Genomic DNA, 43,407 nt, shown 5'->3' on the forward strand with positions numbered 1-43,407 from the left:
AAATCCTCCCCCAAGAATACAGACCTTGAAAGGGGATTGAATGCTTGTATGAGGGGAGGAAAGATCAATAGGAGTATGCATGATCAGTTTTGGCCAGAGGTGGGATTGGGTTCGGGTAAAGAATCTAGAATGGGTTTCAATTCTTTGACAAGCTGCTCACCTCTAACTTTCCTCCCTTCAGGATTTAAATGGTAATGGGTATCGGCAAACCAGCTAACATTACTTTGAACATTTAAGGTATCTGGATCGTAAATTAAGGGAGCTATTTTTTCGAGTTTTTCGATGGTGATTTGTACATTTTTGATGGTTTTGTCGTTTCTATCGCCATAAATCCAAGGCAACGATAGGATGAGTGTACCGCCTTTGGCTTCCACTTCAGTTTTAAACTGACTAATCCGCTTAATTGCATGTTTGGAAGGGGGTTTGTTAACGACCATTTGCCACCACTTTCCAGTACGCTCTTGATAAGCAATGGGGTCTCCTTGGGCGGTGACATCTGAATAGTAACCGGTTAATTTTCCTTCTTCAATTAAGTCCCATGTGGATTCAACGGCTCCCCGAAGGGTGAGAACGCCTAATAAGAAGCCTTCTTGAGCAAGTTCTTTGGCAGGAATATTGCCAACTGTGGGTTGTCCGGTGGCAATGGCTAGAGCAGCGGAGCGATCGCTAATTCCATCGTCATCCCACAAAACAAAATTGTATTCTGGAATCAACAATACCACATCTCCAGGCTGAACATGCTGGAGAATACTGGGTAAAATGACATTTAATCCCACTGGACCGTCTAATCCGAGATTTAAGACCGGGATACCGAGTTGCTCCTGCAAGAGGACGGAATCAATGGTGAAATGAGCGCCCGATCCTCCCATAATCAGGAGTCTGCGGGGGGCTTCTATGGGTTCAGAGGCGATCGCCATCTTCGATTCATATAACCTCCGTAACCAACTCAAATTCCCCCCATAGCGAGCATTATGGTAATAGCCGATACCCCATGCTATTCCCGCAATTAATACCCAACTGCCTAATCTTAGTGCTGTCTGCATAGGTTTCTCAATCTAGTTTAGAAATCAAAATAGATAAACTCTGAAGGAGTATTTGCCCCAAGCAAAATAGCCAATCCTAATAATCCTCTGGAAACCCAAGGGGACACCAAGATATCATATTCTGCTCGTTTTTGCCAAACGGCCAAATGTTCAAGAAAGAGAACTCCTAAAGCTAAAGCCAGGGTGACCATTAAAGCACTCATTTGATTGGTATTATAATCGCTAAAAACGGATGTAAAATTACCAAAAGAATAAGCCAACGGATTAATTAAGGATTTTAACTTCAGGACTAATCGACCGATATTAGTATCCATGAAGAATAGACAACCCAACGTTACAGAGACAAACGTTAATCCCCAAGAGATAAACTCAGTTTTAGAAGTCCACTGTCCTATCAGCTTTTGGAAGGGACGACCGGCGTATCGTAAAACCAGAAGGAGTCCTCCATGATACGCGCCCCAGAGGATAAAATTCCAGGCGGCTCCATGCCAAAAACCGGACAATGTAAACGTAACAAATAAGTAAAAGGGGGCCCATTTTTTGTTTCGGCCCATCAAAGGAATAAACACATAATCTCGGAACCAGTTACTTAGGGTAATATGCCAGCGCCGCCAAAATTCCTGAATACTAACAGAGGTATAGGGGGCTAAAAAATTAAGCTCTAGCTTGACTCCAAAAAACTTTGCAATGCCCACCGCCATAAAACTATAGCCCCCAAAGTCAAAGTAAATTCTGAGGGTAAAGAGAAAGGCATGGAACCAAATAAACCAAGCATTACTGGTTTCTTGTAACTCAATATAAGGGGCAATGTTATCGGCAAGGACAAATTTCATGAACATCCCTAAGGATAACCAGCGCAACCCATATTCTAAGTTTTCCACAGTAAACTTAAACTGAAAGCCTTGGAGCTGGGGTAAAAGTTGACTACGCCGTTCAATTGGACCCGCAACAATTTGGGGGAAAAAGGCAATAAAGTTTACATAATCGACAAAATTAATCGGCTTTTTCCGCTTAGAGACATAGGAATCAACAACGAAAGCCACCATTTGAAACGTATAGAAGGAGATGCCTGGTGGAATTTGCTGGAATACCGGTAGCGGAAACGTTTGTTTCCAGTTAGAAGGGATCGTAAACCCTAAACCGATCACATCTTCAACCAAGAAAGTTAAGTATTTGAAGTAAGCTAAAACACTGACATCAAAAATAATTAAGGTTGCCGCCACTAGATAGGCTTTCCAACCTTTATACTGCAACATAAACTTCACCATCAGGTAATTAAAGATAACCTGAAAGATGAAGATAATGAAGCTGGAGAAGCTAGCATTTAAGAATAAAATTAGGGACAGGAACATTAAGCCCAAGGTATCCAAATACCTTGGCCACAAGTTAAAACTTTTGCCAATGAGCCTAATTGTAAAAAATGGAACTGAAAATAAAAACAGAATCCACCAGAAAGAAAAATCGGAGAAGTTCAATGAGTGGCTTCCTCTCTTAACGCTGTGATCGGTGGGGTGAGACTTGATCTTCAACAGCTAAGGAGAGAAAAACCCCTCCTTAACTTCAAAAGTATAGCTGTCAGGGGAAAAATAAGGGTTCAGTTTACTTACCTTTAAAGAATCCACCCCAGCCTGATTTCTTCGTTTTTTCTGCTGGTGCCGCCTTGGCTTCTTCTCCCTCTGAACTATCCAAGTCAGAAATATCAAATTCAGATACTAAATATTGGGCTGCATTTTCAATGGTGGGGTGATCCCAAAATAGAGTAGAGGGTAATTCTACATCATCTAGATCTAGCCAATCTTCTAAGTCTCCCACTAAGGTTACCGCATCAATGGAATCTAAACCATAGCGAGTTAGAGATTCGCTAACATCAATTTCGTCTGGTTTTTTAGACAATACTTCAGCTAACTGGTTAACCAGCCAAGTTTGCAGCACTTCAACAGGTGATTGTTCAGTTTGAGTTTGTTCGGACGTAGAATTTTGAACTTGCATGGGTTGGAGTCTCCTCTGTTTAGAGAGTTGCTAGTTGGAAAGGAACAATAGAGAACATTTGTTTCTGTTCATACAGCTTAACGAGTTGCTGGGCAACGGTTTCCATATAGGGAGCAGGAACCGGATGCGATCGCCCGAAGGGGGCTAACAGTCGATTTAGGCTTAGAATCAGCCATTTGCCCTCAGCGAAAAACTCATCTAGGTTTTCCCGATTATAAACCCACATCTGCACACATGAAGCTGCTGCATGTAAGGTGCAATATTTTTTCGCCAACTCAAACAGTTCTGGGGATTGATTGTGACCATATTCAAAGGCTGAGTTAGCAATGAATTGATCGTGGGCATCAAGCTCCTCAAGAATAGCTTGAGTCAAGGCAATCACGGGTTCAATAATTTCTGGGCTGACTGCATTTTTCTCTTTCAGCATCTTAAGCTGGCCTAAAGTAATTTCTAAGCCTTGTAGAACATCATCCGCCCCACGGCCAACTAATTCTAATTTCTCTGGTTCAAACTTAGGAAGCTCTTGATCTAAGGCAAAGATCGTATTCAGACGCTGACCAATTTGTTCCATTTTAGTGTCATTTCGTCTGGATCTAGATTTAGAAATTTGACGAAATTGGAGCAGCAAGGCATGGAGATTCACGACACTACTGCCATCAAATACACTAATAATTAAATTGTCTCGTAAAACTTTCTGGAAAATCCCCGAATCATGTTCTTCACGCATATAGAATCGTGAACCCAACACCACGGAGATATCATTAATCATATTCTCCAGTTGAATGGTGACGAAATACTTGACGACGGCTGCCCAAACACTGAATTGTTGGGGGACAACATGAAATCCCCTAGCTGAGGCGATCGTTTCACACTCACAGATGAGAAGATCCAAAAATGCATTGACCAAAGTATGGCGGGGTTGGGGCATCTGGAAAACAGTTGTTCCATAAACCGCCCGTGAGAGGGCAAATTTTAGGGTAGTTCTCAAAGCTGTGTCTGCGGCTCCATGGGAAAATGCAGAACACAAGGTGCGCGTAATTTGGAATCCTTTCAGGGCTAACTCTAATCCGGCACCTTCTTCTTTCAAGAGCATATCATCAGGAACAAAGCAATCTTTGAACCCAATACCACTCATATCTGATGCCCGAATTCCATGGGTCAAAATTTTGGGCAAATTGTAATACTGATCGGGATTTAGACGGCTTTTCTCTACCATAAATAGGGACAGGCTTCTGGCTGCTGCACTGTCCTCTGTTTTGGCTAAAATGTAAGAAACACCAGAAATGGTTGCCCGGTTAATCGGCCATTTTTCTCCGTTTAAGAGGTAACCACCATCGACTTTCTTGGCACTGAGGTCTCCTCCTGTTAAATCAGCCCCATGTTCCCGTTCGGAATAACCAAGACACATGGCACCATTTTCATTTCTCATGTAATTCGATAACCAAGCTTTTTGCTCTGGAGTACCGGCCATCCAGGTAATAAATGACCAAAACATGGTTGTAAAGGCAATACCAATGGTTTGGTCTCTGCGACATAAGACCCGAACAATAGCAACAAACTCTTCAAAGGAGGTAAACTCACCCCCATATTGCTGGGGAACATAGTAGTTCTGAAGTTTCCAGTCATAGAGCCAGTTTACTTGCTCATGGGGAAATGCTTCTGATTCATCAATATCAACGACCTGTTTATAGGACATGATATTATCGGGAGATTCTGGATTCCCCAGAGCCTGTTCTAGCTTTTCAGCTAGGCAATATTGTTTCAGTTGCTGCATGGACTTTTCCAAAGATAACAGAATCAAGATTGAGATTGAGATTGAAGCTCGGAAGCAAGAGAGTCTACTTCACTTTGTAAATTGCGATAGGTAATCGAGAATTTGGGATTTTCACACCAGTCTGCAACCACGGTTAAGTTCCCTTCTAAGAAGTTGCTACGACAGGCTCGCCGTTGAATTTTGCCACTGGCTGTTTTGAGAATATTCCCCGCTTTAGCTAATACGATCGCATAGGGTTGGATTTCATGAATTTCAGAAATGGCCTGACGAATATCGCCCATGACTTTTTCTGTATCGAAATTTTGGGCTTTCCGTTTGACTTCTTGAACAATAACCAGTTGTTCTTGTCCTTTGGCTTCAATGGAGAAGGCGGCACCATAATCGGATCGCAAGTCTGGATGAAGTCCTTGCACCGTCCATTCCAGGTCTTGGGGATAGTGGTTTGTCCCGTGAATAATAATCAGATCTTTGATTCGACCTGTAATATAAATCTCTCCTTCATGGAGGAATCCTAAGTCACCCGTGCGTAGAAAAGGCCCTTCTTGGGTATCTTTAATATAGGCTTGGAAGGTTTCTTTTGTGGCTTCTGGCCGCTGCCAATATCCCTGAGCGACGCTGGGATCTTTGACCCAAATTTCCCCAACAGTTTGCTCATTGCATCGGGTTAAGGTACTCGGCTCAACGATCGCCACTTCAGTTTCACATACTAAGCGACCACAGGAGGGATAGATTCTTACTCCTTCTTCATCTGGTGAAGCCGTCACTACCCGATTTTGTTCTAGTTCGGCTGTATCTACAGGGAGAAATACGGGATCGGTGAGTTTGGGTTTTGTTGATACTAAGAGGGTATTTTCGGCTAAACCATAGGAAGGGGCAAAGGTATTCCAGCGAAACCCACAGGATTCAAAGGTTTCATAAAAGGTGCGCATGACTTCTGGGTTAATCGGTTCTGCCGCATTCCCGGCGGCTTCCCAAGAGCTTAAATCAAGAGTTTCGAGTTGCTTGGGCTTAACCCGGCGTACACAGAGGTGATAAGCAAAGTTAGGAGCTTGGCTATGAGTCGCCTTGTACTTGGACATGGCTTGCAACCACCGCAAGGGTTGTTTAATGAAGGAAAAGGGCGACATGATGTAGCAGGGGGTGGCGTTAAATAAAGGAACCATCATTCCTTCTACCAAGCCATAGTCATGGAAGTAGGGCATCCAGGTAACGCTGATACTGTTGGTATCATATCCACAGGCTCTTTGCAGATAGCCGCAGTGATGCATTAAGTTGCTGTGGCTAAGCATTACCCCCTTGGGGGTTGAGGTTGAGCCGGATGTGTATTGCAGGTAGGCTAGGGTCTCTGAGGTGACTTGAGGGTCTTCCCATTGGTTCGCAAGGTCTAGGGAAATGGTTGAGGTATCAATCCATTGCAGGGTTTCAAGTTCGGGAAACTCTTCCGAGCCTTCCGCCATTAAGGACTGAATTTGTGTCGTCGTTAGTACCAGAGAAGCTTGGGCATCTTGGATAATGGCTCGTAGTCTGGGAAGGGTGCGTTTGAGGCGACCAGATTCTGGAGGGGGAACGGGAATGGCGATCGCACCCGAATATAAACAACCGAGGAATGCCGCCACTACGTCTACCCCTTGAGGGTATAGTAACAGAGCGCGTTCCCCTGAGGCTTGATGCTGCTGCAAGTAAGCGGCGATCGCCTGGACTTGCTGCTGCAACAAACGATACGTTAATGGGTCTGTTTCTTTTTTACCATCCGCTAAAAATACATAGGCTAATTGATCTGGCTTGTTAACTGCCAAGTCCCGCAAACACTCAATTACAGTCGCATACTTGAGAGTTGGGGATATAGAGTTTTCCACTTCTACACTCATGAATACCGTTCCAATAGAGATTGAAGTCACAGGAGAGGATACTCTTGTGACGAGTTAGAGTTTTTACCTAAACTTTGCTTGGAGTACTTGATTTTTTAATCAGAATCTAAGTGGTATTATGGCACAGACCTCTTAGAGGTGTCATCTGTTCTAGAAGATCTTTACTAAAACTTTATAGAACCCCTTCTGTTGGTGGGAACCCATCATCGCTAGAGCTGTCATCATCCAGATTCTGGAAAGGCGACCCTTGCCACCCTGACCGCGATCGCACTCGCTCGAATGGGTAATGCGATCGTGAAAAATTGTAAACTTTAACCGAAGGATCGGGAAATGAGGGCAACTGTTGATACTTATTTGCAAAGGACATACTCAAGACGACTTGTAATATTTCTCTCTTTTATGAGGTATAGTTTGAAGCCTTAGACCCTAAGCGAGACAAGCTTTTGCCTATTACTAGAGTGCGAAGTTCTATAAACACTACGGTTTAGCAATCCATCCTTTGACTTCACTATCGAGGAGAGGTTTCTCTAGTTTCACATATTCACTTTTTGCCGCTTGCAAAATATGTTTCATCTGCACAGTTTCATCATTTTCTGCTGCTAGAAAAGCCGCATTGAGGGCAATATTGCGGATATTTCCTCCAGAAATACTCAGTTTTGCTAGTTTGTTCATATCTAAATCTTGAGTCGGCGTTTCCGGGGGGAAAATTCTGCGCCAAATTTCTGCCCGTTGTTTAATATCAGGAAAATTGAAAGGAACAATAAATCGAATCCGTCGCATAAAGGCATTATCTAAGGCTCCTTTGAGGTTGGTGGTGAGAATAGCAAGACCTTGATAAGCTTCCATCCGTTGCAAAAGATAGCTCACTTCAATGTTAGCGTGGCGATCATGAGAATCTTTAACTTCCGAACGTTTTCCAAACAGAGCATCGGCTTCATCAAATAATAGGATAGTGCCTCCACTTTCAGCCGCATCAAACACGCGGCGTAGGTTTTTTTCAGTTTCACCAATATATTTACTGACTACAGAGCTTAGATCAATTTTATACAAGTCTAATTGCAGAGTATTCGCAAGAACTTCGGCGGCTGTCGTTTTTCCTGTGCCACTGGGGCCGGAAAATAGGGCGCTGATGCCTAAACCGCGTCCACTTTTGCGCCGAAAGCCCCAATTTTCATAGACTTTTGCCCGTTGGCGTAGGTGAGCAGCCATGGTTTGCAAGGTTTGCATTTGAGTCTCAGGAAGCACTAGGTCATCCCAAGTTGCTTTGATTTCGATCCGTTGGGCGAGGTCGTCCATGCGGGGGCGGGCTTGTTGGCGGCAGGCTCTCCACAGTTCTTTAGTAATAGTTTCAGGGGGTTCACTGCGGTTTTTACTGAGGGTGTGGGCGCAGATCGTTTGAATTTGAGTACTGGTAAGGTTGAATTGGGAAATTAAGGTTTGCACTTGCCCGTTAAGTTCGATACCCCATGAATCGAGGTGAGTTTGCCAATATTGGGATTGTTGGGTCAGGGTGGGTTTGTGGACTTCAAGATTGATGATGGAGCGGTTGGGGATGGAGAGGCGATCGCTACTCGTCAGAATCACCGGTGTGCTAATCTCTTGAATGAGCTTAATGAGCGCTAAGTTTTGGTTCAGGGGAGTGGCAAGTTTATCGCAATTAATCAACAGCGCATACCCTTTGAGAAAGGCTTCTCGATGCCATAACCTCAGCAGTTGATGCACATCATGGGGACTAGAGGGCAGTTGAGCGGGATCGAGATGATGGAGGGTTAGATTAAGACTAGCAAATGCGGTGGTGGCGATCGCCTGTTTACTCCGACTATCTTCCCCACACAGTTGTACTAAAGGAAACTCTTTACCATTAGCAGCACCCACCCAAGTATCCACTAACGTTTGAATCAGTTCATGGTCATGTTCCATTAGCGATACCGAAAAGTCCAGCGATCCGATCAGAGCTTCGAGTGGCAACGGTTGAGTTTTGACTCCGGCTAAATAATGCAGAATACTCTCATCAATTCGCAGAGGACTCAGGGTAAACGACGGCCCCGCTCCCAGTTCAATTAAGCGCCAGTAGCGCAAGGGAGATTCCGGCGTTAAAGCGCTCCAATGGGGGCGATCTAAGAGTTTAAGGGCTAACCCAAATGTTGGGTAAGATTTCTGAGCTATTCCTTGGAGCTGACTTAACCAGTCTAAAAACTGTTCATCTAATTCTGCACCCGCACATAACAGTAAAATATCCCGTTCAAAACTCGACAGATTAAACGTACTGCACAGTTGATCGAGGGCAAATTGAGAGTCTTCTAAATCAGGAATCGATTCACCTTCCTCGGTGACTGTTTCTGCTGGACTATCCCGACTAATTTTTTCATTAATCCTGGCTTGCAGTTTGGCTAACCCTTGGATTAAATCCTGTTGATTTTCATTTTGCCAAGTGTAGTTTAATAAATCAGTCATGGCTTAATAAAAATTGAGTTAGCAATTTGGACATAAGGATAGTTGATAATCTTATAGCGCTTTGCGCTAGGGAATAGGTAATAGGGAATAGGGTTGTGGTATATGGCTGTGTAAAACGGTACCTTGAAGGGGATATTGACCAGAAGAATTTGGGGATACAGTTAGTTCTTTAGACTGTTCTAAGATAATCACCTCTACCGCTTCTCCAGCTTCAAACGGTAATCCTTCAAGCAGTAAGGTTCCATCTTCTTTCAGGATAGCGGTGAGTTTGTATGCGTTCATTATGTTAGCTCCAGATGTTATGTTATGGAATCATTCCAATGTGAGAATGGGGCCAATATATTGTTCATAGGTGGGACTATTGGGATCGAGATCCACATCCAATAAGCTCTCTGCGCCATCAACTTGAATACGAACAAAATAGTCTCCCGGTTGTACATTGCTAATGGGAATAACTGGAGTGCGGGTATTTTCCCGAATGGGGGTACTGTTGAAGAGATAGGCGATCGCATTTTCGCTAGAGTATTCATTGAGCATGAGCACCACTCGCTGTCCCAAACCGATGGTGAGGTTCGTGCGAATAATGACTTGACCCAAGCGGCGGTCTTCTTCTGTTCCTTCAATGTCTATCAGTTCATAACCCAGAAAACTCGGACGCACTACAAAGGGAAAAACATTAGACTCAACTTTTTGAACCGGTTCAGTTGTCGTACTAGGACGGGGAGGACGGCGACCATTTTGAGAGGGAAGGGAGGGCAATTGGGGATGGATCACTTGCAGGGATTGGACTCCAGCCCGTAGATGGGTATTGGGAACCAGACGCAGGGGAAGGCTTAATTCTGTGTCGTTGATGATTTGGGGAGTGACTTCGGCTTGATTGATCCGAACTTGGGCGATCGAATGGGAGAGGAATCGACCGCGAATGCGGAGGGTGCTATTGGCTAAAATAGGCATATACTTGCCTGTGGTATTGATCACTTGATCGACCACAGGTTGTTTCGGGAAGGGGCCGCCAATCATGCGGCGATCGCGCACGGGTAGTGAAGATTTGGCTGATATATCGCTTTCAATCAGAATCACACTGATTTTATAGACCACAGATAAAGCATGGGGAGTCTGAAAAAAGACTGACCAAATTTTCGAGAGTTCATCCGTAGAAACAGAGATAAATTCCGTCCGAATTTGCTCAATTTGATCGGCTAAATCCGACCCTTCTAAGTAATCAAATGTCGGATCATTAATCGTTTCCTGAATCATCTGAGGTGTAAAAACCAACTGATCTTCTAACGCACGAGCCACACACCCTAAAAGTCGTTGCGGTTCTAATTCAGCATCATTACCGTAACAAGAAATCACGTAAAATAAATCTAGAGCTGCTTGCCTGCGCTTAACCATATCTCCCCGTCGTTGAAAGTTGGGAGTGTCTTGATTGGTTAAAGCCGGATTGCGTTTGATGTGATATAGGTATAGATTCACCCCAGTTTCTGGGATACCGCCCCCTGCACCATCAGGGCGGACTGTGGTTACCCTAGAACCATCTACATCCGTTTGTATCGCTTGCTGAATAATGCGCTGCATGGTCGCTGTGGCCGTGGCGATCGCTAAATAATTAGCCATTCAATTCACTCACTCGCTTCACTGCTCTGTCCATTCTGGAGTCAGACCCTGCTCCAGAATAACGTAATGGGGTCTTAGCGGCTATCTTAACTTAGGATTAGCCATTCCTCTATACATTAATTTTTGTTGTTTTTTATTGATGTTTATCAGACATTTATTATCTCTTTATAAGATAAGTTAAGTTGTGTAAATCTTCAAGAAAAACCCTTAAAAAAGTAGTCATCAATCCCTCGGTTATTGTATGGTGGCACTATCGTGGTTTAAGAGTTTATTTGAGGAAACCTATCTCCCTAATTCTTTGATTTTTATATCCAAATTTGGATAAAGTCATCTCTTAGCCCATTTATTAACCAGAATTCTCCACAGTAATTTGGTATTCGGAAGGAATCCACTATGGCGAGACTTGATTATTACGCTCCCGGTGTTTATATCGAAGAAGTCAATCGCGGCAGTCGTCCCATTGAGGGAGTCCCGACTGCCGTAGGAGGCTTCGTTGGTTTTACCGAGGACATCCGAGGTGGCGCAGAACCGTTTAAACCGATGTTGGTCACCACTTGGGATCAATATCTGCAATATTTTGGCCGACCTAACTCCGACGGGTTTACCGACTTTGGGGCCTACTTACCGCTAAGTGTCTATGGATGGTTCCTCAATGGCGGTGGTCGCTGTTGGGTTGTTAGTATTGGCACTCGCTTACCCGGTTCCCCAGAACCAGAAGCAACAGAAACCGGAACCAGTATTATGAACCGGGGAAACCGACCTTCCCTAAAATTCTCTATCCGTCCAGGTTCTGACCTCACCACTACCGATAATGGCTCGATCAATGCCATGCTCGTACCTGTGGATCGCTCCGTTCGGGTGCAAATTATGGATGGAGAACCCAAACCCCCACCATCGAGTACGAGTTCTTCAAGTGCAAGTTCTTCAAGTACGACCGAGAGTACCTCCAGTACGACCGAGAGTACCTCCAGTACGACCGAGAGTACCTCCAGTACAACCATTCCCGCGAATACAGGCGAATTTTTCAGTGTAGTCATCGCCCAAGGAGATGAAGAACTCGAACGGTTTGAAAACCTGACCATGAATCCCCAAATTGATTCCTCCGTGGCTACCTATGTGGTGACAGCCCTAGAAGAATCAGAATATATTGCTGCTATAGACCTATCCATCAGTGGCTCTCCCCTAGCCCGACGACCCAGTAATGGATTGTATGAAATCAGCCCTCCCATAGTGATGCCTTCTCCTGACCGCTTCTCCCAACATATTGAAGGGGTAAGAGATGACCGTACAGGTGTTCGAGGACTCTTCGAGATTGACGAAGTCACGATCATGGCTTGTCCCGATCTAATGAAAGTCTATGAAACGGGCCTGATTAACATCGACCAACTGCACGGGATTATGGATGTAATGGTCAGCCTCTGTGAAGGAGCTGCTGATGGCGATATTCCTAATGCTCCCAACCGGATGGTGATTCTCGATCCACCCCCAGACCGGGTAAAACCCCAACAAATCAGTCGTTGGCTGCGGGAGGAATTTAACCGCCGTTCCCAATTTGCTGCTCTCTATTATCCCTGGATTCGGGTTCCCAATCCCAGAAATGCTGGTCGCCCAGTAGCCATTCCTCCCAGCGGTTATATGGCAGGAGTTTGGTCTCGCAACGATGAAACGCGAGGCGTTTATAAAGCACCTGCCAACGAAGTCCCCAGAGGAGTTATCGGTTTAGCTTACGATTGTAATTTCCGGGAACAGGAACTGCTTAACCCTGCGGGGATTAACTGTATCCGTCCCTTCCCCAACCGAGGTATTCGAGTTTGGGGTGCTAGAACTCTGGTTGAGCCGGATAATATCCAATGGCGCTATATCAACGTTCGCCGCTTGATGAGCTACATCGAGAAATCCATTGAAAATGGAATGCAATGGGTCGTCTTTGAACCCAACGATGAAGACCTGTGGCAACGGGTGAAACGCACGATTACCAGTTTCTTAACCGATTTATGGCGAGCTGGTGCGTTGATGGGAGGATCTCCTGCTGAAGCTTTCTACGTCAAGTGTGATTCTGATATTAATACTCCCCAAAGTATGATGCTCGGTCGATTGTATGTAGAAGTCGGTATTGCTCCCGTGCGACCGGCTGAATTTGTGATCTTCCGTATCAGTCAGTGGACGGCTGAAGGCGAAGGTTAAGAAGCCTCTTCAGGAGATTGGATTAATTCTAATCTCCTGATACATTCAAACCCTAAAAATATCAGCAAAAGGACAGTTACACCATGGCAGCTCCAGTTTATACAACTACAGCCAACCGATTTTATCTAAACTTTGAAGGTTTAGAAAACTTAGAAATAAAAAGTATGGCTGCTCTGACCTATGAAGGTAAGGTAACCGGTGGAGATAAACCCATTCACTGTGGTAAACAGGGTGCAGGAAGACATACCACGATCGCCGGCTATGAAACCAACCCTTCTATGACTATTGAAGTTTATGTGAATGACGATACCCAAGGAGCAGCGGCGCGACTATTTGAATGGTTTTTAGACGTGATGCCGAAAGATGAAGGGGGAAATGGAAATTGGGCGAACAGTCGTAAATCGGGTTCAATAATAGTCTTCGATCCAAGTAATGCTGAAGTCCTGCGATGGAATCTAGACCGAGCTTGGATCAAAAAATATTCGGTTTCTGATGTCGATGCCACTTCTGGGGAATTAGTCATGGAAACCTATGAGTTTGTGGCCGAGAGAATCACCAAAGTGGTCTCTATGTCACAAGCCGCTTAGACCCTTAACTTCTCTACCCTTTCCCATCTAATCATAACCATCTAAAGCGGAGATGTAACTATGGAGTATTTGACCCAAGCCCGGTTTTATTTTGAAGTGAAAGGCATTACGACCCTACAATTACAAAAAGTCAGTGGCCTTTCCATGAGCATTGAACCCGCAGCCGAAGGACAAGCTATTTATGCGGGTAAGAATGTGTCTGCTGGAACCCAAATTACACCATCTCATGTATCCTATGAGAATATGACCTTAGAGTTTGTCACAACCGTAGAAAATGATGCTCTAATTAACTGGTACACAAATTCCCATCCCTCATCGATGACTGGGGGTACAACCACGGCTGTTGAAGAGGCTGGAGAGGCTTCTTTAATCATCTATAAGCAGAATGGCCAAGAAGGAGCAAGGTACAATATTACGGATGCTGTTCCCGCTAAATATACGACGACTCAGGCGAGTGCGGACAGTACGGATTTATTCAAGGAAACGATAGAAATTAGCCATACTGGGATTAGAAAAGTACCCACGGAAGGGACGCGGATTGCACCATTACCAACAACATAAATTATAATTGAAGCAACTGAACTAACACAGGCAAGGGTTTCATCCCTTGTCTGGTTGTTTTGACTGAAAAACGATCCGGATTGCCTGACTATGCTACCTCGTTTTCCCAATATTAATCTATCTCGCCAACCCGGTAGACAATACTCTAATATCTCTTCCAGGTTTTCTAGTCGGGGGAAAGATGCATTTGAAATTCAACGGAATTTGGCTGAAATCCTGACTGCGTGCCGGTTTTATGTAGAATTAACCTTAGATGGATCGAAAGATGGAGTCGATGGGTTATTCATGGAGTGCAAGGGATTTAAGGTGGCTCAAGAGGTGGTTGAGTTTACTGAGGTTTTTCCAGAACCTTGGGGCAAAGCCAAGCGAGGAATGCTGTATACGTCTAAACTCCCTGGTGCTAAGACAACCATTGATAATATTAGTCTCCGGCGAGGGTTAAGTGGCTCGGAAACCCTCTGGAATTGGTTGAATGCGGTGCAAGAGGGCAATTGGGAAAAACAGCGACGCAATGGTTCCATTACTGTTTATCGTCAGAATGGTAATATGGGCGCTTTATTTCAGTTTGAAAATGCTTGGCCCATTAGTTATAGTGTTACGGATAATGCGGCTTCAAGTTCCGAGTTGGCTTGCGAAGAGTTGGAAATAGCCTGTGAGGTGTTCAAGCGGGTTTCTCCTCCGTAGTTCGAGAAACGGGGCATGGGGATGAGTGATACAGCGCTTTGCGCTGGGGAATAGGAAATAGGGTTGTGGTACATGGAGAGAGAGCAGTCAAGCTTGTGTTTCATAACGCAAGCCAAGCGGTGTAAGATTTAAGCCCAATGAATTTATCTTAATAGTTTATGTTGCAAACTGAGTTTGATTTTACTTTACCGAAAGGCTATTTAGATTCCGATGGAAATCTTCACCGTCAGGGAAAGATGCGCCTCTCTCGTGCTATGGATGAAATTATCCCGATGCGCGATCCTAGGGTAATGGATAATCCGGCTTATGCGACGGTGATTATTTTGGCGCGAGTTATTGTTCAATTGGGAACCCTACAGGAAATTTCTCCAGCAGTCATAGAAAATATGTTTGCGGTAGATTTAAGCTATCTTCAAGATTTTTATCGTCAGATTAATGAGTTGGAACCGGTAGAGAATGAGTGAGGAAATGGATGATTCGATGGGTTTTGCCTTTGTTTTACCTAAAGGGTTGGTGGACGAAGGGGGAAAGGTTCATCGAGAAGGGGTGATGCGTTTCGCGACTGCAAAAGATGAGATAATTGGCGATCGCCACCCCAATGTCTTTGACTACCCAGATTATCGCGCTCTCGTCATGCTCTCGCGCACGATCGAACAACTCGGTACACTCCCCTCTGTAACACCAGAAGCCTTAGAAAATCTATTTTTAGTCGATTTAGATTACTTACTCGATCTATACAACAGCATTAACCCTGCGGAAGCAGAATTAGTGATGCTGGGGGAGTAACTGGCTACCCCCTACCCCAGTTATATCGGGAGGTAGCCTTTATCGCTTTTCATTTTCACTGGTCTAGAGCAGAAATTTTAGCTCTAGAGCATCAGGAGCGTCAGCAATGGGTTGTTGAAATTGCCGGTATGTTAAATCCGGAAGAATAGAGCGCTTCGCGCTAAGGAATAGGAAATAGGCAAGAGTAAATCATTGTAGTGGACTGTTCCATCTAAAATAGTGCTTTGTTTGTAGTAAGCACGAAGAGTGCTTAAAAGCATAGCTAGAGATTGCTCAAGCCCTCACTACGAACAACATCTAATTTGATGCAATAGATTTCCTTCGTTGTTGCGCTTTAGCGCTCTGAACATTTTAGGGCTGAAGCGCAACAACGAATTGCAGCTCATGCACTATTTTAGGTGAAACAATCAACTACACTCCTCCCATGCCCCCATTCCCCCACGGAGAGAGCAAAGCGCTGTAAGATGGGAGAGTTAGTGAAACCTCACACTGCATAGGTAATGTCTAGTTCTGTCCCTGAAGAAGTTAGTTATCCACGAAGACAACGGCAGTTGCAGAGTGTCATTCTGAAACTGGGGTTACCAGAAAGCTCCCCAGTGCAATGGCATTTACTCGATAAAGCGCTGACCCATCCGAGTATATCGTCCACAGAAAACTATGAGCAGTTGGAGTTTATTGGCGATGCGGTGGTTCGGATTGCGGCTTCAGAATTATTGATGGAATTGTATCCGGATGCGTCGGTGGGAGAATTTTCAGCCATTCGGAAAATTTTGGTGAGCGATCGCACGTTAGCCCAGTTAGCTGATAGTTACAGTTTAGAACAAGACTTGCTCATGGATCGGGGCACAGCCAGCGATAAACTCGGCCGTTCGTCCCGTCTCGCGGATGCCTTTGAAGCCATTTTAGGGGCACTGTACTTGAGTACTCATACCCTGGAACTGATCCGACCTTGGCTTGATAGTCATTTTACTGTGCTGTCTACAGAGATTCGTAAAGATCCGGCTCGACGAGATTATAAATCAGCTCTGCAAGAATGGACTCAAGCCGTTCATAAGGTTTTACCCGAATATAAACTGATTACGGTAGAATCGCAAAAACGGACAGCCGAACCCTTTACGGCTCAGGTTTGGGTGCAGGGAGAACCTTACGGTACAGGAAAAGGGCGATCGCGCAAAGCGGCTGAACAAGCGGCGGCTCAAGATGCCTTATTTAAGATCAAAACCACTGAAGAGGGGTGAAAAAAATACAGCGTGGATAAACCATTTAAGATTGCCATTTTGGGCGCGGGTCGATGGGGAAACCATTTAATCCGTAATTTCCTCGAACATCCCCAGACGGAAGTTGTAGCAGTGGTAGACCCCAACTCTGACCGACGAGAGGCGATCAAAAATCGGTATAATATGCCTGACTCAGTGCAGTTAACCGATGACTGGCAGGGAGTTTTGGCGCGTCCAGAAGTGGAATTAGTGGCGATCGCCACCCCCGCATCCACCCACTACGACATCATTAAATACGCCCTCACTCAGAATTGTCAGGTATTAGCCGAAAAACCCCTCACCCTAGATGCCGAAGAATGTCTAGAGCTGTGTCGTCTAGCGGAAACCCAACAGCGCCAGCTTGTAGTCGATCATACCTATCTGTTTCATCCCGTGGTGCAGCAAGGAAAAGAGGCACTCTCTTCTGGAGCAGTCGGAGACCTACGCTATGGATATGCAGCCCGCACCCATTTAGGCCCCGTGCGCCAAGATGTAGATGCGCTCTGGGACTTAGCCATCCACGATCTCGCTATCTTTAATTACTGGTTAGGGGAAACCCCCGTAGAAGTTGAGGCTACCGCCGACACCTGGTTACAACCCGGTTTCCCCGATGTAGTTTGGGTGAAACTCCTCTATCCGAGTGGATTTAAAGCTACCATTCACCTCTGTTGGCTCAACCCAGATAAACAACGCCGTTTAGCCGTGGTTGGGTCTCAAGGGACGTTGATTTTTGATGAACTCAGTGCCGATCCTCTGATTGTGCAACAGGGACAGTTTGACATTGAAGACGGAAATTTTACCCCAGTTGGCATGAACCGGGAGGTACTTTCACCTCCTCCAGGAGAACCCTTAAAACAAGTCTGCGATCATTTTCTCCAGTGTGTCCGCCATAATCAACCGTCTCCCCACTCCTCCGGATGGGTGGGAGCCGACCTAGTTCGCACTCTGCAACAGATTCAATCAAAAATGAACGGCTAGTCCAGTTAAATTGTTAATTATTTATGTGAATTATTTAATTGTTAATTGATATTCTTATCGATGTTGCCAACAACAATTCTACTCCCTTTATTTGATAAACTACAGTTAAGAGGCTCAGGAGTGCCAACCCTATGATACAAGTTAAAGCTAAAGCTGCCCAATGTGCTAAAGCTGCCCTGGAAAGCTATCAATTTGAAGTGAGTAGCCCTCAAGACTATGATTGTCTAATTAAGGTTCAATCCTGTGGGCTTTGTCACTCAGATATTCATATTATTGATAATGATTGGGACATATCCGATTATCCTGTGGTTCCAGGTCATGAAGTTATCGGAGAAGTCGAGGAAGTTGGATCTCAGGTCAAACACCTGAAAGTTGGCGATCGCGTCGGAGTCGGTTGGCAAAAAAGTGCCTGTCTCCAATGTCCGCAATGTCTCAAAGGTAACGAAAACCTCTGTAAAGAAAACGAGCCGCTCATTATTCCTGGCCCTGGTGGTTTTGCCAGCTACCTACTCACTGACTCTCGGTTTGCCTTCCCCATTCCCCAAGACATTGACCCCACCCATGCCGGCCCTCTACTCTGTGGTGGAATCACGGTATATTCTGGACTACGTCATGCAGGCATGACCTCCGGACAGGAAATCGGTATTATTGGGGTTGGGGGTTTAGGCCACATGGCAGTTCAATTTGCTCACCGCTTAGGAAACCGAGTTACTGTTTTTACAACTTCTGAAGATAAAGCCGAATTTGCCAAAACCCTCGGAGCCGATGAGACCATTGTCGTGGGTCGTGGAGAAAGTCCACCCACGCCGAAAAATTACTTGAATATTCTCTTAAGTACCGCTCCAGCTAACCTAGATTGGGCGGCCTATGTTGAATACTTAGATGCGGATGGTACTTTATGCTTTGTGGGAGTTAGTGATGCACCTTTAACTCTACCCTTGTTCTCTCTCCTTTCCCAGCGTCGCCGAATTATGGCATCACCCATTGGTGGCCGAGCAATCATGAATGAAATGCTTAATGTTGCCGCTCAATACAAAATTGCGCCGATTATCGAGACCTATCCCCTAGAAGAGATTAATATAGCCTTGGATCGAGTGCGATCGAATCAGGTACGCTATCGAGCGGTACTCACCATGGATTAAACTCAAACCATCTATAGCGTTTCTCTCTTCTATGAGGTACAGCTTGAAGCCTTAGAACCTAAGCCATACAAGCTATTGCTATTCGTGCCTATTGCCTAGCGCGAAGCACTATAGATGCTTCTTGCTATTAATGACGCTGCGGATTATTTCCCATTCTTGATATATTCTTGAATCACTCGATTGAGAAATAATTGCCGCGTTTCTTCTTCCATCTCTAGAAAAAATCGCCGATGGAGTGATTGGATAATCTGGAATAACTCAACGGGAGGAAAGGAGTTAAGTTGTAAAAGTTGAGATAGATTAACGGGTGCAGTTAGCGTCCCTAATTGACCCAAAATTGTTTGTTCGGGTGTGCTTAACTGCTGAAATTGTTGGTCGAGGTGTCCCTGCAAAGATTCCGATACAATCAGGGTTTCATAGGCTAAAAAGTCTGCTACTCGACCGGCAAATAGTTCTCGGATGGAGGTTGCGGTTAAGATTAACCATAGGGGATTGCCTTGGTAACGGTCAATGAGTTGAGTCCAAACTTCGCGATCGCATAAACCTTGCTCTTCCAAAAGATCTTTGGCTGCATCGCCTAAACCGGGTAAGATGAGCGATCGCACCGCATCATTCGCTATTTCCCAACGCTCTATCTCCACTGGCTTTTCGGTCGAGAGTAAGATAACACAACTTTGGTGAGGAATTTCGGCGATCGCCTGCAAAAACGCTTCACCCCCTTTATCCCTGCACAAAAGATGCCCATCGTCAAGCACAATTAAGCAGCGAAACTGACGCAACTGTGTGAGCAGTTGGGAAATTTGGGTTTCCATACCCTCTGGAATGGGGCTATTGGGCGTGAAAATAGCTAGAATATTGGCTACTACAGCGCGGAAATCGGCATAAAAGCGCAAACTGCGATAGATGGCATATTGGAACTGGGTTTTATGGTTCTCCAGCCAATGTAAGGCTAACGTGGTTTTACCGATTCCGCTGAAGCCGAGGAGGGCAAATAGGCGACAGTGTTTGGGGATGAGAGTGCGATCGAGAACAGCCAATTCTTCCGTTCTTCCATAACACTTTAACCGTTCTGGCGCATTGCCTAAATCTACATAAAGTTGCCTTTGTTCTTGATTTTGGGAATGGTTATTTTTCTGATGATATTCTGGACAAATATTGAGATTATTAACCGTTGCGTTAAAAATAGCTGAAGCCGAATAATGATTATTTACAATAGCGCGAAAATTAGCCTTACTAACCTCTTTTCCTAACCCTTCCGAGAGCAACTTCCACAACTCGGAACCCACATCGCGCACCTGACCTTCGCTGGTATAGATATGCTCTGCGATCGTTCCATAGGTTTCTCCTCGTAGCGTTCCCTGAAGTATGGCTTTTTGCAGATAGTCCAGATGCTTACCCGTCTGAGCAAAAACCAGCTCATCAGCCAGTTTTAACACTTCCATGATATCCATAAATCCCAGAAAGTACGAAGGCTGGAGTTATTGTAGCCTATTTTTCCGACATTGCCGACACATCCGACCCAATTTCCTAAAAAAAAACGCCCGATCCTTCCGACTGGATCGGGGTGTATGAATTATTTCATAATTGGACTAGAATTCAGTATTCTTGTTTGGTAGGTCATTGATTATGCTAGAAACCCTCTTATCCCTATGGTTGATCTTTGGTGCAAACAATCAGAGTGATTCTATCTTATCAGAGTCAACCCAGCCCGTTGAACTGCAAAGCCAAAATAAAGCTGAAAATAAGGACGGAGTCCGTTGGGATAAAGAAAGAAGAAACTGTCGGAGCCTCGGAAACAATCGATACAAATGTGAAATAGATGTAACTGGAACAGGTATGGGCCTTGTCAATCAAGCTTACGAACCCAAAGGAATACAGAATATCAGCCACACTAACCGCCTTCGAGATGGGATAGGTTCTTTTGGCAATGAACTTGACGATATTCATAACTATTCCTGGTTCTACAAACCATCTTTTCATCCAGATTATAGAGATCATGAATTTAGTTTAGGCGCTCGTCAAAAATTGGATGGGCAGTGGTATACATTCAAGGACATTTATAGGGTTATTCTTGATGGTCAAGAAAGAAATCCTGATAGTTTCATCTATTTCTTAGTAGGTTACACTTACGATTTTGAAGATGACGATCAGTATCATCAAAAGTACGATCGAGCCATTGAAGTTTTGGTATTCACTAAACAGAACCTACGTCCTATCAAACCTGGCTTTTCTGCCATGACTCTTCATAATCCAATCAGAATTAGTCGAGCTGTACCTTTCCTCAACGATCATTCACATGGTTTTGCACTTTGGCCGAAAAAGCTCAGACTTATGCATTCGGGTGCTTTCAGTCGATTCGTTCATCAACCTTTTTTCTTGCTGGCACTAGAGTCTTTACTCATAGCGACTGAAGCTCAAAACAATGACAATATGGAGATTGTTGATATGAGTTTTGAGCCAGAGATTAAGGAATATATTCACAATGGAAGGATGCATTACAGATATATCGACAAGCATATTTTGAGCGTTGAATTTATTAAACGATAACCCATTGTTCGATATCCACCGTAGGGGCAGGTTTCCACTTCGTGGACATGAAACACCCAGGTTTAGGAATCCTCACCATTCAATTAGTGAACCTACCTCACACCCCTTTGTATCTTGGCGGGGGGCGGGTTTAGGAGAGCGATCTTTTGTTTCCTAGATATTGGTGAAACCCGCCCCTACAAGTCTCGATCATTAGATTATGGGGATACTATTAATCTCACTCATTCTCCTCAACAAGTTGGAGAACTTTATTATATAACGGTGAAGCAATCCAAAATCCAGCTTTGTCGATCAAATCATCCAGCAATGGCTTGAGTGTTGTAATCAAAGATTGTTTTTTGGCTTCCACTAAAATCCCTAAGATGCCAGTATAATAGATATGGAGTTTATCCGCGACTAAACGACCTTGACGCTCATCAATTAAGAGAACATCAGCTTGAAATTGCAATGTCAAAGCGATCGCCTCTGCTTCGCCGCGATCGAGTTCATTACAGAGAGCTTAAACGAGACTCAAATTCCTACAAGTACAAGTGGTAATCCAATCTAATGTTTGCACTTCAGTTGCACCAGCCACTGGGAATTTCGGGTCAGTTAACTCCCGATAAACGGCTTCTGGAATAATGACTGTCCCATAAAGTTCCTGCAACAAATGAAGATACCCAATAGCGGCTAGATTATTAATCGGTGACGTATCGCTGATGACAATCATAGCCGACCCATTTCCTGTAAATTCCTAATATCTTTCTCAAAATCTTCTAGATCGTAAACGGGAATTTGACGACTAGCCAGAAGATGTTGAAATGTAATGCGGTTCATCTGAGCAAAACGACTGGCTTTAGATAGACTGAGCTTGCGTTTTTGGAACAGTAAAACGGCTATTTCTTTCCTCATTTCCGGCTCAGTCATCCGAGTCAACGTTAGAATTTCATCAGATATCAAAATACTCATAAGACTTCTTTCTCTAAGATTCTTATTACGTTCCTTGTTCGGGAACTGTCGTCACGTCTAGCTCTTGTGCTTTCATAGGACTTACGAAACGATTCCATGTTCGACTCAAGTTTTGATCGAGAAGTAGTTTCAAGCAACACTCACCGAAGCAACTAAACGATGTTCGCGATCGGCGGCAAACTCTAAACAAGCTCTAATATCTGCCTCTGTCAGTTCTGGGAAGTCATCCATAATTTCAGCCACAGACATGCCAGCAGCAAGCCAGCCAATAACATCGTAAACTGTAATTCGCATCCGACGAATACAGGGTTTTCCCCCACGTTTATCTGGCTCAATGGTAATAATGTCGCGATAGCTCATAATTACAGACAGAAGACTTATCTCTACATTTATAGCACGTTCGGCGATCGCTCAGAATGACGATCGCTATACAATACAGAAGTCAACTACCCCATTTCCGCATGAGTGAAATGGTTTACATCGAGACAAGTATTATCGGCTACTTAACCGCCAGGATAAGCAACAATCTTATTGTGATGGCAAGTGTAGAAGCGACTAGAGAATGGTGGGATACCCACCGGACTCAGTTTGAACTCTACATCTCACAAACGGTTTTAGATGAGGCAGGACGGGGAGATGCAGAAATGGCTAGTAGGCGAATGGAGATCTTGAATAACTTACCACTGCTTGAAGTTAATGAAGCGGTTCAAGATCTGGCGATAGAGTTTCTCTCAAAAAGTAATTTTCCCAGCAAAGTGGCTGACGATGCCCTGCATATTGCGATCGCTACCATCTATGGCTTGGACTATTTGCTAACATGGAACTGTAAACATATCGCCAACGCTCAAATTCAGAAAAAGCTGGTTCGGATTAGCTTAGATGCTGGGTACGAGCTACCTACCATTTGTACACCCTATGAGTTAATGGGAATTTAAAAATGTGGAGAGATGAGATTTTAGAGGAAATCTATACAATTCGGGAGGAACATGCTAGGGCATTCAATTATGATTTGAAAGCGATTTGTGATGACTTGAGAAAACGGCAAGCAACCAGTGGTAGAAAAATGATTTCTAAATCTCTTCGAGAGCCTCGATTGCCGAAGCCACTCAACACATGGTAAAGCGATCCAAAAATCAGGAGGACTTCAAGAATCATGACCATAGTCTTAAAACCAGAAACCCATCGCGCTATCCTCGAAAAACTCAAAAGCGATCGCTACTCAACTGCGGATGAAGTCGTTCAAGCAGCTCTGCAACTTCTAGAAGAACGGGATTTCCTTTTAGATCAGCACCCAACCCTTACCAGTATCGAGGAGTTTGATGCGAAGGTTAAACAGCTTACCGATACTTTTGCCGCTTGTGTCAAACCTGATGTTCCCCTACTATTAGATGAGGCGGTTAGCCGTGCAGGAATTTATCAGGAACATCCATAAGCTGTGATTTATCTTGTTGACATTAACATACTCCTGCGTTTTACTCGCCAGAGCGATCGGCAACATCCAATTACCGTAACAGCGATTAGAACCTTAATTCAGAACAGACATTATCTGTAAGTAACGCCCCAAAACTGTATTGAATGTTGGAATGTTGCTATAAGACCCGCTAACAAAAATGGATTCGGCTTAACCGCGATCGAAGCTAATCAGCTTTTAACATTAATTGAAAGTATTTTTCCCATACTAAGCGATATTCCTGGACTCTATCCTGAATGGCGGAGGCTTGTCATAACCTATGGTGTATGTGGAGTGCAAGTACACGATGCTTGTGTAGTAGCTGCAATGAACATTAACAATATTACCCATATTCTAACCTTTAATACTACCGATTTTACTCGATACGTTAGCGAAGGAATTGTAGCTGTAGATCCGACAACCGTAGCATAGAATTATATCGACCGTAGGGGCAGGTTGACCCAGATTATAGGAATCCCCACCATTCGATTGGTGAACCTGCCCCATCCCCGCTTGGCATCTAGGAAGTTGCATGATCGCCCTTTGCCCCCTGACAATCAAATCCCCCAGCCATTTGCCTATAGCATTGGATCGAGGGAGATCGAAATCATATACGATATCAAGCAGTACTCAGAATAGATTACACTGAAACCATCTAGATCCTTGTTACTGTCCCTGCTTAACTCTGAACTCATTGCTAGGGGTTCTCATTATGTCTCAGACCGCAACTAATCAAATTAATCGGGAAACCAACGTCGAGCTAGATGTTGAGCTTCGCAAAGTCTTTAAAGTGTTTGGCTCAGAAACGGCTGTCCGAGGCGTAAACTTGAACATTCAGTCTGGTGAATTCTTCAGTATCCTCGGACCCTCTGGGTGTGGAAAAACTACGACGTTAAGGCTCATTGCTGGCTTTGAAGTGCCCTCTGCTGGAGAATTATTGCTTCAAGGGCAGTCCGTGAACCACGTTCCCCCTTACCGTCGTCCAGTTAATACCGTCTTCCAAAGTTATGCCCTATTCGGGCATATGAATGTTTGGGATAACATTGCCTTTGGACTGCGGCTAAAAAAGCTCACTAAAGCCCAAATTGAAGACCGAGTAAAGGAAGCGCTACGCTTGGTGAAAATGGAGGCGTTTGCCCATCGCTTGCCGAAACAAATGTCAGGGGGACAACAACAGCGGGTTGCCCTAGCTAGAGCGTTGGTTAATCGACCGGCAGTTTTATTATTGGATGAACCCTTGGGAGCGTTGGATCTGAAGTTACGCAAAGAGATGCAGGTGGAATTGTCGAATTTGCATCAAGAGTTAGGGCTGACGTTTGTGATGGTAACCCACGATCAAGAAGAGGCGCTTTCCCTTTCCGAGCGCATTGCCATCATGCGTGAGGGTAAAATTGAACAAATTGGCTCTCCAAGTGAAATTTATAATCTTCCCGCTACTCCGTTTGTAGCTGATTTTATTGGCGATACCAATTTATTCAAAGGTCGGAGCGCATCGAGTCAGGGGGGAACAGTTGAGGTACAAACGGATAAGGGGTTGAAGATTTGGGCGGCTTCGGATCTTAACGGTAGCACGGGAGTCGGCGATCGCCTAGTGGTCAGCGTGCGACCGGAGAAAATTCACCTCAGCGTGAGTCCCCCAGAGGGCGATCGCAATTGTTTTCAAGGCCGCATTAAGCATACGATGTTTATGGGAACCCATATTCAATGTGTGGTGGAATTGGTTTCTGGAGACCAAATTACCGTCTCCCAACCCGTTCGCGAAGGAGCTGCTTATTCTGAAGCTTTATCGAATCCCGAAACTCCTCTCTATGCCCATTGGCAGAGTTCAGATTGTTTGGCTCTCCATGAATAAAACTATCTACAATTTTATGGAACGAAGGGTTGCCCATGAGTCAACAGGATAAGCTCAATCGTCTTTTTCACTCTCGCTCTCTTAACCGTCGCCGCTTCTTGCAGGGGACAACAGCCGCCTTAGCCGGTTTAGGATTATCGTCCTGTGGTTGGACGTTAGCTGATGTGCAAACTCGCACAGTGGAAAGAGGAGACAGTAATCGGCTCTATATTTTTACTTGGGCAGGCTATACCGATGACAATTTGCTCGCTCAGTTTGAGCAGCAAACCGGGATTCAGGTAATCGCCGATGTGTTTGATTCTAATGAGGCGATGCTGGCTAAAATTTTAGCTGGTGGTGGTGGGGCATATAGTATCATTTATCCCTCGGATTATATGGTGCTAAAAATGGTGGAGGATGATTTATTAACTCCCCTGGATCTCGGTCGCATTGAAGGATTAAATCAGCTTTTTGAAAATTATCAGAATCCGCCCTATGACCCTGGAAACGGTCATAGTATCCCCGTTAGTTGGGGAACAACGGGGTTAATTTATAATCGCCAAGCCTTAAATGGAGAACCGGAAAATTGGGAATATTTATGGCAGAATCAATCGCAATTGAGTCGCCAAGTGACGATGCTCAACGATGTTCGGGAAGTGATGGGGGCCACATTAAAACACTTGGGCTATTCCTTAAATTCCCAAGATGCCCAGGAAATTGAAGAAGCCTATGAAGCGTTAGTGGAACTGAAACCGGCGATCGCCTCATTTACCTCCGATGCTTGGCGACCCCAGATTTTAACCGGCGATCTGAAAATTGCCATGGGTTATTCCGTGGATGCCAGTGAAATTATGGAAGAGGATGAAAACTTAGGCTATGTGATCCCTAAAAATGGCTCTTCTCTATGGACCGATACCTTAGTGATTCCCAAAACAGCCCCCAATCCTGATGGAGCCTATGCTTGGATTAATTTTATGCTGCAACCAACGGTCGCTGCCGAAATTACCAAGCGCCTTAGTTTTGCCACAGCTAACCGAGTAGCTTATGAGCAATTACCAGAAGAGATCCAACAGGATGCGACCCTATTTCCCGCTCCAGAGGTGTTGGCTAACTGTGAAAGTGTTTCACCCGTAAAAGAGGATATTGCCCAACTCTATGACCGCTATTGGACTCGATTAACCAGTAGTTAAATGATCCGTGAAACATTAAAGCTAAAATTTCTCGCCTTATGTTTGATGTCAATTAAATGCTCAAAGCCTTGATTTACGGTTATATCTTCCCCCATTCCCCCATTCCCCCATTCCCCCATTCCCTATAATCTACATTAGCCGTAACTTCTGGTATGTCTCCCTCTCCCCCAATTGTTCCTTCTGAATCCAACTCAACTGAAATGCCGACTCCTAAACGCCGTTGGTCAACTTTGATTGGCCCCAGTGTTCTCCTAGGGCCTGCTGGTTTGTGGCTCTTGATGCTCTTAGTGCTACCGACTCTGGTGATTTTTGAGTTAAGTTTAGTGCCCAATATTCGACCTGGGGATGTGGTGAATCCTTCGGGATTGGAAAATTATTTGCGGGTGTTTGAACCGGTTTATCTGCAAGTGATTGGGCGATCGCTCTTTTTTGCGATCGGCACAACTATTATTTGTCTACTCTTGGGTTTTCCCGTTGCCTATTGGATCGCCCTCAACGCCCCCAAACGCTGGCAAAACTTAATTCTCTTGGGCTTTGTCCTTCCCCTCTGGACTTCTTCCCTACTGCGCTCCTACGCCTGGATTACCATTCTCCGACGCACGGGGGTATTTAATAGTATTATCACCAGTGTTGGCCTGCCCCCCTTAACCATCCTCAATGAATGGCCAGCCGTTCTCATTGGCATGAGTTATAGCTTTTTGCCCTACATGGTCTTAATTCTCTATGCCGCACTAGAAAAGCTCGACAAACGGTTATTAGAAGCTTCCGCCGATTTGGGCGCAACCCCCATAGAAGGATTCTGGAAAATTACTGTGCCCCAAACCTTTCAAGGGATTGCAGCCGGGAGTTTATTGGTCTTTATCAGTAGTTTAGGCGATTTTGTCAATCCGGAACTGCTCGGAGGCGCATCCAGTATGACCGCAGCTCGCTTGATTTACAACCAGTTTCTCGGCGCGACTCAGAACTGGGGATTTGGCTCGGCATTAAGTATGGTGGTGATTTTAGCCGTCAGTTTGGCGATCGCCCTTTTAATCAAATATGGAGACCCCACCCCCCAAGCCTAGAGATGGGGAAACGCTCCAGATACCGAGAAATGGGGAAAATTCAGCCAGAGTGAGGATGATGGGCCAGACCCATCATTTTTAATGCAAGCCTGTTGACTGGACTGATGGCGATCGCCATCACACTCCATTGTGACTTAAATCATGTTGACAAATATTGCAATATTTTGTTACATTAGTTTACAAGATAAGAAACAAAAGTTCACACAAAGGAGAACATCATGGTTAACTTAGTTATTCTTTCCTTACTCTTCATCGCTGGTTGGGTCGCTGTTTCCGTCATCGGAACTCAAGCCTACTTCATGGGAGAACAAACCAAATCTATCCACGAACGTAATTGGAATTCCGACGGCTTCAACAGCATCGCCAAATCCGTAACCGGTAAAGAAACCGACTACACCAACCGCATCCCTGGATATAGCCTAGATACCTATGGCAGCAACAGCCTGGCACGCTAATTATCCGAGTCGCGTGAGTACCTTTGCTGCCCGTACTCACCTCCATTCCCTCACGCTAACTCCCGAAAAGGAGTTAGCCTTTTTTATGCCCATTCCCAGTAGGGGAATACGGAGACACCGGGATACCAGGACACGCAGATACAGAGAACTCCCTATTCCCTATTGCCCATTCCCCATTCCCTATCCCCCATTCCCATTCCCCATTCCCCAACTTCGTGTTTGAATAAAAGCAGAGATAATAAACTTTTGTGAACCCAGGAGTGAATATGTACATCGTGCAGATCGCCTCTGAATGCGCTCCAGTCATCAAAGCTGGAGGTTTAGGGGATGTCGTTTATGGACTGAGTCGAGAATTGGAACTTCGAGGGATAGGTGTAGAAATCATCCTCCCCAAATACGACTGTATGCGCTACGACCAAATTTGGGGTTTGCACGAAGCCTATCACGATCTGAAAGTTCCTTGGTATGGAGCTGCCATTTCCTGCGATGTCATGTGTGGTTGGGTTCATGGGCGCTTATGTTTCTTCATCGATCCCCACTCAGATGACCTCTTCTTCAATCGCGGCTGCTACTATGGTTGCAAAGACGATAACATGCGCTTTGCCTTCTTCTCCAAAGCCGCTCTAGAATTCCTCCTCAGAACCAACAAGCGTCCCGATATCATCCATTGTCATGACTGGCAAACCGGTTTGGTACCCGTCCTGCTCTATGAAATGTATCAATATCATGGCATGGACAATCAACGAGTTTGCTATACCATCCACAACTTTAAGCACCAAGGCATTGGTGGGGTAGATACACTTTGGGCAACAGGACTCAATCGAGAGTCCCATTATTTTGACTACGATCGCCTCCAAGATAATTTTAATCCCTTTGCCCTTAACATGATGAAAGGGGGTATCGTCTATTCTAATTTTGTTAACACCGTTTCCCCTCACCATGCCTGGGAAGCTCGCCATTCCGATATCAGCTATGGCTTAGGACATACCCTAGAATTGCACAACTATAAATTTGGTGGGGTTCTCAACGGGATTGACTATGATGTATGGAATCCAGAAGTCGATCGCTTTATCCCCTATCGTTACACAGCGAAAACCATCAACAACAAAGCCAAAAATAAGAAAGCATTGCGAGAGCAGCTTTGGTTAGCCCATGATGATAACAAACCACTCATTGCCTTTATCGGTCGCCTAGACGATCAAAAAGGAGTGCATCTAGTTCACCATGCCATCTATTATGCCCTGCATCGGGGAGCGCAATTTGTCTTACTTGGATCGGCAACAGAGCAAGGGATTAATGACTGGTTCTGGCATGAAAAGCTATTTTTGAACGAAAATGCAAATTGCCATTTAGAGCTGGGCTTTAACGAAGAATTATCCCACTTAATCTATGCAGGTGCAGATATGATTGTCGTTCCCAGTAACTACGAACCCTGTGGCTTAACCCAGATGATTGGTTTGGAATATGGCACTGTGCCCATTGTGCGTGGGGTAGGAGGCTTACAAAATACCGTATTCGACCGGGATTACGATACGGAAAAACCGCTAGAAGAGCGAAATGGTTATGTATTCTATCAAACAGACTATGAAGCCCTCGAATCAGCCATGGATCGAGCGATCGGTTTATGGTATGAGTATCCCAAAGAATTTCAAAAATTAGTTCTTCAGGGTATGGCCTACGATTATTCTTGGAAAAATCCCGGTAGTCAATATCTAGGACTCTACGACTATATCCGTCACAAATAGTTGAGCCGGAGTAAAACGAGGTGAGTAGTAGGAGCAAAATTTTTTTGCCCCTACTAATCCCTACGATAATAGTCCATGAATAGCCAACCAAATACAAGGCGGTTCGCTACTGGTATAACTGACTCGATGGCGTTGATGAGCAGGAATAAATACCCAATCTCCAGGACATAAATGGACAATAGAATTATCCTCATACATCAGTTGTGCCTTCCCTTGTAGCAACACCACCCATTCATCTTGTTCTTGGTCATACCATTGCCCTTCTGGGGTAGTTTGTCCCGTAGAAATAATCCGTTCAATTAATAGATTTTCACTCTGGTGCAGAGATTCAAACTGTTCAGTATTAGGTAAGGGATGGGGTAACTGAAAAAGGTTATTCATCATCATCAATACTCATTTTACAGGGTCAAAAAAATTCGAGAACACTATTTATGGACGATGCAAGGAAAAGGTAAAAACGGTTTTTTCCTATTCCCTATTCCCTATTCCCTATTCCCTCGTCCTTTGACAACCAGCTTACAGCCTTAACTTATGACGAATGCCCATTGCCCATTCATGGTATCATAAGGCAACTTAATCCCTAGACTTAGTAACTCCTAAATCATGTCCACTCGTAACCGTTCTAACCGCCCCATTCTACTGGGTATTGTTGGTGATAGCGCTGCTGGTAAAACCACTTTAACCAAAGGAATCGCTCAAGCTCTTGGAGAAGACACTGTTACCGTTATTTGTACAGATGACTACCACCGATATGACCGTAAACAACGGGCAGAAATGGGCATCTCTGCACTGCACCCCGATTGTAACTATCTCGATATTATTCAACAACATCTAGGGCTATTGCGAACCGGTCAACCCATCCTCAAACCCATTTATAATCACCATACTGGGATGTTCGATCCTCCCGAATATATCGAACCCAAACGATTCGTAATTGTTGAAGGACTCTTGGGTTATTCCACCCGCATTGCCAGAGACAGCTTTGATGTTAAAGTATACCTTGCTCCTCCAGAGGAGATACGCGGTCAATGGAAAGTTAAGCGCGATACGCGCAAACGCGGATATACAGAAGAGCAAGTGATTGAACAATTACGCAAACGGGAACCTGACTCAGAGCAATTTATCCGTCCGCAACGCCAATGGTCAGATATTGTCGTTAGTTTCTATCCCCCAGAAGATCGTACCGAAGAAAATGACCTATTATTAAATGTGCGTTTAGTGATGCGCCCCACTATTCCCCATCCTGATTTTACCGGTATTTTAGAACCTAGCCGATCGCACCTGAGTTCTGCTATTCGTCTCGAATTAGACCGGGACATGAATAAACCCGTTGATGTCTTAGAAGTAGATGGTCATGCCAACAGCGAACAAGTCAAAGAACTGGAAAAAATCCTCTGTCATGATGTGCCTTATTTAGGCAAATTCTGTAGTTTAGAGGGGAATGAAGAAATTGGTAAGTTGGTGGGCACAACTGGCGAGATTCTGCAAAGTTACCCCTTAGCACTCACCCAACTATTGATTACTTATCATATGTTGAAAGCCGCCCATGTTGGTGAGTGAATTTCCATAATGCTCCCTTAAATAAGGGGTCCCCAGCCCCTTGTCTCCCATTTCCACTGCACAGAAAATGGGATAATTCCTTTTGATTTCCCCCTATCTCTCTCTAAATTTTGAATTGAAATGACCTACAGCATTCGGATGCTGGATCTGCCCACTAGCGAACGCCCGCGAGAGCGCCTCATTGAGCAGGGAGCCAGTCATTTGACTACAGCAGAATTAATTGCGATTTTATTAGCAACTGGGCAAGGAAAAGGCAAATTATCAGCCATGGGATTAGGGCAACATCTGTTACAAGAGTTAAGCGAAAGTCAGCGCAACGCCCTAGAAGTTCTGCGTGATATTAGTCCTCAAGAATTAACTAAAATTCATGGTATTGGCCCAGCTAAAGCAACAACTATTTTAGCAGCGATAGAGTTAGGAAAACGGGTGTTTGAATGTCGCCCGGTTAAGCGAGAAATTAATAGTCCTGATGAAGCTGCGGCAGCCTTAAGTCATGAGTTGATGTGGCAAAATCAAGAAAAATTTGCGGTTTTATCCTTAGATGTTAAAAACCAAGTTTTAGCCACTAAAGTTATTACTATTGGTACAGCGACGGAAACCTTGGCTCATCCGAGGGAAATTTTTCGGGAAGTAATTCGTCAAGGAGCTAGTCGTTTGATTATTGCCCATAATCATCCCACAGGAAGCACAGAACCGAGTGAGGAAGATATTGAGCTAACCAAACAGTTATTGCAGGCGGCTCAGTTATTGGGTATTCCGTTGTTAGACCACCTGATTTTAGGTCAGGGTTCCCATCAGAGTTTGCGGCAAACTACGGATTTATGGGATGATTATCAAGAGTTTGGTTAAGCTTTATAATTTTAGCATTACCTATCCTACTGAATATATAATTCTAAACTCAATTAATTATGCTACAAATTCCGCAACAAATCGCCCAAGAATTAGAGTTGAATCTCTCTCAAGTCGAGAATGTCCTGCAACTGTTGCAAGAAGGGGCAACGATTCCTTTTATTGCTCGCTATCGAAAAGAACGAACCGGATCGCTTGATGAAGTACAGTTGCGAGAAATTGCCGATAGCTCCGTTTATCTGTCGGAGCTGGAAGCACGGAAAAAGACAATTTTAGAGTCGATTGAGAGCCAGGGAAAACTGACAGAGGATCTCAAGGGAAAAATCGAAAACTGTCAGCAAAAAATGGAACTCGAAGACCTTTATTTGCCCTATAAACCGAAACGCAGGACTCGCGCGACTATTGCGAAAGAAAAGGGACTCGAACCCCTGGCACAACTGCTGCAAGATTTGAATACGTCTCAAGGCTCGGTCTCGTCTTTGGAAGAATTAGCCCAACCCTATTTAAACTCAGAAAAAGGGGTGGAAACTGTAGAAGAGGCGCTCAAAGGAGCGAGTGATATTATTGCGGAACAAATTGCGGAAACGGCTACTTTACGGACGCAAGTGCGGGAGCAAATGATTAAAACGGGGGCATTTGTTTCCCAAATTAAGAAGGATTATCCGGAGGGAACGACAAAATATGAGATGTATCGCAATTATAGCGCTCCAGTGAGTAAAATGGCCGCCCATAATTTGTTGGCTCTGTTTCGGGGAGAAGAGGAAAAGGTTTTAAAGCTGGATCTTGATGGCGATCGCGATAAAATCCTAGAGAACTTAGAAAGTCAGATTCTGCGTACCCGCAACCGGGCATTGCGTCCCTGGTTTCAGGAGGCGATTGAAGATAGCTTTAATCGGTTGATGAAGCCGTCTCTAACGTCGGATATTCGTGCTGAGTGTAAATTGGCAGCCGATATTGAATCTATCCAAACGTTTGAAACGAACTTGCGCGAACTGTTACTCTCTCCTCCGGCTGGAATGAAACCGACATTGGCAATTGATCCAGGATTTCGTACGGGATGTAAGGTAGCCGTATTGGACGAAACGGCGAAGTTTTTGGAGTATCAGGCGATTTTTCCCCACCAGGGAGAGCGCCAAAAGCAGGAAGCCGCCAAGGTTATGATCCGGCTCATCGAGAAATATAACATAGAGTTGATTGCGATCGGCAATGGTACAGCGTCTCGCGAAACCGATCAATTTGTAACAGATGTGCTGAAGACTTTAGAGCGCAAACCGATTAAGGTAATGGTAAATGAATCAGGTGCTTCGATTTATTCAGCCAGCGATTTGGCGCGAGAAGAATTTCCTGATTTAGATGTGACGGTTCGTGGTGCAATTAGTATTGGTCGGCGGTTGCAAGATCCGTTGGCGGAATTGGTGAAACTTGATCCCAAATCGATTGGGGTGGGGCAATATCAGCATGATGTCAATCAGAAATTGCTCAAAAAACAGTTGGATGAAACCGTAGAGAGTTGCGTGAATTATGTGGGTGTCGATTTGAATACAGCTTCGATACAACTGTTGTCTTTTGTGTCGGGAATTACGCCAACTATTGCCAAGAATGTGGTCAAGTTCCGCGACGAAAATGGAGCGTTTAAAAACCGTCGCCAGTTGCTGAAAGTGCCGAAGTTAGGGCCAAAAGCGTTTGAGCAAGCGGCGGGTTTTCTGCGAATTCGAGAGGGAGATAATCCATTAGACAATACGGCGGTGCATCCAGAAAGTTATGGCATTGTGCAACAGATGGTGAAGGATCTGAAGTTGCCATTGGCGCAAATTAGTGAAATTGCGGATCGGGTCGGTAAAATTGATTTACAAAAGTATAGGACGGAGGCGATCGGATTACCCACACTCAAAGACATTATTAATGAGCTTCAAAAGCCCGGTCGCGACCCCAGAGCCAAATTTGAATACGCAACCTTTAGGGAGGGCATCAACGAGATTACAGACCTGAAAGAGGGGATGATTTTAGAAGGGGTGGTATCTAATGTGGTCAACTTTGGGGCGTTTGTGGATATCGGAGTACACCAGGATGGGTTAATTCATATTTCCCAAATGGCGGATCATTTTGTTAGCGATCCGAAGGATATTGTCAAGGTAGGACAAGTGGTGAAGGTGAGGGTTTTGGAGGTGAATGAGCAGTTGAAACGGATTGGTTTGTCTTTGAGGGTTTAATGCCAACTTTAAACCAAATAGCTCTATTAAGGGTCTGCTTGATGAACATTCATGAAATTTCGTCTAACGCAGAAAAATTCATGGGTATGCCAATTGAAGGTGAGCTGAAAATTTTCGACCGATGATGTCATATCATTTCTCTGTAACAATGCGCTTAAGAATTATTGTCACAACCTAAGTTTTACTTAATAGCTGTCATCTTTTATTAAGCGCAACTTCATGGAGAAATTGTATCAGAGTTTAACTCAAACATTTTTATCCGGTTTTTGAAACTCCCTAATACCCAATGATGAGCGCCGTCTATTAATGGCGGAGCCAATGCGATCGCCTTAGAAGCTGTTTTTTAACTGTCTATTTTTAGCGATCGCTTGTCTTAGCCAGAGTCAGCTTTAGCGAGCTATTCTAATGCACCACTATGGCTTTAACTAATCACCACTGCCCATTAGCCCTTACTCAATTTCAATAGATGTGGGCGAATTACTTGATGCTGGAGTAGATTTAGATTGACGGATGCTAGAGTAGAGGCGATCGCGCCATTCAAAAAAGGGTTGATAGGATGGATTATCAGCTAATCCTGGAATCCCTTTACCTTGTAGCGATTCAGGGATATTCAGGTAATTGCCTTCAGGGAACTTAATTAAAATACTGAGTCCAGCGACTGCTAAATCAGCCAAAGTGGGCCGATCGCACACCAAATAAGGATGATCCACTAAAATTAGACTCAGTGCCTCTAAATCCTGTTTTAAGCTATCCTGTGCCGCCTGAATTTCTTCTGGACTTGCCCCAACTCCATAGCCTAAAACCTGAAATAATTCCTTCGGAACCGCTCCTACCAAGGTTTTGACAAAATCAGGAATAGGATTGGGTAAAACGGCGGTGCGGAAACTTTGGTCTTGACTCAATCCACCATATAGAGCCTTGCGACTTTTGACTCCAATAGACTCATCTGCCCATTCTTCCATCATTAAGCATAAACCGCGCTGCCGGGGTTCGGTGGGAATAATCGGCTTTTCTGGGTATTGGCGATCCAAATATTGGGCGATCGCTGTAGAATCAGAAATCACCGTACTTCCGTCTTTGAGTACTGGTACCTGCCGTTGTCCAGAAATCTTCAACACTTCCAGTTGTCCCACCCCTGGAGTGACTTCAATCGTACGGTACTCCAATTCCTTGTAATCAAGAATCAGTCTAACTTTCTCAGAAAATTGGGAAAATTCAAATTGGTATAGCTCTAACATGATTCCAACAAACGCAAGTCTTAAAGCTTACCCTATCACGATCCGCCTTCAGAAAAAGTCATTTATAGCGCAAAGCGCTAGGGAATAGGGAATAGGGAATAGGTTTTTGGTACATAGCTTTGAGGATTCAACACCGTTCCTCATATACAGCGCTTTGCGCGGTAAAAGGGAAAGGCGATAGATCGATTGCCAGCAGGACGTGTGGTTCGGCTACCAGGAACCGGGGTAGCAGTATCAAATAGTGTGCGATCGCTCGGGGACGGTTTTATTCCCCAAATTAAATACCATAGAACAGGGTTCTACTACATTAGAATTCCTATATGTGGCAAGCATTTAAGGATTTGATATGTTGACGTTGATGCATAATGGTCTCAAGGATCTGCTGTTACTTGGAGATTATGCTCCAGGAAAAAAAATTGGGTTTGTTTCGCTCGAAACACCTTTACCCCAGGGATTGAAGAAATTTACCCAATCGATGAATTATCAGGTGGGACTCCAGTTGCGCCGGGAGTATCGCCATATTGCCATGGGGACTCGTGCTCTACAATTTCCGAAAGAGGTGGATACGATCTTTGTTTTTGAACTCTATAATCAGCATCTCTCGATTCTGCTTCCCTTACTCGCACTGCAAGCTCTACAGGGGAAAGAGGTGTTGATTAGTTTGCATGGGAATCAGCAGTTTGCGATGTCGAGTCGGATCAAAAATCTAGGGTTGATGTATCTTAGGACTTATCTAAACCTGTTCAAAAACTTGAAGGTGGTTACGCTAGAACTTGATGATAGTGTGATTCCAGAAGCGTACCGATTACCTCCAGATTCGATGTTTGTGATTCCCCATCCGATTATGAGTGAGGTGGAACCGAAACTGAAGCCAGGGGAAAGGATACCCGCAGATCGGCGGATTAAAATTGGGGTGGTGGGGATGATTCGTCCGGATAAACCAATCGCCAAATTGGTTCAACAGCTTACCCTTTATACGGCTACTCATCCCAACTGCGAACTGGTTATCGGTACTCCCTTAAGCACTAAACCCAAGGAGCTAGAGAATATAAACGCGACTCTGCGGGATACGACGAAGGAAGAAGACTATTTAAAGGTCTTACAGGAAATCGACATCCTGGTGATTCATTATGACCGCGATCGCTATTATTATCGTACCAGTGGCGTAATCAGCGATGCTGCTTCCTGCGGATGCTATATTATTGCCTCCAATTATCCCGTAATCGAGCACCAGGTCAATTGGCCAACTCCCATTGGTGAAACCTTTGAGAATTTTGAGCAGATTCCTGAACTAATTGATCGGGCAATTCTCCATCTGTACGAATATGGACAAGATAATCATTGGCAATGGCGAAAACAACGTAATGCTGAGGCGATCGCCAAAATCCTCTTTCCGGAAGTTCTCTCACCCTCCCCATGATAAAGATCTTCAATTGATACGATGAACACAGATGAGTCAAGATGATCGGGAATTGGAGAAAGAACTCCAGTTTCTAACTCTTGGTTTAATGCGAACAATATTAGTTTAAATTCTAACATGAATCCTCAACCCCGCAAACGCTTTGCTCAACATTGGCTTAACAGTGAAGCCATTCTACATAAAATCATTCAAGCATCGGATTTAGAAGCCACAGATAGAGTATTAGAAATTGGCCCAGGAACCGGTATTTTAACTCGTCAATTAATTTCCCATGCACAAGCTGTTGTTTCTGTGGAAATTGACCGGGATCTGTGTAAAAAGCTGATCAAAAAATTAGGAGACTCTCAAAACTTTATGCTCTTACAAGGGGATATCCTTTCCTTAGAGTTAGAAGCTCTCCTTTCCACCTATCCCTTGTTTCAAAACCCTAATAAAGTAGTAGCTAATATTCCCTACAATATTACCGGCCCGATTTTAGAAAAACTCTTGGGAAAAATTGCTTCTCCAGTTCCCAAAACCTACGAGAGTATTGTCCTCTTGGTACAAAAAGAAGTAGCCGATCGCCTAGTAGCAAGACCGAGTACCAAAGCCTTTGGGGCCTTATCAGTTCGCGTGCAATATTTAGCTCATTGTGAACTCATTTGTCCTGTCCCACCAAAAGCCTTTTATCCCCCTCCTAAAGTTGAATCTGCCGTGATTCGCTTAACTCCCAGAACTCTGGAAAAACTGGCCTTCAACCCCCGTCATTTAGAACAAATTGTAACTCTTGGCTTTTCCTCGAAACGAAAAATGTTACACAATAATCTCAAATCGAGGATTGAGAGCAATCGCCTGACTCCCATTCTAGAACAACTTGACATTAACCCTCAAGCTCGCGCTGAAGATCTGAGCCTGGAAAATTGGGTTAATCTGAGTAATGTCTTACAAGAGAGTTCCTTATAAACGACAATTGAGTTGTTCAAAGATCGGCTTTAATAATAGCTCAGGATCATCCTTGAAAAACATATGACCGCCCTCAAACAGGTTTAATTTAAATTTTCCTGAAGTATGCTGATTCCATTGCTCAAACTGTTCTGGCGTAGCTACAGTATCATTCATCCCCCCAAACATCGAGATCGGCAAATCCAATGGTGGCTCTAATTGATACTGATATTGTTCATTGACGGTTAAATCTGAACGAAAAATGGGTAAAAACAACTCCATTAAATCTGAGTTTTGTAGAACCCCCTCCGGTGTCCCTCCATATTCACGCAATGCTTCAATCAAACTAGAATCTGGTTGGGAACACAGATGATTCTCTATCGGAATATGTGCGGCACGGCGACCACACATAAATAAATGTTCCGGTAAAACCGAACATTGGCGACGCAGTTCACGGGTGAGTTCAAACGCAATTAAGGCTCCCAAACTATGACCAAAAAATGTGAATTTACCTAACTCTAAATGAGGAATAATAGCTTTAGCAAGGGACTTAATTAATGGATCTAATTGGGTGAAGCAAGGTTCTTTTAAGCGATGTTCTCGCCCTGGCAATTGAATCGCTAGAATTTCAATTTCCGACGAGCTATAGGTTAACCAAGGACGAAATAAAAAAGCGCCTGCTCCTGCGGGAGGAAAACAAAACAGACGTAACGGAGCATCAAATCGCTTAGGAGCAGAAATAACCCAGGGGGTTGATGGATGAGAGACGACCATACAATAAACTCAGATTGAACAACCACAGGGCGATCGGCGATCGGACAACCCAATCTATATCGATCTCGTTGAATTGTACCGTAGAATACCCGATCTAACGGATAAACCTTTGTTTCTTGTGATGTCTTCCCTTCCCTAGATTCTCTGAACTCCTTTAAGATAGAGAGATAGTCCTCAGTGCTTCCCAGTAAGCATTAGATCAGAAAATCAATGGGTTACAGTAATGGCAGATAGCAATAGGACAAACCCTGAAGAGAGCGCGATTCTCAGTTACAAAACCAGCAAAATCCTGGTGGTTGATGATGTACCTGAAAACCTGCGCTTGCTGAAAACTCTACTGAAAAATGAAGGATATGATGTACGATTCGCCCCTAATGCTAAATTCGCCTTAGCGAGTCTCACTCAATTTGTCCCGGATTTAATTCTCCTGGATATCATGATGCCAGAAATGGACGGATATACTCTCTGTGAACAATTAAAACGTAATCCCGAAACCCAAAAAATACCTGTTATTTTTTTGACCGCCTTAAATGAAGGAGCAGATAAAGTAAAAGGGTTTGAAGTAGGAGCAGTAGATTATATTACTAAACCATTTCAGGGTGAAGAGGTCTTGGCGCGAGTAGCCCATCACTTAAAGTTAACTCAGTTAAACCTCCAACTTCAAGAAAAAAACCAAATTTTACTCCAGAAAAACCATCAACTCCAAGAAGCAGAGCGAGAAACGCGACTCTTGTTAGAAGTCACTCAATATTTAACCCAAGCCTCTACCTGGGAAAAGGCCATTACCCAAATCATCAAAAGTATTTGCGATCGCATTTTCTGGGATTATGGAGAAGCCTGGTTACCCCAGGAGGACACCCAAACCTTATCCTATCTTCCCAATCCCTTCGTTACTCATCCGACGCTTAAACCCTTTTGTCAACTCAGTTCTACCTTAGAGTTCCAAGCCGGAGAAGGGCTACCTGGAAAAATCTGGCAGAATCAGACTCTAGAATGGATTCAAGATATTACTCAAGCCCCTGAAGAATTATATACGCGGCAATCCTTAGCCCTTCAAATTGGCTTAAAATGCGCCTTTGGTATGCCCATTTTAGTCAACCAAAAGGTGATGGCAATTCTAGTCTTTTACCAAAGTCAAATCACCCCTTGTCAACTAAATATCGTTGCCCTCGTTCAGGCGATCGCCAGCCAAATCAGTTTCCTGATCCAACGTAAACAAAGTGAACTGCAACTTCAACAGCAAGCCCAAGATCTCGCCCAAGCGCTTCACCAACTGAAAACTACTCAAATCCAACTGATCCAAAGTGAAAAAATGTCTAGCCTAGGGCAACTCGTGGCTGGAATATCCCATGAAATCAACAACCCAGTAAACTTTATTGCGGGCAACATCGACCACCTAGAAAGCTACATCCACGATCTGATTCAAGTGTATTATGCTTATCAACAATCCTATCCTGTACCTTCTTCTTCCTTAACTGAACTCATTGCCGATCTAGAACTCGACTTTACCCTAACTGACTTACCCAATGTCATCCTGTCTATGAAAAGCGGAACCGAAAGAATCACCAAAATTGTTAACTCATTACGTCGGTTCGCCCATTTAGATGAATCTCAACTCAAAACCGTAGACATTCATGATGAAATTGAAAGTGTACTTACAATCTTAAATAATCGCCTCAAACTCCAGTCTTCTCCAGACATGAGTCCAGTTAATATCTCCGAAATCCAAGTCGAACGAGATTATGGTCAATTGCCCAAACTCGACTGCTTTGCGGGAGACCTCAATCAAGCCTTTATGCAAATCCTGATGAACGGTATTGATGCCCTACAGGAAAGATATCACGGGGAAAAAGAACAGCCTAATTTTCCCTATAGTCTGGCGATTAAAACCCAATGGATTCAGGATTTATCTCAAGTACAAATCCAGATTAGTGACAATGGAATGGGGATTCCAGCAAATATTAAACCTCGCATTTTTGATCCCTTCTTTACCACTAAACCCGTCGGTAAGGGAACTGGGATGGGAATGGCCATCAGCTATCAAATTATTGTCGAAAAACATGGGGGTAGCCTTAAATGTCTAGATACTCCAGGCCACACTACCTTTGCGATCGCTCTTCCTCAACGGCCCAAAAAACAGTAACTTAGGCTGTGGGAAGTTTGGTAGATACTGCTTCTCTCTTCTAGAGGAGTACACCTTGAAGCCTTAGACCCTAATCAATACAAGCTATTTCCTATTCCCTAGCGCGAAGCCCTCTATGACCTGATTTTAGAGTTATGCGATTCACCTAGCCTAGCGCCTAGCGCTATACTATGGGACTGAGTCAAAAACTAGATCAAACCCTATGGATTGGCAATTATTGAGTTTAAGTTTTGCAGCCGTATTCTTGTCCGAGTTAGGAGATAAAAGCCAGGTTGCGGCGATCGCCCTCAGTGGCACATCCCGCTCTCCCCGCGCCGTCTTTCTGGGCACAGCGACTGCTCTATTATTAGCCAGTTTTCTTGGGGTAATGGTCGGTGAAGGAACCGCCGCCATCTTACCGACCAAGCTATTAAAGGCGATCGCCGCCCTCGGATTCGCCATCATGGCCGTACGTTTACTCTGGCCCCAAGAAGATATCCCTCAAGACTTTGATTCCGATTAGAGTCTCCCCTTAAACAATCATCTCCAAAGACGGATTCGGCTGATGTTCCACCCGGAATACATTCGCGTATAAATTAGCAATCACTTGCTTCCCTTCTTGAGTTAACTCCAGATAACCCAGTCCCTCCTTAATATAGGGAAACACTCCATGCCAATAAAACTTAGGATAATTATTGCGTAAATCCTCTGGATGACGATACTTGAGAGCCTTAGCCGCTCCCGTTTCCAAAAACTCATAATAGAGAGCGCTAATTTTTTGCAAATATCGAGGATCGCTCAATTGGCCAATCAAATCCGCTGCCCGAATTAATCCCGGATAATCACTGGTCGTTTGATGGTCGCTATCATTGGGAACCGGAAAGCGAGTCAACTCAATATTGCGCTTAATTACATCCGCATCAATTAACTTATGACCGCCAAACCGTTCCTCAATAAACAACTTTCCCCGGTCTACATGATAGGGGGTCATACTGGCATCTGAAGCCCCTGGAGGTAAAGAAACCATCGCCCCATCCTTACCCGTCGCATAAAGACCTTCTTGATCTTGGCGGCAAACCCCACGCACATAGCCAATATCGTGACAGAGCAGAGAAATAATAAAATGTAACCAATCTTCGCAAGACACCCCGCCTTCTCGGATATGTCGTCCTCGAATGACCTCTTGACCAACCAAGGTCACTAAAATCGTGTGTTCTACATTATGGTATAGCGCATCACTATTAGCGATATTTTCCAAGGCCATATTAGCTGCCCAACCAATAATATCTTCATAGTCATGTTTCCAGCCGCCGTAGGTACGACGATATCCTTCTTGAACTTGCTCAACAAAATGGTTAATGAGAATTTCTGTAGTGTTTAACATGATGTCCCTGGCTAGACCGTTCTGGAACCTTGATCAATAAACTTGGTGTCGTTTCTTTATTGTAGATGCTAACAGATGTCCTCTGGATAAATTTGGCCGTTTAGCGGTTGCTGGGGTTATAATTGGGTTAAGTGTTCATGATCTGTTTCTTGAATCACGCACGGGGCTGTAATGGTTTCGACGGGATAGTGAAAGCTGTTCTGTGATGCAAGCCGAGAGTGAGTCCCCTCTCGTAAATCAAGGCTCAAACTAAATGTAACTGCGAACAACATCGTTCCTTTCGCTCGTAAGGCTGCTGCTGTAGCCTAAATCTAGCCTCAAACAGGCGCGAGCCATCATAGTCCGACTCCGTTAAGGTCTATGGTGAAACCCCAACGGATGCTCCCTAAAACAGCTTCTAGTCAATTGAAGGGCTAAGACTTTACTAGAAATCCCCACCATTCGGGGTCAAGAATGGTTCCTGCCCAGAGGATTGAGATGGGATAAGCTTGTGAATGAACAGAGAGTAATAGCTATTGCGGACGGCAGTTCGATTCTGCCCAGCTCCATTAACAATTAACTCCTAAAAGCTTTGCTGGACAGAGCCTCTCGGCCGTCAGCAATGGCTATTATTTTAAAAATTAAAGAGCGCTACACCTAATTTGCACCTAAACTCATCCTACACCACTCCAAAACAGTGCAGGGTAAATAGGTCATAGAAATGGAGAAAATCTATCCATAGAAGCATTGCCATAGAATACCATCAATACATCAGTCACCTGACCATCACATAAGCA

At 44.4% G+C, this 43,407-nt stretch carries 43 protein-coding genes, 1 other RNA gene and 1 pseudogene (1 of these 45 cut by a window edge); 28 read left to right on the forward strand and 17 right to left on the reverse strand.

The annotated features are described in order from the left end of the window. The 9 genes from PN466_RS23695 to PN466_RS23735 form a co-directional block, all read right to left on the reverse strand. Window positions 1-81, reverse strand: the start of a protein-coding gene (locus PN466_RS23695; protein ID WP_271944640.1) for an NAD(P)/FAD-dependent oxidoreductase. Its footprint begins 1,179 nt before the window's first position; the window shows 81 of its 1,260 coding nt (coding positions 1-81); it begins with the start codon at window positions 79-81; the stop codon falls past the left edge of the window. Window positions 82-83: 2 nt separating this feature from the next. Continuing rightward, the gene (locus tag PN466_RS23700) at window positions 84-1,043 is read right to left on the reverse strand and encodes a hypothetical protein (protein ID WP_271944642.1); all 960 of its coding nucleotides are present in this window, start codon (window positions 1,041-1,043) and stop codon (window positions 84-86) included. Window positions 1,044-1,060: 17 nt separating this feature from the next. Further along, complete coding sequence (locus tag PN466_RS23705; RefSeq protein ID WP_271944644.1) at window positions 1,061-2,518, reverse strand: MBOAT family O-acyltransferase; 1,458 nt, start codon at window positions 2,516-2,518, stop codon at window positions 1,061-1,063. A gap of 124 nt (window positions 2,519-2,642) precedes the next feature. Further along, window positions 2,643-3,032, reverse strand: coding sequence for an acyl carrier protein (locus PN466_RS23710; RefSeq protein ID WP_271944646.1), 390 nt, complete (start codon window positions 3,030-3,032; stop codon window positions 2,643-2,645). Between the two features lie 19 nt (window positions 3,033-3,051). Next, the gene (locus PN466_RS23715) at window positions 3,052-4,806 is read right to left on the reverse strand and encodes an acyl-CoA dehydrogenase family protein (RefSeq protein ID WP_271944648.1); all 1,755 of its coding nucleotides are present in this window, start codon (window positions 4,804-4,806) and stop codon (window positions 3,052-3,054) included. A 23-nt stretch (window positions 4,807-4,829) separates the two neighbouring features. Further along, entirely contained in the window at window positions 4,830-6,674 is a 1,845-nt protein-coding gene (locus tag PN466_RS23720) for a fatty acyl-AMP ligase (protein WP_278003209.1), read from the reverse strand. A gap of 477 nt (window positions 6,675-7,151) precedes the next feature. Continuing rightward, on the reverse strand, window positions 7,152-9,128 hold the full coding sequence (locus PN466_RS23725; RefSeq protein WP_271944652.1) for an ATP-binding protein: 1,977 nt from the start codon (window positions 9,126-9,128) through the stop codon (window positions 7,152-7,154). Window positions 9,129-9,194: 66 nt separating this feature from the next. After that, the gene (locus PN466_RS23730; RefSeq protein WP_271944654.1) at window positions 9,195-9,410 is read right to left on the reverse strand and encodes a hypothetical protein; all 216 of its coding nucleotides are present in this window, start codon (window positions 9,408-9,410) and stop codon (window positions 9,195-9,197) included. Window positions 9,411-9,440: 30 nt separating this feature from the next. After that, window positions 9,441-10,745 (reverse strand): DUF4255 domain-containing protein, encoded by a 1,305-nt coding sequence (locus PN466_RS23735; RefSeq protein ID WP_271944656.1) that lies wholly within the window; start codon window positions 10,743-10,745, stop codon window positions 9,441-9,443. Window positions 10,746-11,138: 393 nt separating this feature from the next. Between PN466_RS23735 and PN466_RS23740 the strand changes: the two genes are divergently transcribed. The 10 genes from PN466_RS23740 to PN466_RS23780 all read left to right on the forward strand — a co-directional run bounded on the left by PN466_RS23740 (window position 11,139) and on the right by PN466_RS23780 (window position 18,923). Next, complete coding sequence (locus PN466_RS23740; protein ID WP_271944658.1) at window positions 11,139-12,929, forward strand: phage tail sheath family protein; 1,791 nt, start codon at window positions 11,139-11,141, stop codon at window positions 12,927-12,929. 83 nt (window positions 12,930-13,012) lie between these two features. Beyond that, window positions 13,013-13,516 (forward strand): phage tail protein, encoded by a 504-nt coding sequence (locus tag PN466_RS23745; RefSeq protein ID WP_271944659.1) that lies wholly within the window; start codon window positions 13,013-13,015, stop codon window positions 13,514-13,516. A 60-nt stretch (window positions 13,517-13,576) separates the two neighbouring features. Next, a complete protein-coding gene (locus PN466_RS23750; protein ID WP_271944661.1) occupies window positions 13,577-14,077 on the forward strand; it encodes a phage tail protein in 501 nt (166 codons plus the stop codon). 90 nt (window positions 14,078-14,167) lie between these two features. Then, window positions 14,168-14,761: a phage tail protein gene (locus PN466_RS23755; protein ID WP_271944663.1), complete on the forward strand. Its 594-nt coding sequence runs from the start codon at window positions 14,168-14,170 to the stop codon at window positions 14,759-14,761. 158 nt (window positions 14,762-14,919) lie between these two features. Continuing rightward, window positions 14,920-15,225, forward strand: a complete 306-nt coding sequence (locus PN466_RS23760) for a hypothetical protein (RefSeq protein ID WP_271944665.1) — start codon at window positions 14,920-14,922, stop codon at window positions 15,223-15,225. After that, on the forward strand, window positions 15,218-15,547 hold the full coding sequence (locus PN466_RS23765; protein WP_271944667.1) for a hypothetical protein: 330 nt from the start codon (window positions 15,218-15,220) through the stop codon (window positions 15,545-15,547). The genes PN466_RS23760 and PN466_RS23765 overlap by 8 nt, the downstream gene beginning before the upstream one ends. Further along, window positions 15,526-15,696 carry a DUF6760 family protein gene (locus tag PN466_RS26560; RefSeq protein WP_390890060.1) on the forward strand — a complete coding sequence of 57 codons (171 nt, stop codon included), beginning with the start codon at window positions 15,526-15,528 and terminating at the stop codon, window positions 15,694-15,696. Before PN466_RS23765 ends, PN466_RS26560 begins: the two co-directional genes overlap by 22 nt. A gap of 351 nt (window positions 15,697-16,047) precedes the next feature. After that, window positions 16,048-16,785 (forward strand): ribonuclease III, encoded by a 738-nt coding sequence (gene rnc, locus PN466_RS23770; RefSeq protein WP_271944669.1) that lies wholly within the window; start codon window positions 16,048-16,050, stop codon window positions 16,783-16,785. A gap of 12 nt (window positions 16,786-16,797) precedes the next feature. Then, on the forward strand, window positions 16,798-17,781 hold the full coding sequence (locus tag PN466_RS23775) for a Gfo/Idh/MocA family protein (RefSeq protein WP_271944671.1): 984 nt from the start codon (window positions 16,798-16,800) through the stop codon (window positions 17,779-17,781). Between the two features lie 131 nt (window positions 17,782-17,912). Continuing rightward, window positions 17,913-18,923 (forward strand): NAD(P)-dependent alcohol dehydrogenase, encoded by a 1,011-nt coding sequence (locus PN466_RS23780; protein WP_271944673.1) that lies wholly within the window; start codon window positions 17,913-17,915, stop codon window positions 18,921-18,923. A gap of 143 nt (window positions 18,924-19,066) precedes the next feature. Here PN466_RS23780 and PN466_RS23785 read toward each other — a convergent pair whose 3' ends face one another. Then, entirely contained in the window at window positions 19,067-20,374 is a 1,308-nt protein-coding gene (locus PN466_RS23785) for an ATPase (RefSeq protein WP_271944675.1), read from the reverse strand. Between the two features lie 175 nt (window positions 20,375-20,549). Between PN466_RS23785 and PN466_RS23790 the strand changes: the two genes are divergently transcribed. Beyond that, window positions 20,550-21,470: a hypothetical protein gene (locus PN466_RS23790; RefSeq protein WP_271944677.1), complete on the forward strand. Its 921-nt coding sequence runs from the start codon at window positions 20,550-20,552 to the stop codon at window positions 21,468-21,470. Window positions 21,471-21,687: 217 nt separating this feature from the next. Here the strand turns inward: PN466_RS23790 and PN466_RS26565 are convergent. From PN466_RS26565 to PN466_RS23805, 3 genes and pseudogenes are all read right to left on the reverse strand, one after another. After that, window positions 21,688-22,179, reverse strand: a pseudogene (locus PN466_RS26565) (DUF3368 domain-containing protein). After that, window positions 22,176-22,418: a UPF0175 family protein gene (locus tag PN466_RS23800; RefSeq protein WP_271944679.1), complete on the reverse strand. Its 243-nt coding sequence runs from the start codon at window positions 22,416-22,418 to the stop codon at window positions 22,176-22,178. Before PN466_RS23800 ends, PN466_RS26565 begins: the two are co-directional and overlap by 4 nt. A gap of 129 nt (window positions 22,419-22,547) precedes the next feature. Continuing rightward, entirely contained in the window at window positions 22,548-22,778 is a 231-nt protein-coding gene (locus PN466_RS23805) for a DUF433 domain-containing protein (protein WP_271944681.1), read from the reverse strand. 101 nt (window positions 22,779-22,879) lie between these two features. Here PN466_RS23805 and PN466_RS23810 point away from each other — a divergent pair, with 101 nt between their 5' ends. The 9 genes from PN466_RS23810 to glgA all read left to right on the forward strand — a co-directional run bounded on the left by PN466_RS23810 (window position 22,880) and on the right by glgA (window position 30,153). After that, window positions 22,880-23,353 carry a type II toxin-antitoxin system VapC family toxin gene (locus PN466_RS23810; RefSeq protein WP_271944713.1) on the forward strand — a complete coding sequence of 158 codons (474 nt, stop codon included), beginning with the start codon at window positions 22,880-22,882 and terminating at the stop codon, window positions 23,351-23,353. Between the two features lie 2 nt (window positions 23,354-23,355). Then, a complete protein-coding gene (locus PN466_RS26570) occupies window positions 23,356-23,538 on the forward strand; it encodes a hypothetical protein (protein ID WP_271944682.1) in 183 nt (60 codons plus the stop codon). A 33-nt stretch (window positions 23,539-23,571) separates the two neighbouring features. After that, window positions 23,572-23,850, forward strand: a complete 279-nt coding sequence (locus PN466_RS23820; protein ID WP_271944684.1) for a ribbon-helix-helix domain-containing protein — start codon at window positions 23,572-23,574, stop codon at window positions 23,848-23,850. 730 nt (window positions 23,851-24,580) lie between these two features. Next, a complete protein-coding gene (locus tag PN466_RS23825) occupies window positions 24,581-25,720 on the forward strand; it encodes an ABC transporter ATP-binding protein (RefSeq protein ID WP_271944686.1) in 1,140 nt (379 codons plus the stop codon). Between the two features lie 35 nt (window positions 25,721-25,755). Further along, complete coding sequence (locus PN466_RS23830) at window positions 25,756-26,889, forward strand: ABC transporter substrate-binding protein (RefSeq protein ID WP_271944687.1); 1,134 nt, start codon at window positions 25,756-25,758, stop codon at window positions 26,887-26,889. Window positions 26,890-27,089: 200 nt separating this feature from the next. After that, entirely contained in the window at window positions 27,090-27,953 is an 864-nt protein-coding gene (locus tag PN466_RS23835; RefSeq protein WP_271944715.1) for an ABC transporter permease, read from the forward strand. 218 nt (window positions 27,954-28,171) lie between these two features. Beyond that, a complete protein-coding gene (locus tag PN466_RS23840; RefSeq protein ID WP_271944689.1) occupies window positions 28,172-28,408 on the forward strand; it encodes a photosystem II protein, Psb35-related in 237 nt (78 codons plus the stop codon). Further along, entirely contained in the window at window positions 28,383-28,631 is a 249-nt protein-coding gene (locus PN466_RS23845; RefSeq protein WP_271944690.1) for a hypothetical protein, read from the forward strand. The genes PN466_RS23840 and PN466_RS23845 overlap by 26 nt, the downstream gene beginning before the upstream one ends. A 43-nt stretch (window positions 28,632-28,674) precedes the next feature. Further along, complete coding sequence (gene glgA / locus PN466_RS23850; protein WP_271944692.1) at window positions 28,675-30,153, forward strand: glycogen synthase GlgA; 1,479 nt, start codon at window positions 28,675-28,677, stop codon at window positions 30,151-30,153. 60 nt (window positions 30,154-30,213) lie between these two features. Here glgA and PN466_RS23855 read toward each other — a convergent pair whose 3' ends face one another. Continuing rightward, complete coding sequence (locus tag PN466_RS23855; protein WP_271944717.1) at window positions 30,214-30,534, reverse strand: cupin domain-containing protein; 321 nt, start codon at window positions 30,532-30,534, stop codon at window positions 30,214-30,216. Between the two features lie 222 nt (window positions 30,535-30,756). Here PN466_RS23855 and PN466_RS23860 point away from each other — a divergent pair, with 222 nt between their 5' ends. From PN466_RS23860 to PN466_RS23870, 3 genes are all read left to right on the forward strand, one after another. Continuing rightward, window positions 30,757-31,713 (forward strand): phosphoribulokinase, encoded by a 957-nt coding sequence (locus tag PN466_RS23860; RefSeq protein ID WP_271944694.1) that lies wholly within the window; start codon window positions 30,757-30,759, stop codon window positions 31,711-31,713. Window positions 31,714-31,833: 120 nt separating this feature from the next. Continuing rightward, on the forward strand, window positions 31,834-32,562 hold the full coding sequence (gene radC, locus PN466_RS23865; protein ID WP_271944696.1) for a RadC family protein: 729 nt from the start codon (window positions 31,834-31,836) through the stop codon (window positions 32,560-32,562). Between the two features lie 59 nt (window positions 32,563-32,621). Beyond that, window positions 32,622-34,772, forward strand: coding sequence for a Tex family protein (locus PN466_RS23870; RefSeq protein ID WP_271944697.1), 2,151 nt, complete (start codon window positions 32,622-32,624; stop codon window positions 34,770-34,772). A gap of 449 nt (window positions 34,773-35,221) precedes the next feature. Here the strand turns inward: PN466_RS23870 and PN466_RS23875 are convergent, their stop codons facing one another. Next, window positions 35,222-36,010, reverse strand: a complete 789-nt coding sequence (locus PN466_RS23875) for a glutathione S-transferase family protein (RefSeq protein ID WP_271944699.1) — start codon at window positions 36,008-36,010, stop codon at window positions 35,222-35,224. Between the two features lie 346 nt (window positions 36,011-36,356). Between PN466_RS23875 and PN466_RS23880 the strand changes: the two genes are divergently transcribed. Then, a complete protein-coding gene (locus PN466_RS23880; RefSeq protein ID WP_271944701.1) occupies window positions 36,357-37,430 on the forward strand; it encodes a glycosyltransferase family 1 protein in 1,074 nt (357 codons plus the stop codon). Window positions 37,431-37,547: 117 nt separating this feature from the next. Beyond that, window positions 37,548-38,372 (forward strand): 16S rRNA (adenine(1518)-N(6)/adenine(1519)-N(6))-dimethyltransferase RsmA, encoded by an 825-nt coding sequence (gene rsmA / locus PN466_RS23885; protein WP_271944703.1) that lies wholly within the window; start codon window positions 37,548-37,550, stop codon window positions 38,370-38,372. Here rsmA and PN466_RS23890 read toward each other — a convergent pair. Further along, the gene (locus PN466_RS23890; protein WP_271944704.1) at window positions 38,367-39,125 is read right to left on the reverse strand and encodes a thioesterase II family protein; all 759 of its coding nucleotides are present in this window, start codon (window positions 39,123-39,125) and stop codon (window positions 38,367-38,369) included. The two genes, rsmA and PN466_RS23890, sit on opposite strands and share 6 nt — an antisense overlap. Window positions 39,126-39,348: 223 nt before the next feature. On the opposite strand from PN466_RS23890, the gene PN466_RS23895 reads away from it, so the two are divergent. Then, complete coding sequence (locus PN466_RS23895; RefSeq protein ID WP_271944707.1) at window positions 39,349-41,268, forward strand: response regulator; 1,920 nt, start codon at window positions 39,349-39,351, stop codon at window positions 41,266-41,268. Between the two features lie 202 nt (window positions 41,269-41,470). Further along, the gene (locus tag PN466_RS23900) at window positions 41,471-41,770 is read left to right on the forward strand and encodes a TMEM165/GDT1 family protein (protein WP_271944709.1); all 300 of its coding nucleotides are present in this window, start codon (window positions 41,471-41,473) and stop codon (window positions 41,768-41,770) included. Window positions 41,771-41,779: 9 nt separating this feature from the next. Here PN466_RS23900 and PN466_RS23905 read toward each other — a convergent pair whose 3' ends face one another. Further along, on the reverse strand, window positions 41,780-42,631 hold the full coding sequence (locus tag PN466_RS23905) for an Npun_R2479 family HD domain-containing metalloprotein (RefSeq protein WP_271944711.1): 852 nt from the start codon (window positions 42,629-42,631) through the stop codon (window positions 41,780-41,782). 162 nt (window positions 42,632-42,793) lie between these two features. Between PN466_RS23905 and ssrA the strand changes: the two genes are divergently transcribed. Continuing rightward, window positions 42,794-43,182, forward strand: a transfer-messenger RNA (tmRNA) gene (gene ssrA, locus PN466_RS23910). The last annotated feature ends 225 nt before the right edge of the window (window positions 43,183-43,407 follow it).

The sequence above is a fragment of the Roseofilum reptotaenium CS-1145 genome (genome assembly GCF_028330985.1).
In the GTDB taxonomy this organism is placed as follows: Bacteria; Cyanobacteriota; Cyanobacteriia; order Cyanobacteriales; family Desertifilaceae; genus Roseofilum; species Roseofilum reptotaenium.

Bases quoted from the DNA above. Each gene is read 5' to 3' on its own strand.
- PN466_RS23700 (WP_271944642.1), bottom strand. From the start codon at position 1,043: ATGCAGACAGCACTAAGATTAGGCAGTTGGGTATTAATTGCGGGAATA.
- PN466_RS23710 (WP_271944646.1), bottom strand. From the start codon at position 3,032: ATGCAAGTTCAAAATTCTACGTCCGAACAAACTCAAACTGAACAATCA.
- PN466_RS23715 (WP_271944648.1), bottom strand. From the start codon at position 4,806: ATGCAGCAACTGAAACAATATTGCCTAGCTGAAAAGCTAGAACAGGCT.
- PN466_RS23720 (WP_278003209.1), bottom strand. From the start codon at position 6,674: ATGAGTGTAGAAGTGGAAAACTCTATATCCCCAACTCTCAAGTATGCG.
- PN466_RS23725 (WP_271944652.1), bottom strand. From the start codon at position 9,128: ATGACTGATTTATTAAACTACACTTGGCAAAATGAAAATCAACAGGAT.
- PN466_RS23730 (WP_271944654.1), bottom strand. From the start codon at position 9,410: ATGAACGCATACAAACTCACCGCTATCCTGAAAGAAGATGGAACCTTA.
- PN466_RS23735 (WP_271944656.1), bottom strand. From the start codon at position 10,745: ATGGCTAATTATTTAGCGATCGCCACGGCCACAGCGACCATGCAGCGC.
- PN466_RS23740 (WP_271944658.1), top strand. From the start codon at position 11,139: ATGGCGAGACTTGATTATTACGCTCCCGGTGTTTATATCGAAGAAGTC.
- PN466_RS23745 (WP_271944659.1), top strand. From the start codon at position 13,013: ATGGCAGCTCCAGTTTATACAACTACAGCCAACCGATTTTATCTAAAC.
- PN466_RS23750 (WP_271944661.1), top strand. From the start codon at position 13,577: ATGGAGTATTTGACCCAAGCCCGGTTTTATTTTGAAGTGAAAGGCATT.
- PN466_RS23755 (WP_271944663.1), top strand. From the start codon at position 14,168: ATGCTACCTCGTTTTCCCAATATTAATCTATCTCGCCAACCCGGTAGA.
- PN466_RS23760 (WP_271944665.1), top strand. From the start codon at position 14,920: ATGTTGCAAACTGAGTTTGATTTTACTTTACCGAAAGGCTATTTAGAT.
- PN466_RS23765 (WP_271944667.1), top strand. From the start codon at position 15,218: ATGAGTGAGGAAATGGATGATTCGATGGGTTTTGCCTTTGTTTTACCT.
- rnc (WP_271944669.1), top strand. From the start codon at position 16,048: ATGTCTAGTTCTGTCCCTGAAGAAGTTAGTTATCCACGAAGACAACGG.
- PN466_RS23780 (WP_271944673.1), top strand. From the start codon at position 17,913: ATGATACAAGTTAAAGCTAAAGCTGCCCAATGTGCTAAAGCTGCCCTG.
- PN466_RS23785 (WP_271944675.1), bottom strand. From the start codon at position 20,374: ATGGATATCATGGAAGTGTTAAAACTGGCTGATGAGCTGGTTTTTGCT.
- PN466_RS23790 (WP_271944677.1), top strand. From the start codon at position 20,550: ATGCTAGAAACCCTCTTATCCCTATGGTTGATCTTTGGTGCAAACAAT.
- PN466_RS23800 (WP_271944679.1), bottom strand. From the start codon at position 22,418: ATGAGTATTTTGATATCTGATGAAATTCTAACGTTGACTCGGATGACT.
- PN466_RS23805 (WP_271944681.1), bottom strand. From the start codon at position 22,778: ATGAGCTATCGCGACATTATTACCATTGAGCCAGATAAACGTGGGGGA.
- PN466_RS23810 (WP_271944713.1), top strand. From the start codon at position 22,880: ATGAGTGAAATGGTTTACATCGAGACAAGTATTATCGGCTACTTAACC.
- PN466_RS26570 (WP_271944682.1), top strand. From the start codon at position 23,356: ATGTGGAGAGATGAGATTTTAGAGGAAATCTATACAATTCGGGAGGAA.
- PN466_RS23820 (WP_271944684.1), top strand. From the start codon at position 23,572: ATGACCATAGTCTTAAAACCAGAAACCCATCGCGCTATCCTCGAAAAA.
- PN466_RS23825 (WP_271944686.1), top strand. From the start codon at position 24,581: ATGTCTCAGACCGCAACTAATCAAATTAATCGGGAAACCAACGTCGAG.
- PN466_RS23830 (WP_271944687.1), top strand. From the start codon at position 25,756: ATGAGTCAACAGGATAAGCTCAATCGTCTTTTTCACTCTCGCTCTCTT.
- PN466_RS23835 (WP_271944715.1), top strand. From the start codon at position 27,090: ATGCCGACTCCTAAACGCCGTTGGTCAACTTTGATTGGCCCCAGTGTT.
- PN466_RS23840 (WP_271944689.1), top strand. From the start codon at position 28,172: ATGGTTAACTTAGTTATTCTTTCCTTACTCTTCATCGCTGGTTGGGTC.
- PN466_RS23845 (WP_271944690.1), top strand. From the start codon at position 28,383: ATGGCAGCAACAGCCTGGCACGCTAATTATCCGAGTCGCGTGAGTACC.
- glgA (WP_271944692.1), top strand. From the start codon at position 28,675: ATGTACATCGTGCAGATCGCCTCTGAATGCGCTCCAGTCATCAAAGCT.
- PN466_RS23855 (WP_271944717.1), bottom strand. From the start codon at position 30,534: ATGAATAACCTTTTTCAGTTACCCCATCCCTTACCTAATACTGAACAG.
- PN466_RS23860 (WP_271944694.1), top strand. From the start codon at position 30,757: ATGTCCACTCGTAACCGTTCTAACCGCCCCATTCTACTGGGTATTGTT.
- radC (WP_271944696.1), top strand. From the start codon at position 31,834: ATGACCTACAGCATTCGGATGCTGGATCTGCCCACTAGCGAACGCCCG.
- PN466_RS23870 (WP_271944697.1), top strand. From the start codon at position 32,622: ATGCTACAAATTCCGCAACAAATCGCCCAAGAATTAGAGTTGAATCTC.
- PN466_RS23875 (WP_271944699.1), bottom strand. From the start codon at position 36,010: ATGTTAGAGCTATACCAATTTGAATTTTCCCAATTTTCTGAGAAAGTT.
- PN466_RS23880 (WP_271944701.1), top strand. From the start codon at position 36,357: ATGTTGACGTTGATGCATAATGGTCTCAAGGATCTGCTGTTACTTGGA.
- rsmA (WP_271944703.1), top strand. From the start codon at position 37,548: ATGAATCCTCAACCCCGCAAACGCTTTGCTCAACATTGGCTTAACAGT.
- PN466_RS23890 (WP_271944704.1), bottom strand. From the start codon at position 39,125: ATGGTCGTCTCTCATCCATCAACCCCCTGGGTTATTTCTGCTCCTAAG.
- PN466_RS23895 (WP_271944707.1), top strand. From the start codon at position 39,349: ATGGCAGATAGCAATAGGACAAACCCTGAAGAGAGCGCGATTCTCAGT.
- PN466_RS23900 (WP_271944709.1), top strand. From the start codon at position 41,471: ATGGATTGGCAATTATTGAGTTTAAGTTTTGCAGCCGTATTCTTGTCC.
- PN466_RS23905 (WP_271944711.1), bottom strand. From the start codon at position 42,631: ATGTTAAACACTACAGAAATTCTCATTAACCATTTTGTTGAGCAAGTT.